Genomic DNA, 57,293 nt, shown 5'->3' on the forward strand with positions numbered 1-57,293 from the left:
GTTTCGACAAGGACTCGCTTCGATGCATGATCTGAAAGCCATTCGCGACAACCCCGAGGCCTTCGACCGCGCCCTGGCCCGGCGGGGCATGGAACCGGCGTCGGCCGGGATCCTGGCCCTGGACCAGGAGCGTCGGGCCGCCCAGACCGCGCTCAACGACATGCAGGCCCGGCGCAACGATGTGTCGCGGCGCATCGGCGAGATTCGCAAGGCCGGGGGCTCGGCCGAGGCGGAAGCCAGCGAGGTCGCGGCCTTGAAGGCGCGCATGGCCGAGGTCGAGGAGCAGGCGCGGCGCGTGGGCGAGGACCTGGACGCCCGGCTGATGAGCCTGCCCAACACGCTGGACGACACGGTGCCCGACGGCCCCGACGAAACCGCGAACGTCGAGGTCCGCCGCTGGGGCACGCCCCGGACGTTTGATTTCCCGGTTCTGGATCACGTGGACCTGGGGGGCCGGCTGGGCGGCATGGATTTCGAGGCGGCGGCCCGCCTGTCGGGGGCGCGCTTCGTGGTGCTGCGTGGTCAGGTGGCCCGCCTGGAGCGCGCCCTGGCCCAGTTCATGCTGGACCTGCACACCACCGAGCACGGCTACACCGAAACCTGGACGCCGGCCCTGGTGCGCGAGCCGGCCTTGCTGGGCACCGGCCAGTTGCCCAAGTTCGCCGAGGATCTGTTCAAGCTGGAGCAGGGCTATTACCTGATCCCCACCGCCGAGGTCACCTTGACCAATCTGGTGGCTGGCCAGATCGTGGGCGCCTCCACCTTGCCCTTGCGCATGACCGGCCTCACCCAGTGCTTTAGGGCCGAGGCGGGGGCCGCCGGGCGTGATACCCGGGGCATGATCCGCCAGCATCAGTTTGAAAAGGTCGAGATGGTCTCGATCGTCGCCCCCGAGGAGTCGGAGGCCGAGCTGGAGCGCATGACCGCCTGCGCCGAGGCGGTGTTGCAGCGCCTGGAACTGCCCTATCGGGTGATGGCCCTGTGTTCGGGCGACATCGGTTTCGGGGCGCGGCGCACTTACGACCTGGAAGTCTGGCTGCCGGCCCAGAACACCTACCGCGAAATCTCGTCTTGCTCCAACACGGGTGATTTCCAGGCCCGGCGCATGAACGCCCGCTTCAAGGTGGAAGGCGAGAAGGGCACGCGCTTTGTCCACACCCTGAACGGCTCGGGGCTCGCGGTCGGGCGCTGCCTGGTCGCGGTTTTGGAAAACGGCCAGAACGCCGATGGCTCGGTCACCGTGCCGGCGGTCTTGCGCCCCTACATGGGTGGCCTTGAACGGATCGGAGGCTGACGGCCATGTTTCCCCCCCTGACCGACCTGGGGTCGGCGCGCATCCTGGTTTCCAACGACGATGGCATCGACGCCGAGGGCCTGGCGCTTCTGGAGCGCGTGGCCCGCACGCTGTCAAACGATGTGTGGGTGGTGGCGCCCGAGCGCGAGCGCAGCGGCGCCGGGCACGCCTTGACCCTGCACGATCCCTTGCGCCTGATCCGGCACGGGGAACGCCGCTTCGCCGTCAGCGGAACCCCCACCGACTGCGTGCTGGTGGCGGTCAATCACCTGCTGAAGGACCGCGCGCCCGATCTGGTGCTGTCGGGGATCAATCGGGGGGGGAACCTGGGCGAGGATGTCCACTATTCGGGCACGGTCGCGGCCGCCCTGGAAGGCACCTTGCTGGGCTTTCGCGCCATCGCGCTGTCGCAGGTGATCGAGGGCACCCCGCCCCAGCCCTTCGCCGCCGCCGAGGCCCTGGCCCCCGATCTGATCCGGCGCGCCTGCGCCCGGCCGTGGGCGCGCAACGTGCTGATCAACGTCAACTTCCCCTCGTGCGCGCCGGAGGCGGTGGCCGGGGTCGAGCTGGTCCGCCAGGGCAAGCGCAAGATCGGCGACCAGATCCAGGAGCGGTTCGATCCGCGCGGGCGCCCGTACATGTGGATCGGCCCCCAGCGCAACGAGGACCGCTTCGCTGTCGGCACCGATCTGGAAGCCGTGTGCCGCAACGTGGTGACGGTGACGCCCTTGGGCGTGGACATGACCCACGAGGCCACGCTGGCCAGCCTGGCCGGCGCTTTTTGATCCGCTGCCCTTCCTGGCGGGGGCGGGGCCTGGCACGGTCCCGCCTCCTTGGGGAGGCACGCGGCCGGCGCGCCCTCATGCCGGGGGCGTGCCGCCCGGGTCGCCTTGCGCCTGGGCCCGGTAGGCCGACGGCGTGGTGCCCAGGCGGCGCTTGAACGAGGTGGAAAAGGCGGCCGGCGCGTCGTAGCCCAGATCCAGGGCCACGGCGGTGACGGAGTCGCCCTGGGCGAGGCGGGGCAGGGCGGCCAGCAGGCAGGCTTGCTGACGCCAGGCGCCAAAGCTCATGCCGGTTTCGCGGCGAAAGGCGCGGGTGAACGCGCGTCGTTCCAGGCCCAGGGCCGTGCTCCAGGCCTCGATGGTCACGTTGATCCGGGGCGCGGCGAGGTAGGCCGTGCACAAGCGCCCCAGGGCCCGCGAGCGGGGAAAGGGGAGGGTCAGCGGTACCGTCGGCGCCCGGTCGACCTCGGCCGCCAGCAGGCGCATGACCAGCCCGTCGCGCCCCCCTTCGTCGTACTCAGCGGGAAGGTCCACGGCGGCCCCGATCAGCGCGTCGAGAAGGGGCGCGATCTCCAGCACCTCGCACCCCGGGCCCCGGTTCGGGCACAAGCCGGGATCGAACCACATGTTGCACGCCCGGCTGCCCGGGCGCAGGTGGACCGCGTGGGTCACGCCCTCGGGGATCCACACCCCGCGCCCGGGCGGGGCCACCCACGCGCCTTCGCGCGTGTCCACGCTGATCACCCCGGCCAGGGCGTGAAACAGCTGCGCCCTCTGATGGTGATGGGCGGGCCGCAGCGCCCCCGTGGGGTGATGATTCGCGATCGCGATCACCGGGCGCGCCACGGCCTGGTAGGTGTCGTAGGAAGCGTTGCGCATTTTTGTCCCACTCGCGAAAGGGCAGGCCCCACCCACGAAAGCAGGACGCGGCCGGCTCGTCTAGACTGCCTGAAGGAAAGGAGGGGCCCCGCCTTTCCTTCCCGATCTCCCTTCCCGTGCCGAGAGTCCCCCTCATGACCGCCCTTGCCCCGACGGCCGGTGTGCCGCCTGCTTCGTCCGCGTCCGTTTCCCTTGAGCCGGCGGGACTGCCGCCCCGCTCCCGGCTCGCCGTCAGTTTGTGCATTTTGTGTGGCGTGGCCCTGATGAGCCTGGATAGCGCCATTGCCACCCTGGCCCTGCCCACGCTGTCGCAGGAGCTGGCGGCATCCAAGGCGGCCACGGTGTGGGTGGTCAACGGCTATCAGGTGGGCACCGCCGTGTGCCTGCTGCCGGCGGCGGCCTTGGGCGAGATCCTGGGGTTGCGCCGGGTTTACTCCTTCGGGCTGCTGCTGTTCACCGCAGCGTCGCTGGCGTGCGCGCTGTCGGGGTCGCTCGGCTGGCTGATCGCCGCCCGGGTGGTGCAGGGCGTGGGGGGCGCCTGCCTGGCCGCCGTGGGGCCGGCCATGATCCGCCACATCTTCCCCCGTTCCATGATCGGGCGCGGGCTTGCGATGATTGCCATGGTGGTGGCGGTGTCCGGGGCCGCCGGGCCGTCCATCGGCGCCCTGGTGCTGGAGGTGGCCTCCTGGCCGTGGCTGTTCCTGGTCAATCTGCCGATCGGGGTTCTGGCCCTGGTGCTGTTCTGGGTCCTGGCCCCGGCCCCGCCCGCCACCCCGCGCCCGTTCGATTTCGTTGGAGCCGTGCTCAGCGCCGTTTCCCTGGGCCTGGTGGTGGTGGGTGTCGATGGCCTGGGCCGGGTGGAAACCGCCTGGGCGGTGGGGGCAATCGTGGCCGGGCTGGTCGGGCTGGCCGGATTGATCGCTCAGCAATCCCGGCGATCCGACCCCTTGGTTCCCCTGGATCTGCTGGCCATTCCCCTTTTCGCCCTGTCCATCGTCACCTCGATGTGCTCGTATGCCGCGCAGATCCTGGCCTATGTCTCGTTGCCGTTCCTGCTGCAAGGACTGATGGGCAAGTCGGCCCTGGCCACCGGCCTTCTGGTCACGCCGTGGCCGTTGATGGTGGCCGTGGCCGCGCCCCTGGCCGGGCGTCTTAGTGCCCGCTGGCCGGCGTCGGTCCTGAGCAGCCTGGGCCTGGGCACCCTGGCCCTGGGGCTGGCCTTGCTGGCCACCTTGCCCGGGCACCCCTCCGACGTGGATATTGTCTGGCGCATGGCGCTTTGCGGGCTGGGCTTCGGCTTTTTCCAGACCCCCAACAACGCGACCTTGATGACGGCCGGGCCGGTGCGCCGCTCGGGGGCGGCGGGGGGCATGCTGGCGGTGGCGCGGGTGTCGGGCTGGTGCGCCGGCTCCACGATCGTGGCCCTGCTGCTGGCCGGGGCCGGTCCCGGGGCGCCCGTGTGGTGCCTGGGCGTGGCGGCGGGGCTGGCGGGCGTGGGCGCCCTGGTCAGCGTGTCGCGCGCCCGGGTGTAGGAATGGGGAGTGCCTCCGGCCCCCTGTGCGGAAGGGGCCGGAGGCCTTCAGGGGGGCTGGAGCCTCTCCGTTTCACCTTGAAACAGACAGGCTCCGGATTCCTTTGCTTGAGTTTGTCTCTTCGGGAAAAGCGCTGCCCACTTTTACCGGACAAACTCCAGGGCACGGCAAGGCAAGGGAGAGGACGCCCGCTTACCAAGCCGGCAGGATGGCCCCCTTGAAGTGGGTTTCGATGAACGCCTGCACCTCGGGCGACTGGTAGGAAGCGACCAGAAGTTTCAGGTCGGCGCGATCCACATCCCCGGCCCGGGCGGCGATGAAATTGCCATAGGGGTTGCCGACGCGCGGTTCCTGGGCGATGGCGTCGGTGGCGGGATGCAAGCCGGCATCGACGGCGTAGCCCGTGTTGATGACGGCGGCGTCAAGGTCCCCCAGCGCGCGCGGCAGTTGGGCGGCTTCCAGTTCAAGGATTTTCAGGTTTTTCGGGTTGCTCGTGATGTCGAGCGGACTGGCCGCGCTGCCCTTGGTGTCGCGCAGCGTAAGAAGCCCGGCACTCGCCAGCAGCCGGAGCGCCCGGTCGCCGTTCGAGGGATCGTTGGGGATCCCGATCCGGGCGCCTTCCTTCAGGTCGGCCACGCTTTTCACGCTTTTCGTGTAAAGACCGATGGGCTCAACGATCGTAAAGCCGATGGGCACGATCTTGTATCCCCGCGCGGCGATCTGCGAGTCCAGGTAGGGCTTGTGCTGGAAGGCGTTGGCGTCAAGCTCGCCCGCGTTCAGCGCCTCGTTGGGCAAGGCGTAGTCGGTAAAGGGGATCAGCTCGACGGCAAGCCCTTTCGAGGCGGCAACCTTCTGGACAACCTCGGCGATTTGTTCCTCGGCCCCGGCCATCACGCCCAGCTTGAGGGGCTGGGCCGCGAAGGAGGGGGTCCCCAGGCTCAGCGCCAGGGCACCGGCGGCCAGGGACAACAGCGCGCGCCGTCCCAGCCGCGCGAAAGGCGCGTGTCGTTCAAGCCGCGCGAAAGGCGCGTGTCGTTCAAGCCGCGCGAAAGGGGTGTTTCGATTGAACAGCGCAACCCGCAGGGAAAAGCTCATGATATCCGTGTTCCTTCGTCGTTTCGGTCTGTGAGGCTGGATGGGTGGCGCCGGATCCGGGGGCCGGATGCGCGTGGCCCCCGGAACAGGCGTTCCGTCAGGCGGGGGCGCCGCGGGCGGCGAGAACCCGCCGGGCCGCGCGCTCGGCGTGATCGACCCGCCGGTAAATCCGCCGGTCCATGTCCTTGAACGTCCAGTCGGACGCAAAGAACGTAAAGCCGCCCCGCTCGGCGACGACAATGCCAGCCGACCGGCCGGCGACTTCGATGATAAAGGCGTTGTGATGGGTCATGGCACTGTGCTCCCCCCAGTCGCCGTGCATCCAAGGCACCGGGACCGACTGGGCCACTAAAGGGCGAAACAGGGTGTTGGGATGAAGGTGTGGCGCGTCAGGCGCGACAACACAGTCCACAACGGCACATGCACCGCATGACCAGGGACGAAAGGCCGGCAGAAAGCGGCGGTTCGACAAGCAGCACAGGGGAGGTGAAGAACATTCCGGTCTTCCTTTTCAAAAAAGGGACCACGACCGGGATCGTGGCGCTTTAGCGTTTGGTTTCGCGGCGCAAGCTGCTGTCAAACGACCGCGGTTCCCCTTCCTTGAGGGAACGAGGGGAGCATAAAACGAGGAACAGGGGGTGTCAACACGGATTCTACAAAATTCGTGTTGGTTGGTTTTGTGGTTTGTTCGTTCGTAGTGTGTTTTGTGAAATTAATTACACAATAATTATGTGAAAATAGGGGGTGATGCTTCGGCGCACGGCGTCGGGGGGCACGCGGCCCTCGAAAGGAAGGGCCCACGCGCGCATGAAAAAAGGGGGGGCCGGGGGATGTGCCCCAGCCCCCCCGTTCGGGTCGGAAAGAACCTAGTTCAGGAAGCGGAAGCGCAAGGTGCCGGGGATGGCGGCCAGGGCCTTGCGGAAGCCCTCGCCAGCTTTCAGGTCCTTTTGCACGTCCACGACCACGTAGCCGACGTTGGGGTCGGTCATCAGGTACTGGCCGCTGATGTTGATCCCATGGCGCGAGAACAGATCGTTGATCTGGCTCATCACGCCGGGGACGTTGCGGTGGATGTGCAAGAAGCGGGTGACATTGGACTGCTGGGGCAAGGCCACCTCGGGGAAGTTGACGGCGCCCAGGGTCGAGCCATCATCCGAGTACTTGACCAGCTTTTCCGCGACCTCGCGGCCGATGCCCGCCTGCGCTTCCTCGGTGGAACCGCCGATGTGCGGGGTGAGCAGCACGTTGCGCAGGCCCCGCAGCGGGCTTTGGAACTCCTCGCGGGCCGAGGCCGGTTCCTTGGGGAAAACGTCGATGGCGGCGCCGGCCAGCTTGTCGCGCTTCAAGGCGTCGGCCAGGGCATCAATGTCCACCACCTTGCCCCGCGAGGCGTTGATCAGCATCGCGCCGTCGCGCATGGCGGCGATCTGGTCGGCGCCGATCAGGCCCCGGGTTTCCGGGGTGTCGGGCACGTGCAGGCTGACCACGTCGGACGCCGCCAGCAACTCGTTCAGGCTTTCGCACGGGCGGGCGTTGCCGATGGCCAGCTTTTCAACGATATCGTAGTAGACCACGGTCATGCCCATGGACTCGGCCAGCACCGAGACCTGGGATCCGATATGGCCATAGCCCACCAAGCCCAGGGTCTTGCCGCGCACCTCGTGGCTGCCGTCGGCCGACTTGTCCCATTCGCCGGCGTGGCAGCCCCACGAGCGGCGCGGGATGCCGCGCATCAGCATGACGGTTTCGGCGATCACCAGCTCGGCGACCGAACGGGTGTTGGAATAGGGCGCGTTGAACACCGGAATGCCGAGGGTCTCGGCGCATTCCAGGTCAACCTGATTGGTGCCAATGCAAAAACAGCCGACCGCCATCAGCTTTTCCGCCGCCTCGAAAATCGGGCGGGTCAACTGGGTGCGCGAGCGGATGCCGATCATGTGGGCGTCGCGAACCTTTTCCTTCAGCGCGTCGCCGTCCAGGGCCCCCTTCAGGTGCTCGATGTTGGAATAGCCCCGGTTGTGGAAATATTGCACGGCATTGTCGTGAATGTTTTCGAACAAGACGATACGAATCTTGTCCTTGGGCAGCGACAGATTGCTCACGGCCGATCCTTCTTTTTCTGCGGCGTCCGCCTTGTGGGGAGAGCCAGGCCGCCTTCCCGGCCAGGCCCTGGGGTGGCGGGGTGACACGCCCGGTCGGGGCCTTCCCCGGCGCAAGAACCCGAACGCCAATCCCTGGGAAGAACGGCGCGGACCCTGCGATCCGATTGCGGTGTCATGGGCCCTCTGGTTATCATGAAATCGTCGATGGAGGAAAAGGAGAATCCGCCCATGACGGTCGAGGCACGCCTGCGCGATCAGGGGATCATCCTGCCCGAGCCGGCCCAGCCGGTTGCCAACTATGTCCCCTGGGTCCGGGAGGGGAACCTGGTGTATGTGTCGGGGCAACTGCCCCTGGTCGGCGGCACCCCGCAGGGGGTGGGCGTGGCCGGCGAATCCATCTCGGTCGAAGAGGCCCAGGCGGCGGCGCGGCTGTGCGCCATCAACCTGATTGCCCAGGTGCGGGTGGCCTGCGCGGGCGATCTGGAGCAGGTGGCGCGGGTGGTGCGCCTGACTGGATTCGTCAACGCCGTGCCCGGATTCACCGCCCACCCGGCGGTGGTGAATGGCGCGAGCGACCTCATGGTCGAAGCCTTCGGCGATCGGGGCCGCCATGCGCGGGTGGCGGTGGGGGTGTCGAGTCTGCCGCTTGGCGTGTGCGTCGAGGTCGAGGGGCTGTTCGCCCTGGCCTGACCCGCCCATCGGGACGGCTTGCCGCCGGGGGGGAACCTCCCCATTTCCGGCGGGACCGTCCGAGAAGGAGGCGCCCCATGCCCCACGCCACGGGATCCCTGGCCCTGCGCTTCGTGCAGGCAATCGACGACGTGCCCGCGTCTTCGTGGGACGCCTGCGCCGGCCCCGACAACCCTTTCGTGTCCCATGCCTTCCTGAATGCCCTGGAAGCCTCGGACTCGGTGGGCGAGGGCAGCGGGTGGGCCCCCCTGCACGCGGTGCTCGAAGACGGGCAGGGCCGGGTGCGGGCCTGCGCGCCCTTGTATCTCAAGGCCCATTCCTATGGCGAATACGTCTTCGATTGGGAATGGGCCCGCGCCTGGGAAAAGGCGGGCGGGCGCTATTATCCCAAGGCACAGGTGGCCGTGCCCTTTACCCCGGTCACCGGGCCGCGCCTGCTGGTCGCGCCTTGCGAGGAGGGCGAGCGGGACGCCACCCAGGGCCTGCTGGCCGAGGGCATTGTCAGCCTGACCCGGCGCCTGGGCCTTTCCGGCCTGCATGTCACCTTCTGTTCCGAGGCCGAGGCCCGGTTGCTGGAAAGCCAGGGCTTTCTGGCGCGCCAGGGGTTCCAATACCATTGGGACAATCCCGGCTATCGCGACTTCGACGACTTCCTGGCCACCCTCACCTCGCGCCGGCGCAAGGCGATCCGCAAGGAGCGTGAGCGCGCCAATGCCCAGGGCGTGCGCTTTGTCACCTTGCGCGGGGCCGCGATCGAGCCCCGCCACTGGGCGGCCTTCGACCGTTTTTACCGCGACACGGTCGATCGCAAATGGGGGGGCGCCTACCTGACCGAGGATTTCTTCCCCCGCCTGGGCCAGGCCCTGGGCGATCAGGTGGTTCTGATCATGGGCGAGGAGGAGGACGGCGGCGCCCTGGTGTGCGGGGCGCTCAACCTGGTGGGGGGCACCACCTTGTTCGGCCGGACCTGGGGCGCGGCCGGTCCCTACCGTTTCTTGCACTTCGAGGCCTGTTATTACCGCGCCATGGATTACGCCATCGCGCACGGACTGACCCGGGTCGAGGCCGGGGCCCAGGGCGAGCACAAGCTGAGCCGGGGGTATCGGCCGCAACCCACGTGGTCGGCGCACTGGATCGCCGACCGGGCCTTTCGCGCGGCGGTGGCCGATGCCCTGTCGCGCGAGCGGATCCATGTCGCCCAGGCCATGGCCCAGCTGGCCGAGGCCACCCCCTTTCGCTGCGAGGAGTCCTTGCCGTGACCGATCCGCTGCGGGCCATCCTGGCCGGTGCGCTGGACCTGGACCCTATCTTGCCCGTGTCCGAGCGCCTTTTGTCGGTCTGGTTCGGGCCCAAGGCCGAACGCGACGAGACAGCCACCCAAAGCTGGTGGTTCACGTCGTCCGACGTGGTGGACGCCACCTTGATCGCGCTGTTCAGCCAGGATGTGGGCAACGCGCTTTCGGGGCGCCTGGACGCCTTGCTGGAAACGCCGCCGGGTGCCCTTAGTCTGGTCTTGCTGCTAGATCCCCTGCCGCGCCATTTGTGGCGGGGGCATTCCCGGGCCTTTGCCGGCGATGGGCGGGCCCGCGAAACGGCGATCGAGATTTTGCGCCGGGGCCATGACCGGGGGTTGCGGCCGGTGGAGCGTTTGTTTTGCTACCTGCCGTTCGTCCATGCCGAGGATCCGCTGGACCAGGAACGGGGCCTGGCCCTGGTCGAGGGCCTGGGGCATGCGCCCTGGTACGCCTACGCGGTCCGTCATGCCGAGGCCATCGATCGCTTCGGCCGCTTCCCCCAGCGCAACGCCGCCCTGGGCCGGCCCTCGACCCCCGAGGAAGAAGCGTACCTGCGCGACCCCGCCAATCAGTTTTAGAGCCCATCCCTTTTTAAGGAAAATGGATGGGCCCTGGGTTCGCTCATGAAACGTGCCCGTTCGGGAAAAGTGCGGCCCACTTTTCCCGGACAAACTCTAGCGCATGCGCAACGACCGGCTGGCGCTGCTGGCGAAGGGCCTGCGGGCCAGGGAGAAGGGGTTGGGCAGGCGCGAAAGCCGGTGCTGGACCCGGTCGCGGGCCTTGCGCAGGCGCACGGCCTCGATCAGCCGGCGATCCAGGAAGGCCCAGGTATTGGTCAGTCCCTCCGAGCTGTCCTCCAGCCAGACCAGCAAGGTCGAGGCATAGATGCCCGCGAGCTGGGCCCGCTTGGTGTAGAAGTTGATGTCCATGCTGCGATCCCCGGCCACCTGCCAGAGGCAATCCGCCGTGCGGTAGAGCGAGCGCACCGAGGCGGCGGCGTTGGTGGGCAGGGCCAGCACGGCCGCCGCCCGGCGCACGGCCTCGCGGTCGCCCGCCCAGCGCTCCAGGCGCAGGCGGATGGCAAGGCGGACCTTTTCATGCAGGCGTAGCGTCGAGGTGTCGGCCGCCGCCATGTCGGTGGCCATGCGCCGGTCGGCGAGATCAATGAAATGGGTGATGGCGGCCACCGCCCCCCCCGGAAAGGCCCGTTCGGCCGCTTCGGCGTCGAGGCCGGCCGCCTTCGCGCCCTCGCGCAAGGCGCGGAAGGTCCAGCCCTCGAACGGGATTCCGGGCAGGGCGGCGAGGACGATACGGTCCTTGATCTCGATCATGTCCATGAAAAGCACCCTTGGCGTAACGACCGGGGACCTGCGTCCCTACGGGACCTGCGTCCCTACGGGACCGACGCCCCCACTAGTTTTGAGGACTTCCAAGTCTAGGCGCTTGGGACCCGTCCCGCCAGCGCCTTGCGGATTTCCTCGACGAAGCCGAAGTCGCCCGGGTCGGCCAGGCGCCGGGGATAGAGGATCCCATCCAGGTGGTCGGTTTCGTGCTGCAAGACCCGGGCGTGAAACCCATGGGCCTCGCCCTCCACCGGTTCGCCGCGTTCGTTGAAACCCCGGTAGTGGATCGAGCGCGCGCGCGGAACCCGCCCCGTGAGCCCGGGGAGCGACAGGCATCCCTCCCACTCGGCGGCGGTGTCGGGGCCCAGGGGGTCCAGAGTCGGATTGATCAGCACCGAAAACGGCACCGCGCCCTGGTCGGGCCCCATCCGTTCGGCCGGCACCTGATAGACCAGCAGCCGCACGGAGGCGTGCACCTGGGGCGCGGCCAGCCCCACGCCCCCCGAATCGGCCAGGGTCTCGGCCATGTCCTCGATCAACCGGTGCAAGGCGGGATCGGTGAAATCGGTGACGGGCAACGCCGGTTTCAGCAGGACCGGGGTCCCCATGCGGGCGATTTTGAGAAGGGCCATCGGTCTGTTTCTCCTTCAAGACCCGGAAAATCCCCTGGCGGTCCGGGTTCGTGGCCTTTTTTATCGGGATGGGGGGCCGGAAACGAGTCCAAGCCTCTTTTCCTGGGCGATGGCCTGTGTTAACAAAGCCCCCCTCGGGCCGGTGCTTCACCGGATCCGCGCAGACGCTTCCGCCATAACGGCTCGTCCGCACCCTTTTTCGGTCCGCTTCGCGGTCCGGCGGGTTGGGGTTTTCTCCTCAATCGCCGGGACCCGGTTGGGTCGTTGTCAAAGGCTCGGAAACCGGATCGGCGAACAGACAGTGACGGATACAACATGGCGTCTCCTGGCACCCCTCCGCAAGGGGAGGGACCCAGGCGCCCCAGGCGAAGGAGATCGAACCCTGGTTCAGGTTCTGGTGCGCGACAACAACGTCGATCAGGCGTTGAAGGCGCTGAAGAAGAAGATGCAGCGCGAGGGTGTTTTTCGCGAGATGAAGCTGCGGCGTAATTTCGAGAAGCCCTCGGAAAAGAAGGCCCGCGAAAAGGCCGAGGCCGTCCGTCGCGCCCGCAAGCTGGAGCGCAAGCGCCTGGAGCGTGAAGGCTTCTAGTGCCGTTTCCGGGCAAGAGGGTTTCCTCTTGCCCCTGCGACCGCCAGGGCACGGGAGTCCCAACCAGCGGCCGGCTTTCCGGCCCGCTGTGTTCCAGGGTCGGCTTGCCGGTCTCTTGGGCACCCCCGTCCAGGCCGTTTTAGCGTTGACTGTCTGGGCCGCTCCGATCACCGCCCCCGCCATGCGCGCGGTTTGGGCGGTGTTGGCGCGTGGGCGCAACGGTCACTCCAGCCGGCCGTCGCGCAGGTGAATGGTGCGATCGGCCAGGACCTCCGCTTCCTCGGGATCGTGAGTGACCAGGAGCATGGTCATCCCCAGGCGCTGGCGCAAGGCGCCCACCTCGGTCCACAGCGTGCGCCGGGTGGCCGGATCCAGGCTCCCGAAGGGTTCATCAAGCAACAGCACCCGGGGCCGACGCGCCAGCGCCCGGGCCAGCGCGGCCCGCTGGCGCTCTCCCCCCGACAAGGTGGCCGGGCGCCGGGTGGCGCGGTGATCGATGGCGCACAGGGCCAGGGTCTCGCGCGCCCGCGCCCGGCGCTCTCCGGCCGCCTCCCGGTCGAACCACAGGGCCAGGCGCACGTTTTGCTCCACGCTCAGGTGCGGGAACAGGTGCAGATCCTGGCTCATGTAGCCCACCGCGCGCCGGTGCGCCGGAACCCGGGTCATCACCCGGTCGTCGAAGCGCACGTCGCCTTCGTGGGGCAGCAGGCCGGCAATGATCTTCAGCAGCGTGCTTTTGCCGGCCCCCGAGGGCCCGAGGACGGCCACGGCTTCCCCGGCCCCGACCCGGAGGTCAAGGGGACCCAGCACGGCGTTGGCAACCCGGTCAAGGAACAAGGCGGGCATGGCGGGCGGGCTTTCGCGACAAGGAGGAGGGCTCGCCAGCCAAAGCGCGCAGGGTCAGCAGCATGACGAAGGCAAGGCCCAGCAAGACCAGGGCGCAGGCAATGGCGATTTCGGTTTCGCCGCTGGCGATGTTCAGGAATACCGCCATGGGCAGGGTTTCGGTGTGCAGGCGGGTGGCGCCCGCGACCATCAAGGTGCCGCCGAACTCGCCCAGCGCCCGCGACCAGCCGAGCACGGCGGCACTGAGCAGGCCGCGCCCGGCCATGGGCACCTCGACCAGGAGAAAAACCCACACGGGCGCCAGGCCCAGCGTGGCCCCGACGGCGGCGAAATCGGGATCGACGGCCTGGAAGGCGGCCCGCGCGCTGCGCACCACGATCGAGGTGGCCACGTAGGTTTGGGCCAGAATCACCCCGGCCGGCGAGAACAGCAAGGTCAGGCCGGCGTCGGCGAGGACGTGGCCCAGGGGAGCCTCGCGCCCCAGCAGGAACAACAACCCCATGCCGGCGATCAAAGGCGGCGTGACCATGGGCAGGTCGAGCACCGTTTCCACGATCGCCTGCCCGGGGAAGGGGTGACGGGCCAGGAGATAGGCCGCCGGCACCCCCAGCAGCAGGGCCAGCGCGAGGGCGATCGCCGAGGTCCGCAGCGACAGCCCCACGGCGAACAGGGTTTCGCGCTGGCCCAGCGCCGTCCACAGGGCGGCGGGGGCCAGTTGGGCGGCAAGGGCCACGACCGCGCCCACGATGGTGAGCACGATCAAGGCCAGGGCCAGACCGGCCAGCCAGCGCCCGCCGCCCATGGAAAGGGTGCTCCGGATCACTGAGCGGCGGCGGGCAGGGGCTCGAAGCCCACCTTGGTGAAGGCGGCGATGCCCTCGGCCGAGCTGACCAGATCCAGGAACTGACGGGCGCGATCGGGGGCGGCGGCGGTGGACAGGATGCCGATGGTCACTTCCTCGGGATCGTACCACTCCAGGGGAATCGGCAGCGCGACCATGGTGTCGGCGTTTTGCAAGGTCACCGGGCGGCTGACAATGGCGGCGTCGGCGTCGCCCTTGGCGACGTACAGGCCCAGTTGCTGCACGGTGGTGGCGCGCGCGATCACGTTGGCGCGGATGGCGTCGCCCAGGCCGGAGGCGTCCAGGATCTGTTCGGCGCTGCGCCCCAGGGCCATGGCCGCCGGATCGCCCAGGGCCACGCGCACCCCGGGCTTGGCCAGGTCCTCGAAGCGGGTGATGGTGTCGGCCTTGGCCTTGGCCACGCCGACCACGGCGGTGTGGTAAACCAGCGGGCGGATATCGTGCAGCAGGCCCTTTTTCTCCAGGGCGTCGCTGTAGGGCTTGGTGCCGGCCAGGAAGAGATCGCCGCGTCCGGTGGCGTCCAGGCGGGTGATCAACTGGCCCATGCCGCCGTATTCAATCAACACCTCGACCCCGGTTTCCTTCTGGAAGCGGTCCGCCAGGGGCTGCACGCCGGGGCGCAGGCCCGCGCCCGAGTACACGAACAAGGTTTCGGCCCGGGCCAGGGGCGCGGCCAGGAGCACGGCCGCGACAAGGCAAGCGCCTTGCAGCACGGAGAACAGACGGGACATGGCAAAATCCTCCGGGATGGGGAACAAGGCGGGGGAGAAGAGAAAACGGGGCGCGGGGGAAAGGGGTTACAACGGGTCGGTGCGTCCGGGCGCGAGCGCGATGGCCTTGAGGCGGGCGTGCACCGCCTCGCCGGGCCGAAGCGCCAGGGCATCCCAGGACTTGCGGGAAATGCGGGCCAGCAGGCGGGTTTCGGTCGCGGGCTCGCCCAACGCCAGGATCACGGTGACTCCATGGCCGCCGGTGGGTTCGCCCGAGAGCACCCGGGCCGGCAACGCGTTGAGGATCGAGGTATCGAGGGGAGGCTGGCGGCCCAGGCTGACATCGCTGGCCAGGATGCGCAGCCGCCGGCGGGCCCCCGTCGCGCCCAGGGCCCCGGGCACATGCACCGTGCCCCCGGCAACCGCGAGCAAGGTCAGGTCATACGCGGCGTCGTAGCCGGTGATCGTGCCCATCAACACGGTGGCGGCGTGGGGCTGGTGGGTGAGCGGCAAGGCGGGATCGGCCAGCACGGCGGGCAACGGCCCTTGCGCCAGCACCCGCCCGCCTTCCATCAACACCAAGGTGTCGGCCAGGCGCTCGACCTCGGACAGGTCATGGCTGACGTAGACCACGGGAATCGACAAGGCGTCGTGCAGGCGCTCCAGGTAGGGCAGGATGTCGTCCTTGCTGGCGCGATCGAGCGCCGAGAGGGGCTCGTCCATCAGCAGCAGGCGCGGCTGCGACAGCAAGGCGCGGCCAATGGCGACACGCTGGCGCTCGCCCCCGGACAACTGGGGAACGGCGCGGGTGAACAGGCGCTCGATGCCCAGGAGGCCGACCACGTCGTCGAAGGGAATGGCGGCGCCGTTCTCGGGCTGGCTTCCGGCCGCGCTTCGGCGCCGGGCCCGGCGCAGGCCATAGCGCAGGTTGTCGCGCACCGACAGGTGGGGAAACAGGCTCGCTTCCTGGAACACGTAGCCCACGGGGCGCTGGTGGGGCGGCATGAACTGGCGGCCCGCCTGCCAGCACGCGCCATTGACATGCAATTCGCCCTCGTCCAGGCGGGTGAGGCCGGCCAGGCAGCGCAGCACGGTGGTCTTGCCGCAGCCCGAGGGGCCAAACAGGGCGCTCACCCCCCGGCCCGGGAGGTGAAAGGCGCAATCCAGGGAAAAGCTCCCCAGCCGGGCGGCGAAGCGCGCCGACAGGCCAGTGGAAGGGGGAGGCGCGGCGAAAGAAAGAGGGGAGGCGGCTGGCTGGGAAGCAGTCATCCGGCCCGCCTCCGGGCCAGCAGGCGCTCGGTGATCATCATGGACAGAATAACCAGGAACGAGAACAACAGCATGCCCGCCGAAATCAGGTGGGCCTGTTCCCAGCGCAGGGTTTCAACGTAGTCGTACAGCGCGATGGAAACGACCTTGGTTTCGCCGGGAATGCTGCCGCCGATCATCAGGACAACGCCAAACTCGCCCACCGTGTGGGCAAAGCCCAGCACGGCCCCGGTCAGCAGGCCCGGGCTGGCAAGAGGCAGGGCGACCGTGAAAAAACGGTCGAGCGGCCCGGCGCCCAAGGTGGCGGCAACCTCCAGGGGGCGCTCGCCCATGGCCTCGAAGGCGTTGCGGATCGGGTTGACGACAAAAGGCATGGAACAAACCACCGAGCCCACCACCAGGCCTTCGAAGCTGAAGGCCAGGGCCCGCCCGCCCAGGGCCTCGGCCAGGGGCGCCAGCGGGCTTTTGGGGCTCAGGAGCAGCAGCAGGTAAAAGCCCAGAACGGTGGGGGGCAGGACGATGGGCAGCGACACCAGGGCCACCACCACGTCCTTGATCCACGATCGCGCGCGGGCCAGCTTCCACGCGAGCGGGGTGCCCACCAGCAAGGTCACCAGGGTCGTCACGGCCGCAAGCCGCAAGGTCAGGGCAATGGCCTCGACAAGGGGGGGATCGATCATGCGGCCGTGTCCTCCTTGGGGCGGGGCGTTACGACGGGGTGCCGACGCCGTAGCCGTAGCGCTTGATGATCTCCAAGGCGGCCGGGCTCTTCAGGAATTCGACGTAGGCCTTGGCGGCCTCGCTGGCCTCGCCGGTCTTCAGCAGCACGGCGTCTTGCTTGATCGGGGTGTACATCTCCTGCGGGATCACCCAGCGCGAGCCGGCGGGGTCGTCGATGACCTGCGACAGGGCCACGAAGCCGAGCGCGGCGCTGCCCGAGGCGACGAACTGCTGGGTCTGCGAGATGTTGTTGCCCTGGACGATCTTGGGCTCCAGGCTTTCGAAAACGCCCATGGCCTTCATGGTTTCAAGGGCGGCGGCGCCATAGGGCGCGGTGGCCGGATTGGCGATGGCGATCTTCTCGAAGGTGCCCTTCTTCAACACCTCGCCCTGGTCGTCGATCAGGGCGGGATCGGTGCTCCACAGCACCAAGGTGCCAACGGCATAGGTGAAGCGGGTGTCGGGCACGGCCAGACCCTCGGTCTCGGCCTTGGCCGGGCGCTCGTCGTCGGCGGCCAGGAACACCTCGAACGGCGCTCCTTGCGTGATCTGGGTGTACAGCTGGCCGGTGGCGCCAAAGCTGTACTTCACGGTGTGGCCGGTTTCCTTGGTGAAGGCCTCGCCGATGTCCTTGGCGGCGGCGGTGAAGTTGGCGGCCACGGCCACCACGGTCTCGCCGGCGCGGGCGGCCTGCGGGGTCAGGGCCAGGCCCAGCACCAGGGCCAGGGGGGCGATCAGCGCGGCCCGGCGGGAAAAGCGTACCGAAGAACCGAACATTGCAAATGCTCCTCAGAATAAAGGCAAGGAAGCGGACAACCAGAGGCCCGCGACGGGCTGGGGGAGAACACGGGAAAGGATCGGACGCGAGGGGGCGGTCCAGCGGTGTCGGCGGTCGGTGGATCCGGAAGGCAGCCCCCTGCTTGCGGGTTTTGGGTTAGAGCATTCTCAGCCGGAATGGCACCATTTCGGCGGTCCGAAAATGCGAAAAATCAAAAAGTTAGAGCGCATTCGCTGATCCGTTTTGATCGGAATGCCCTCTAGTCCACGGCCAGGATGACGTGGCTGGCCTTGACCAGGGCGCACGCCCGGGTACCGGGCTGGAGATCAAGGGCATCGGCGCTTTCGCGGGTGATGATGGCGGCCACCGTCTTGGCGTCGCCGATGTCGAGGACGATGTCGCTGGTGATCACGCCATCGGTGCGGGTGCTGACAACACCGTGCAGCCGGTTGCGCACCGAGGTGCGGCCCAGGCCCTCCTCGCGGGCCAGCATGACGAAGGTGGATTTGACCAGGGCAAACACCTCGCGGCCCGGGGCCAGGGCGAGGTCGAGCAGGCTTTGTTCCGTGACGATGGCGGTCAGTTGCTGGCCCCGGGTCAGGTCCATGACCACCTCGGCATTGACCGGCCCCTCGATGATGCGGTTCACGGTGCAATGGAACATGTTGCGGGCACTGGTCTTCATCAGCAGGCTCCACAAGACGGGGGAGGGGGGCGCGTCGGGGTCCCCCAGGTGACGGGCCAACCGGCTCAGGAATCGATCCAGGTCGGCCTGGAGATCGGTGAAGGCATCAAGCACCCGCAACCCGGCCTCGGTCACCACCGTGCCGCCGCCATGGCGGCCGCCCGGGCTCGCGGTGACCAGGGGATGGCTGAACAGGTTGTTCATGGCGTTGACCGCTTCCCAGGCGGCCTTGTACGACAATCCAACCGCGCGCGCGGCGCCGGCGATGGATCCATGATCGCGAATCGCGGCCAGAAGGCGCAAACGGTCGGCGCCCATGCGGGTCGCGGGGTCACGTTGAACGGTCAGGGCCGCTTCCAGGTCGTGCTCGGGCACGCGGGGGCTCCTCCTGCCGGGGGTAAAACCCTGGCCTTCAGGGCGGCCAGGGGTCGTTATGGTCGAGAATGACATGGCGGTGCGTGTAAACCCACTTTACCGCCTTCGTTATGTCGCGTCTGTACATAACGAAGCCCAATCGCCGGGGTCTGTCAAGGCGGTGGTGCGCTGCATCAGGCCCCGCAGGCCCTGGCGCGAGGCGGGCCCGAGGCGCGGGGAGTGTTTGGGTTGAATAACCTAGGGATGCGACAAGATCCGTGGTTTTGCATCGCGAAGAGAGGAAGGCGCACGCAAGCGCTCGGGGGCCTGTACTCCCCTCATGGTTTGCCCCTCTTGCCGGGGGGCGCCGGTGACGGATTCCGTCCTTTCGCAAGGAGCCGTGAAACTGGGGGAGACGGTGGGGAAATTTTCTCGCGCTCCCCTGGGTGATCTGATAAAGGCACATCTCCTGAATAAAACCAGGGATAGAGCGGGCATGCCGGTGCCAGGGAGCGCGAGCGCGCTTCTGAAGGGATATCCTGAAAATATGTTCTGGAAACATGAGAGGGGCGGATGCGTGTTCTTGTGAGTATTCCCCATTATTTTCGGGAAGATCCGCAGTCAGCCTATGGTTCCGGACGGATGAAGGCCTCGGCCCGGGCTTCCTCCCTGGCCATGGCGCTGCACGGCCTGCTGGATCTGGAGAACGAAGCCTCCAGTCTCGTCGATTTCCGCCGGGAAAACGGGCGCCTTGCCGCCAACAGTGTCCCCGATCTGCGGTTCGAGATCGTGGTTTGCACGCTGGGCGACAACCATCTCATGGAAACCCTGGCCCCGGACCTTCGGGCCCGGGTTCATCATCAGCCGGCCCTGTGTCCTCCGGAAAAACTGGGGTTCATCGCCCAGCAGATCCTGGCTAATAACATGGGTAATTCATTTGATTTTTACGGGATCATGGAAGATGACGTATTGATTTCGGATCGTTATTTTTTTGATAAGCTGGCGTATTTTTCGAATGACACGAATAAAGTCCTGTTCCCGAATCGCTTCGAGATCGAGGAACACCGGCCGAACCGCAAATTATACGTCGATGGTCCCTATGGCTACGTTTCAAACCCGGAATTCGAGCACCTTCTGAACGACAGGCGCTCTTGTGATCTGGCTTGGGCGGGGGGCCTGGTCCGCCTGCAAAAGGTCGTGAACTCTCACGCGGGGTGTTTCTTCCTTTCGCGCGAGCAGATGCGGTTTTACCGGGCCGCACCGGCTTTCGGCGACCATGTGACGCAATACGTCAGTGCCCTGGAAAGCGCCATGACCTTTGGCGTGATGCGCACCTTCGATGTGTACAAGCCAGCCCGGGAAAACGCCGACTTCCTGGAAATCCGCCATCTGGGCGTGCGCCATCTGGTCGGGCCGGGGCAGGCCTGACCAGACGGCGCGGCGCCTCAGGTTTCTTCGTCGCCGGCGGTCTTGCGCCGGCGGGCCGGGGCCTTGCGGGCCGGCTTGTCGGCCGGCGCGGTTCCCTCGGCGGCCGTCGCGTCGGAGGCATCGGCTTTCTTGCGCCGGGTGGCTGGCTTTTTGGCGGGGGCCTCGTCCGAAGCCCCGGCCTCGGTTTTGGCTTTGGTCGCCTTCCCGGTTTTCGTGGTCTTCGTCGTCTTGGTGGCTTTCCCGGTCGCGCCTTCCTTGGCGGCCTTGGCGGCCAGCAGGGCGAGGGCTGAGTCCAAGGTCAGGGCGGCGGGATCATCGCCCTTGGGCAAGGTGGCGCGCAGCACCCCGTGCTGCACATAAGGCCCGTAGCGGCCATCGTGCATGGTCACCGGCTTGCCGTCGTCCGGGTGATCGCCCAGGCTGCGGGCGGGCTGGCGGGCGCGTCCACCCCGGCCGGCCTCGGCCAGCACCGTGACCGCCCGGTTGAGCCCGATGTTGAGAACGTCCTCGTCCTTGGGCAGGGACTTGTACACATCCCCGTGCTTCAGGTAGGGCCCGAAGCGCCCGATGCCGGCGGTGATCATTGCCTTGGTTTCGGGGTGCTCGCCCACCTCGCGCGGGAGCGCCAGCAGCTTGAGCGCCGTGTCCAGGGTCACGGTGGTGGCATCCCAGTCGGCGGGAATCGACACCCGGGGCGGCTTGACCGCCTTCTTGCCCTTTTCGGCCTTCACCGCCTCGCCCTTTTGCACGTAGGGGCCATAAGGACCCTTGCGCAAGGTGACGGGTTCGCCGTCGGGGGCCGTGCCCAGTTCCTTGATGCCCTCTTCCAGGCCGGTGCCCTGGCCGTCGCCATCCCCCTTGCTGACCAGCGGGCGGGTGAACTTGCACTCGGGATAGCCGGAACAGCCGACAAAGGCCCCGAACTTGCCGATGCGCAGGCCCAGGCGTCCGCTGTTGCACGACGGACACACGCGCGGATCGCGGCCGTCCGGAGTCGGCGGGAACAGGTGCGGGCCCAGCTCGGCGTCCAGGGCATCCAGCACTTCCGACACGCGCAGGGTCTGGGTGCCGTCCACGGCGGCCTTGAAGTCGCGCCAGAAGGCTTCGAGCACCGCGCGCCAGCCCAGCTTGCCATCCGAGATTTCGTCGAGCTGGTTTTCCAGGTCGGCGGTAAAGGAGTATTCCACGTAGCGGGCGAAGAAGTTTTCCAGGAAGGTGGTGACCAGCCGCCCCCGGTCCTCGGGCACGAAGCGCCGGTTGTCCAGGCGCACGTATTCGCGGTCTTGCAGCACCGACAGAATCGACGCATAGGTCGAGGGCCGCCCGATGCCCAGTTCCTCCATGCGCTTGACCAGGCTGGCTTCGGTGTAGCGCGGCGGCGGCTGGGTGAAGTGCTGGCTGGGCACCACGTTCTGGCGCTCCACCGCCTCGCCTTCCTCTAGCGGAGGCAGCAGACGGTTTTCGTCGTCATCGCCCTCGGCCGAGGGACCTTCGGGGGTGTCGGGGCGGTCGTCGTGGTCCTCGCGGTAGACCTTCAGGAAGCCATCGAAGCGCACCACCGAGCCGGTGGCGCGCAAGGTCACGCTGTTCTGGCCATTGGCCAGGTCCACGGCGACCTGATCAAGGAGCGCGCTCGCCATCTGGCTGGCCACGGTGCGCTTCCACACCAGTTCGTAGAGCTTGCGCTGTTCGGGCGTCAGGTAGGGGGCCACGGCCGCCGGCGTGCGCGACACATCGGTGGGGCGGATGGCTTCGTGGGCCTCCTGCGCGTTCTTGGCCCGGGTCTTGTACAAACGGGGCTGGTCGGGCAGGTAGCTGGTGCCGAACTCCTGGCCGATCAGGGCGCGGGTGGCGGCGATCGCCTCGGGCGCGATGGAAACGCCGTCGGTTCGCATGTAGGTGATCAGGCCCACGGTTTCGCCGCCCAGGTCCACGCCTTCATAAAGTTTCTGGGCCACGGTCATGGTCTGGCGCGCGCTGAAGTACAGCTTGCGCGAGGCTTCCTGCTGCAGGGTCGAGGTGGTGAAGGGCGCCGCCGGATGACGCTTGGCCTGCTTGCGCTCGACCGCGACCACGCCCAGGGGATGGGCCTCGATCGCGCGCACCGCGGCCTGCGCCGTGGCTTCGTCGGGCAGGTCGAACTTGTCGAGCTTGCGCCCGTCCAGGTGGGTCAGGCGGGCACGGAAGGGAACGCCGGCCCGGGTGGCCAGCAGGGCCTCGACCGTCCAGTACTCGCGCGTCACAAAACGCTCGATCTCCTGTTCGCGCTCGCACACCAGGCGCAGGGCCACCGATTGCACCCGTCCGGCCGAACGCGAGCCGGGCAGCTTGCGCCACAGCACCGGCGACAGCGTGAAGCCCACCAGGTAATCCAGCGCGCGCCGGGCCAGGTAGGCCTCGACCAGGGGCTGATCCAGGTCGCGGGCGTTGTCGAGCGCTTCTTCCACCGCCGACCGGGTGATGGCGTTGAACGTGATCCGGCGCACCGTCTTGCCCGCGAGGGCGTTGCGGCTTTCCAGGACCTCGCGCACGTGCCACGAAATCGCCTCGCCCTCGCGATCCGGGTCGGTGGCGAGCAGCAGGGCATCGGCCCCCTTCAGGGCCTGGACAATTTCCTTCAGATGGCGTTCCGAGCGCTCGTCAATCGCCCAGTCCATGGCGAAGCCCTCGTCGGGGCGCACCGATCCATCCTTGGGCGGCAAGTCGCGCACATGGCCATAGGAGGCCAGGACCTTGTAGTCGTGACCCAGGTACTTGTTGATGGTCTTGGCCTTCGCGGGGGATTCGACGACGACGACATGCATGAGCCAACAAGACCCTTTATTTGGACCCGGAAAACCGGGGGTGGCCCCGGAAGACCCGGGGGCTGGCGAGGCAGGAAACACCCGATGGCCCAAGGGGCGGCCAGGGGGAAGCAGGCGGGGGCAACGGCACGGTCCCCCCCGGGCCCTCCTTCTGGGAAAACCGATAAAACGAAGGGGGCGCGCAACGAATAAGGTGGCTTCACGGGGCACGGGTACCCGCGAAACGGGCATTCAGGGCATGAGCACCAATCCTACCCGGTTGCCCGGATGGCGGTCCAGGCGGCCGGCCAGTTCCAGCTCCAGCAGCAAGACAGCCACCAGGGCCGGTGACAATTGGCATCGTCGGATCAGTTCGTCAACAGGGACGGGCGCCCCGTCCAGGGCGGCGAGCAGGGGAGCGCGGGCCGCCGCCAGATCGCTTTCATCGATCAAAGGCGCGGGAGGCGTGCCGTCCAGCGAAGGCCGGCCGGGCTCGTCCATGGGCCGCGCGCGCACCGGTTCAAGCACGCGCAGCACGTCCTGGGCGTTCTCGACCAGGGCGGCGCCGTTCTTGATCAGGCCGTTGGGGCCCTGGGCGCGCGGATCCAGGGGCGAGCCCGGCACCGCCATGACCTCGCGCCCCTGGTCGCCCGCGAGGCGCGCCGTGATCAGCGAGCCCGAGCGCGGCGCGCCCTCGACCACCACCACCCCCAGGGACAGGCCGCTGATCAGGCGGTTGCGCCTTGGAAAATGGCGCGCCTGCGGCTGCTCGCCCGGAGGCATTTCCGAGACCACGGCGCCAGCGGCGACGATCTGTTCGTACAAAACCGCGTTTTCGGGGGGGTAAATCACATCCACCCCTCCCGCCATCACCGCCACCGTGCCCGAGGCCAGGGCGCCCTGGTGGGCCGCCGTATCCAGTCCGCGCGCAAGTCCGGAAACCACGACCAGTCCCGCCGCGCCGAGATCGGCGGCCAGGCGCTCGGCCAGGCGGCAGCCATTGGCCGAGGCATTGCGCGCGCCGACCAGGGCCACCGTGGGGCGTGTCAGCAGGCCCTCGTGGCCCCGGACCACGAGCACCGGCGGCGCGTCCTCCAGGGCGGCGAGAAGGGGGGGGTAGTCGGGGTCCCCCAGGAACAGGGGCCGGGCCCCCAGCCGTTCCAGGGTTTCCAGTTCGCGCCGCGCCGCCGCCGTGGGGCAGACCTTGATCGGGCGGGCGCGGCCGCCATTGCGCGCGAGCCCGGGCAGGGCGTCCAGCGCCCGGGTGGCGGACCCGTAGCGTTCCATCAACCTGCGCCAGGTGACCGGGCCCACGTTTTCCGAGCGGATCAGGCGCAGGCGGTCGAGTTTCTCGAAAGACGCCACGAAACGATCCTTTTCCATCAGGGCGCGGATCCCGGCCCTCTCGCGGGAGACAGAGCGATCATCCTACCTTCGCGAGGGGCCGGCGCAAAGATGGCACAAGTCAGGAGGATCGGGGGGCCTCGGGCTCGGGTTCGGGGGTGGGGGTCCGGGCGCCGAGCAAGGCGCCCTTCAGGCCGTCGGCATCGCCCACGCCCCAGATCAGGCCGCCGATCAGGCCCGTGGCCACGGCCGAGACGCCATAAAGCAACGAGCACGCCAAGGCGAGGTCGCCCGGCAGCCCCAGCACGCCAAAGCCCACCACCAAGGCGCCCTCGCGCAGGCCCCAGCCGGCGATGGACACGGGCACGGCCGAGGTGAGAATGGCCGGAGGCACGACCAGGGCCAGGGCGAGCCAGTCCACCGGCGCCCCCAGGGCGTGCGCGTACAGCCACACCACGGTGATATCAAGAAGGTGGGGCAGCACCATCAAGGCGCCGACCACGGGGCCGCTGTGGCGCGACCCCAGAACGCTCCAGGCGGTCCGCGACAGGGCCACGGCCTCGCGCACGCCGGGCCGGGTGGCGACGCGGGCGGGCAGGGCGCGCAAGGCCAGCAAAACCGCAAGGCAGCCCAGTCCCCCCAGGACCAGGGTCAGCAGGCCCGAGATCACCAGGGGATCGGACGCCCGGCCGGCCAGGAAGGGCAGCCCGACCAGGCACACGGCGATCAGGCCCAGGAAGCTGAACACCCGGTCGGTGACCAGCGAGCGGGTGGCGAACCCGGCCGGCAGGCCCAGGCGCCAGCCGTTCCACACCCGCGCGACATCGCCCCCGATGGTCGAGGGCATGGCCTGGTTGACGAACAGGCCCAGCAAGACGTTGCGCCAGCAGGCCCCCAGGCCCAGGGGATGACCGAGCCGGGTCAAGGCGGCGCGCCAGCGCAAGGCGCCGCCCAGGGCCTGGATTTGCAGCACGGCCAGGGCGGGCAGGGCGGCCCAGGCCACGGCGGGGCTGAGCCGCGTCAGCACGGCGTCGGTTTCCAGGCTGCCCAGGATGGTGGCCAGGAGGCCGGCGGACACGCCAACCTTGAGCACGGCGACGGCAACGCCTCGCCAGCGGCGCAGGGACATGAAAACGGATCTCCGATGGGAAAAGGCGCACGGACGGGAAGAGGGCGCAAGGCGGCCGGACCGGGCCCCGCGCGCGCAACGAGGCGGATTCGGCCCCGGCCCCGCCCCCTTTGTCAAGGCCGGGGCGCGCGGCGCGAGCACGCGGAGCCTTCCGATTCGCGAAAAGAGGGAGAGACCCCGGAGAAGCAAGGCAGGATCCCCGCTGTCTCGGTCATTAAACACGACAGCCGGCGGGGGGCGTGGTATGTCTACCTTGGGAGAAGGGGCAGGGCTCCTTTCCGCGACCCCGGTCCGTCGAAGGCGACTTTTGGGGGATTTCCTATCAATTTCTACCAGAGGGGGCTTCGATGAAACGGAACCGCTGCGCCAAGATTCTTGCCACCCTCGGCCCCGCCACCAGCACCGAAGGCACCCTTGAAGCCTTGATCCGGGCGGGTGCCGACGTGGTCCGGCTTAATTTCAGCCATGGCTCGTTCGACGATCACCGGCGCCGCTACGACCTGGTGCGCGGGGTGGAACGCAAGCTGGGCCGCCCCGTTGGCGTGCTCATGGATCTGCAAGGCCCCAAGCTGCGCGTGGGCACCTTCGTGGGCGGGTCGATCAAGCTGGAAACCGGCGCCTTGTTCCGCCTCGACATGGAACCCGACCTGGGCACCATCGAGCGCGTGCGCCTGCCTCACCCCGAGATTTTCCGCGCGATCGAGGTGGGCACCGATCTGTTGCTCGACGATGGCCGCCTGCGGCTGCGGGTGGAAAGCCTGGGCCCGGACATGGCGCTGACCCGGGTGATCGTGGGCGGCGTGCTCTCCGACCACAAGGGCCTGAACGTGCCCAACGCCGTGTTGCCGATCTCGGCCCTGACCGAAAAGGACCGGCGCGATCTGGCCTTTGGCCTGGATCTGGGCGTGGACTGGGTCGCCTTGTCGTTCGTGCAGCGTCCCGAGGACGTGGCCGAGGCCCGCACCATCATTGGCGGACGCGCGGGCATCATCAGCAAGCTGGAAAAGCCCACCGCCATCGAGCACCTGAGCGAGATCATCGATCTGTCCGACGCCATCATGGTCGCGCGTGGCGACCTGGGGGTCGAGGTTCCGCCCGAGCGGGTGCCGATCTTGCAAAAGCGGGTGCTGCACGCCTGCCAGCAGGCCGGCAAGCCGGTGGTGGTCGCGACCCAGATGCTGGAAAGCATGATCCAGGCCCCCACGCCGACCCGGGCCGAGGCCTCGGACGTCGCCACGGCCATTTACGACGGCGCCGACGCCGTGATGCTGTCGGCGGAAACCGCGGTCGGTCACTTCCCGGTCGAGGCGGTGGCGATCATGGACAAGATCATCTGTCAGGTGGAGCACGACGACTATTATCACCACCTGCGCGATGTTCGCCGCGAGGTTCCCGAAGGCACGGCCGCCGATGCCATCAGCGCCGCCGCCCGCCAGGTGGCCCACACCGTGGGCGCGGCGGTGATCGTGGCTTATACGTCGTCGGGATCAACGCCCCTGCGCGTGGCCCGCCAGCGCCCCGAGGTGCCGATCTTGTGCCTGACCGCGCGTCAGCGCATCGCCCGGCGCATGGCCCTGGTGTGGGGCGTGCATCCGGCCGTGGTCAGCCGCGACATCGCCAGCTTCTCGGAAATGGTGGAAATGGCCATGGACCGGGTGCTGCTGGAAGGATTCGCCTCGGTGGGCGAGCGCATCGTGGTCACGGCCGGTGTTCCCTTCGGCACGCCGGGCTCCACCAACTCGCTGCGCATCGTGTGGGTGGAAGGCAAGGAAGACACCTGGGCCGAATAGGGCGAGACCCGAAAAACGGGGACCGCTTTCCGGATAAGTCGAAGGCAGAAACAAAGGCTTGGAGCATCGCGCCGGGCATCGGTCCCATGCACGGTGCCCTGGGCCCTTCCCTTTGCTGGTTTTCTCCCCAACCTAGAAGGCAGGCGGCCCAGGATCACCCCCTCATGGCGTGGCCCTGGTCCACCTGTCGTTTTCGTTGGAGGATCTTCCATGCAATACCTGCATACCATGGTGCGAGTCAGCGATCTGGCTCAATCGCTGACCTTTTATTGCGACGTCCTGGGGTTGCGCGAGGTCAGGCGTCTGGAAAACCAGGCCGGGCGCTTCACCCTGGTGTACCTGGCCGCCCCCGGCGACGAGGCCCGCGCCCGGACCGAGCAGGCGCCCTTGGTCGAACTGACCTGGAACTGGGACCCGGAAGTGTATACGGGCGGTCGCAATTTTGGCCATCTCGCCTTCCGGGTCGACGACATCTACGCCACCTGCCAGCGGGCTCTCGACGCCGGGGTGACTTTGAACCGCCCCCCGCGCGACGGCATGATGGCGTTCATCCGCTCCCCCGACGGCATTTCCATCGAGTTCCTGCAAAAGGGGGCTCCCTTACCGGTGGTTGAGCCGTGGGCGAGCCTGCCCAACATCGGGTCCTGGTGATTGAAAAATGCGCAAGGGTGGTTCCCGATGGGGGGAACCATCCACTCTCCGTTGACTTCGCCGCTTAATTGACGATACTTTAGTTTATATCGGCGGTAACGAGACGGGAACGGCCTGCACGCCGGACGGCAAAAAAACTCCCGCACCGCCACGCCTGCTTCGGAACGCGGACACTGGCATCCACGGACCACCGGAACAGATGGGAGAACAGGTCGTGATCAACCGTTTTTCGATTGGCACCCGCGTTTTTGCCGGCTTTGCCGTGGTGCTCCTGCTGCTCCTGGGGGTGGCGTTTCAAGGGGCGACGTCGGGCACCTCGGCCCTGTCGGCGTTTCGCGAGTACGCGCGCATCGCCACCAATACCATGGCTATCCGTGGAATAGATCGCAATATCAATGCGTTGCGTCGCCATGCCCTCACTTATGGCTATTACGGGGACACGCAGGCCCTGAAGCGCGTCCGCGATTATCAGGGCGATCTGGATAAAAAACTGGATTCGGTTATCGGCGCGGTCCGTATCGAAACGGTGCGCGACATGCTGGGCCGGATGAAGGAACACTTCGACAGTTACATGCGCGACTTCGATCAGGTCGAGAAGCTGCGCCAGCAACGCGATGCCTATTACGTCCAGGCCCGGGAAAAAGGTCCCCGGATGGTCGGGGCACTCACCGATCTGATGGAACGCGTGACGCGCGAGGGCGACCTGCCAACGCTCGCGCGCCTCAACGCCGTGTACGAGGCCTTTTCCCAGGCCCGCCTCGCGATGGTTTTCTACCAGCTGTCGCCCCGGGACAACAAACCCGACCAGGCCCTGGCGGCATTGGACCAGGCCCTGGTCCTTCTCAAGCAGGCCCAGGCCGAGGAAGCGGACTTCGCGCACCGCAAGGCCCTGGACCAGCTGGTGGCCGATTTCCCCGCCTACATCGAGGTGATGACGGGGCAGACCAAGGCCCTGATGGCCTATTCCCGGTTGATCGACGAAGTGATGCCCGCCAAGGCCGCCCTGTTCGGCGATCTGGCCCGCGACGCGGCCAACGCCCAGGCCGACGCCCTTGAAGCCTTGCTGGCCCACAGCGAAAGCGACCTGGAAACCGCCCGCAGCCTGGGCATCGGTCTTTCCGGGGTGGCGCTGGTGCTGGGGGTGCTGGCGGCGGTCATCATCATTCGCACCACGTCGGTGCCGGTGCGGGCGATGACCGAGGCCATGCGCAAGCTGGCCGACGGCGACAAGACCATCACCATTCCCTCGCGCGACGCCAAGGACGAAATCGGGGCCATGGCCCAGGCCGTGCAGGTGTTCAAGGAAAACGCCATCCGCGTGGAGCATCTGCAGCGCGAGCAGGAAGCCCAGAAGCAGCGCGCCGATGAAGAACGCAAGGCGGCCGTGCGCCAGATGGCCGACACCTTCGAGGCCAGCGTGGGGCAGGTGGTCGAAACCGTGACCTCGGCCGCCACGCAGTTGCAGGCGGCTTCGGCCCAGATGGCGGCGACGGCGCGCGAAACCAGCGCCCAGGCCACCACCGTGGCCGCGTCGGCCGAGGAGGCCTCGAACAACGTCAACACCGTGGCGGCGGCGGCCGAGGAACTGGCCAGCTCGGAAGGCGAGATCAGCCAGCACATCCATCGCTCGTCAACGGTGGCCGATCAGGCCGCCCACCAGGCCCACACCACCCACACCACGGTTGAACAGATGGTCGAGGCGGTGGGCAAGATCGGCGAGATCGTGACCCTGATCAACGACATCGCCTCGCAAACCAACCTGCTGGCCCTCAACGCGACCATCGAGGCCGCGCGCGCGGGCGACGCCGGCAAGGGGTTCGCCGTCGTGGCGTCCGAGGTCAAGACCCTGGCCACCCAGACCGCCCGCGCCACCGACGAAATCGCAAGCCAGATCTCCCGCGTGCAGGCCGTCACCAACGAGGCCGCCCGCGCCATCGAGGCGGTGAGCGAAACCATCACCGAAATTGACCAGATCGCCAACTCGATCGCGGCCGCCGTGGAACAGCAAACGGCCGCCACCTCGGAAATCGCCCGCAACGTCGATCAGGCCTCGCAAGGCACGCGCGAGGTCAGCCACAGCATCCTGATCGTTCAGGAAGCCGCCAACGAAACCGGCCACTCGGCCGACGAAATCGCCGGGGCCTCGGCCAATCTGTCGCGACAGGCCGAATTCCTGCGCGAGGAGGTCAAGCGTTTCCTCGATCAGGTCCGCGCCGACGACACGGAAAAGGTTCTGCTGGAATGGGATCAGGCCCTGGAAGTGGGGCTGCCCGTCATCGACAACCATCACCGCGACATGGTGAATGAAATCAATGGCTACTACCAGGACCTGATCACCGGGCGCGGCAACGAGCGCATTCCGTCGATGCTCCTGAAAGTGATTCGCACGTTCGAGGATCACTTCCGCGAGGAAGAAACCATGATGCGCGAAATCAGCTATCCCGGCCTGGAGGAGCACCGCAAGGTCCATCAGGATACCTTGCGCGAGATCGTGGTGTTCAAGGAACGCCTTGACCGGGGCGAGGATATCGTGATGCCCTTCTTCCACTATCTTGCCAACTGGCTGCGCGAGCACCTGACCACCCACGATATCCGCATGGCTCATTACGCCAATCAGCACCACCGGAGGCGTGGATAAGCCCTGAAGCCGGCACGGGACGCGGGGGGCAGGCGCCTTTCGCGTCCCGTCGTTTTCAGGGAATCCGTGTGCCGTGTCCGTGCTGCTTGCCCCCGATGATCCGCCTCCGTACCAGGTTCTCAACCCCGACGCCCGTCCGCCCCTGCTTTTGGTCTGCGATCACGCCGGCCAGCGGGTGCCCGGTGCCTTGTCCGGCCTGGGCGTCGAGCCCGCCGTGCTCGACCGGCATGTCGGCTGGGACATCGGAGCCGAGGCCCTGACCCGCTTCCTGGCCCACCGCTTCCAGGCCACGGCGGTGGTGGCCACCTATTCCCGGCTGGTGATCGATCTCAACCGCGCCCCCGGCGACCCCTCGGCCATGCCCGAGGAAGCCGACGGTCACGTGGTGCCCGGCAACAGGGGCCTGGACGAGGCCGCCCGGGAACGCCGCCGCGAGGCCCTGTTCTGGCCCTATCACGACGCCATCGCCCGACGCCTCGCCCACCTCGCGCGCCAGGGAACCGGGCCGGCCTTGGTGTCCATTCACACCTTCACCCCGGTCCTCGCCGGCGCGGCGCGGCCGTGGCACATCGGGGTGTTGCATAACCAGGACGACCGCTTGGCCCGGGCGCTGATGGGAGCCCTGGCCCGGCAGGCGCCCGCGGTGGTGGTGGGCGACAACGAGCCCTATTCGGGGCGCGAGGTCGGCTACACCACCCGCATCCACGCCGAGGCGGTGGGCCTGCCCCATCTCGCGGTCGAGGTCCGCCAGGATCTGGTGGACACCCAGGACGGGGTCGAAGCCTGGGGCACCGTGCTGGGCGACGCGCTGGAGGCGGCCTTGCGGGGCGATGAAGCGCCCTTGGCCGGGGAGCAACGCTCTCTCGCGCGCTAAGCCGCTCCCCCCCTGGCGCGCCCCCCGGCCGGGCCGTTATGCTGGGGGCTTCCCCGACCCGAGAGCATCGTGTGTTGAACCCGATCCAGGCACGATGTTCTCACTCTTTGTGTTTACGCTCGGCTTATCCGAAAGACGGTTCCCGCTTTTCGGGTCTCACTCTGGCTTGAGTCCTTGTTTCCGGAAGGTTTCCGCCCATGCTGCATTTGAATAACGTGGTCTGTCGCATTGGCGGGCGAACCTTGCTGGAAGGCGCCAGCGTTCATGTGCCGGAAGGGCAGCGGGTCGGGCTGGTCGGGCGCAACGGTACTGGCAAGACCACCTTGTTTCGCCTGATCCTGGGCGAGCGCTCGACCGACGGCGGTTCCATCACCGTGCGCCCGCGTGCCCGCGTCGGGCAGGTGGCCCAGGAAGCCCCCGACGGCGAGACCCCCTTGCTGGACTGCGTGCTGGCCGCCGATACCGAGCGCGCCGCCTTGCTGGCCGCCCTGGAAGCCGACCCCGATCCCCACCACCTGGCCGACCTGCACGAACGCCTGGCGGTGATCGGGGCGCACGGGGCCCCGGCCCGGGCCTCGGCCATCCTGTCGGGGCTGGGGTTCGCGCCCGCCGATCACACCCGCGCCGTGGGTACCTTTTCGGGGGGCTGGCGCATGCGCGTGGCGCTGGCCGCCGCCTTGTTCGCGCGGCCCGATCTGCTGCTGCTTGACGAACCGACCAACCACCTGGACCTGGAAGCCACGCTGTGGCTGGAAACCTTCCTGGCCAGCTATCCCGGCACTTTGGTGGTGATCAGCCACGACCGCGATCTGCTCAACCGGGCGGTGGAGCGGATCGTGCACCTGGAAAACGGCCGGCTGGTTTCGTATGCCGGCAACTTCGACCGCTTCGAGCGCACCCGCGCCGAGCGCCAGGAACACCAGGCCAAGGCGGCGGCCCGCCAGGCCGAGGAGCGCCGCCACATGCAGGCGTTCATCGACCGCTTCCGGGCCAAGGCGACCAAGGCGCGCCAGGCGCAAAGCCGGCTCAAACGGCTGGAACGCATGCCCCCGATCGCGGCGGTGATCGAGGAATCGGTGATCCCCTTCGATTTTCCCGATCCCGAACCCCTGCCGCCGCCGGTGATCGCGATCGAAGGCGGGATCGCGGGCTATGACCAGCGTCCGGTCCTGCGCGGGCTGAATCTGCGCCTGGATATGGACGACCGCGTGGCCCTGCTGGGCGCTAACGGCAACGGCAAGTCCACCCTGGCCAAGGTCCTGGCCGGGCGTCTGTCGCTGATGGAGGGCAGCTTGCGCGCGCCGGCCAAGCTGCGGGTGGGCTATTTCGCCCAGCACCAGACCGAGGAACTGCGCGCCGGCGAAACGCCCTTGCAGCACGGCCGGCGGTTGATGGGTGATCTGCCCGACCAGAAGATCCGCGCCCACCTGGGGCGGTTCGGCTTTGGCGAACCCCGGGTGAACACCTTGGTTTCGTCGCTGTCCGGGGGCGAGAAGGCGCGTTTGCTGATCGCCCTGACCTGCCGCGAGGCGCCGCATCTCTTGATCCTCGACGAGCCCACCAACCACCTGGACATCGATTCGCGCGAGTCCTTGATGCGCGCGCTCAACACCTTTCAAGGCGCGGTGGTGCTGGTGTCGCACGATCCGCGTCTGGTCGAGATGGTGGCGGACCGCCTGTGGCTGGTCGATGGTGGCACGGTGACGAGCTTCGACGGCGACATGGACGACTACCGCCGCTTGCTGCTTGATCGCGCCCGCGAGGCCCGGCGCGAAGGCTCGGGATCGTCGGAGGCGGGCGGGGACTCCGCCGACATGGCCCATTCGGCCGCCGCCCAGAAGGACCGCCGCCGCGCCGCCGCCGAGGCCCGCACCCGCCTTGCTCCCTTGCGCAAGAAGGTGGAGGCGGCGGAAAAGCGCCTCGCCACCCTGGAAGCGGCCAAGGCCAAGCTGGAAGCCCGTCTGGCCGATCCCGCCTTGTACCAGGGCCCGCCCGCGCCCCTGACCGCGCTGCAACGCGAACTGGGCGAGACTCAGCGTGCGATTGCCGAAGCCGAAGAGACGTGGCTGGAAGCCCACGACGCCCTGGAAACCGCCACTGCCGCCGAGCCCGCCCTGGCCGAGGGGGGCTGAGGGGGGAGGGGGAAACTCTCCTTCCCTGGTTTATTCTTCCGTTTGCGCATAAAACCCGTCAGAATATCTTCTTAATGAGGGTCAAGGGCGTGCGCTCCGCGATGCGATCACCAAGAGAGGGGAGCGTAGGCGAACCCTCCTGATCTTTTTGGCAAAGGGTGTCGCATGCTGGTCGAGTTCTCGGTACGGAATTATCGTTCGATCCGGGATCGGCAAACCCTTTCCCTGGTTGGCGGTTCGTCCCAGCGCATCCGCGACATTGGCATCGAAACCGGCGATCGCGGGGTGCCCCGTCTGGTGCCGGCGGCGGCGGTTTTCGGCCCCAACGGAGCCGGCAAGACCACCTTGGTCAAGGCCCTTGGCGCGATGCGCCGCCTGGTGGTTGATTCCGCCCGCGAATCCCAGGAAGGCGACCCCCTGGACCTGGCACCGTTTCGTCTGTCCGCCGCCACTCGGGCCGCGCCGTCCGAATTCGAAATCATCTTTCGCGAAGACGATATCCGTTTCCAGTACGGGTTCGTTGCCGATGACACCCGCGTTCACGAGGAATGGTTGTTCGCGCGCCCCCCGGGGGGGCGGACCCAGCGCTGGTTCGAGCGGCGGGGCCCCCGTGAGGAATGGTACGTCAATCCGTCACTGAAAGGCGAAAAGGAGGCGTGGAAACAAAGTACTCGGGATAACGCCTTGTTTCTTTCCTCGGCGGTGCAGTTGAATGCAACTCCTCTTCGCGTTCCATTCAACTGGTTTCACTCGCGCTTGCAAGTCATTCGCTCAAGTGAACGGTTGGGAGAGAGCTTTTCTGTTCGACAGTGCGAAGACCCGGATATGAAGCGCCGTATCCTTCACTTGATGCAGGCGGCAGGAGTTGATGTGAGCGATATCCGGATCACGGAGCACCCCTTTCCTGTTGATCAGGTAAAAATCAAAGAACTTCCTCAAGATATCTCAGTCGTTTTGAGTAAGGCTTTGTCGGATGCCACATGGGCTCGTACCGCTTTCGGTCATCGCGCCGATGATGACCGCCTTGTCTATTTGGATCTGGATACCGAGGAGTCCGATGGGACCCGGGTGTTGTTCGCTCTTGCCGGCCCGTGGCTCGATGTCCTCGATAACGGCCTTGTTGTCGTGGTGGATGAGTTGAGCAACAGTTTGCATCCGCTGGCGTTCCGGCGGCTTATTGATTTTTTCCACGACAAGGAAACCAATCCCCACGGGGCGCAACTGGTTTTAACCACCCATGACACCTCTGTTCTGGATCGGGATTTCCTGCACTCGGACCAAATTTGGATGGTCGAACGGACCCGGGATCTTGCTACCACCGTGACCCCCTTGTCGGATTACAAGGTCCGTGCCCACGAATCCTTGCAGCGGGGGTATCTCGCCGGTCGGTATGGGGCGGTGCCCATGGACGAACGCGAGGGAGCGTAAGGCATGGCGGGGGGCAGAAGGCCGAAAAGCGACCAAGCCCTGGCCCGTCGTGCAGGATCAAGGAAACCGCGCGACCGGGTGTTGATTGTCTGCGAAGGCGAGAAAACCGAGCCCCGGTATTTTGAAGGGCTCAAACAGGATTGGCGCTTGCCCACGGCGGATGTTGTGATTTGCGGTCGGGAGTGCCGTTCCGATCCCCTGAAAATAGTCGATTTTGCCGTCCGCAAGGATAAGCAGGACGGCCCTTTCGATGCTGTTTATTGCGTTTTTGATCGGGAATGGACGGATGCCCGGTTTAAAACCTTCGATAAGGCCCTGGCTGCAATTACGAAGAAAGGGTCGAGGTTTCGGGCTGTTCCCTCGGATCCCTGTTTCGAATACTGGATTCTTTGCCATTACGAAAAAACCACGAGTGTTTTTGTCGACCAGGACGATATCCGTCGCCGTGTATGTCAGTACCTGCCCCATTACGAAAAGGGCATGATCGGGTTATGGCTTGTCTTGCGAGATAACCTCGGCAAAGCCATTGAGGCGGCATGCTGGGGACGAGAACAGATTAAGCAAACCCAGGCCCAAGGGCCGTATACCGAGGTGGACAAGATCATCGACGCCTTGCGGACCCTACGCGCGGGCTGATCCGGGGTTTCCTGTTTTCTCGTCAGTCCCCGGAGATCTCTTGCGGCGTCTCGAAGCCCGACAGCCAAGCCTTGAGGTCGGCGTCCAGGCGGGCGCGGGTGGGGGCGGGCAGGGCGGCCAGGAGGCGGTGCTGGGCCGCCACGTGGTCGGCGATCACGTGGTCAATCAGCGCGAATCCGGCCGGCGTCAGGGCGACCACCGAACCCCGGCCGTCCTCGGGATTGGGGCGGCGTTCGATCCATCCCGCCGCTTCCAGCCGGTCCAGGCGATGGGTCATGGTGCCCGAGGTGACCAGGGTCGACTCCACCAGGGCCGAGGGGCTGAGTGCGTGCGGTGGGCCGGCGCGGCGCAAGGTGGCCAGCACGTCGAAGCCGGCCGGGGTCAGGCCGTGCGCCTTGTGGACCCGGGCCATGGCCTCCATCAGATGCTCGCGGATCCGTATCAGGCGCCCGATCACCCCCATCGGCCCGACATCAAGATCGGGCCGCTCCCGGTGCCATTGGTCCAAGAGGCGATCGACGGAATCCATGGCTCCAGGGGATAGCGCCCAACTCTCTTGACGTCAAGATTTCCTGAATTATCTTGATATCAAGAGAGTTGGGAGGTTCCGATGTCCAGGGCCGTGGATGCCTGTCTTGCCGCGCTGGCCCCTGTTGTGTGGGGGTCCACCTATATCGTCACCACGCAGATGCTGCCGCCGGGGTATCCCCTGACCACGGCGCTTCTGCGCGCCCTGCCGGCCGGCCTGCTGCTTTTGCTGCTTGCGCGCCGCCTGCCGCCCAGGGCGTGGCTGGGGCGCCTTTTGGTGCTGGGCGCCTTGAATTTCACCATCTTCTGGGCCGCGCTGTTCGTGGCCGCCGCCCGCCTGCCCGGGGGCGTGGCGGCCACGGTGGGCGCGGTCCAGCCGTTGATGGTGCTGCTGCTGGCGCGGGCCTTGTTGGGCACGCCCATAAGCGCGCGCGGCCTGGGGGCGGCCGGGGTGGGCATCGCGGGGGTGGGCCTGCTGGTTCTCGGCCCCGGGGCCGGTCTGGATGCGCTGGGGGTCGCGGCCGCTTTGGTGGGGGCCTTTTCCATGGCGTGCGGGGTCGTGCTGACCCGCAAGTGGCAACCTCCCGTGCCGGCGCTGACCTTCACCGCCTGGCAACTGTGCGCGGGCGGGATGTTGCTGGTGCCGCTGGCGCTGGCGCTGGAACCGCCGCTGCCGCCGCTGGACTCGGTCAATATCGCGGGGTTCGTGTGGCTGGGCGCGGTGGGCGCGGCCCTGACTTATTTTTTCTGGTTCCGGGGGATCGCGCGCCTGGGCCCCGGCGTCGTGACCGCGTTCGGCTTTCTCAGCCCCGTGAGCGCCGTGGTCCTGGGCTGGGTGTTTTTGGGCGAGATCCTGACGCCGTGGCAAGGGCTGGGGGCGCTCATCGTATTGGGATGCGTGGCGGTGGGCTCCCGTCCGGTCCGGCCTCCAAAGCGGGGCCCCGTCCTTGCGGCGAAGGCCGTGCTTGCCCATGATGAGAGGGAAGAGGAAAACGGAGCCCGGCCATGCACGCCTTGTCGTTCGATACCCACGCCTCGGTCAAGCGCATGAGAGCCGTCGGCCTGACCGAGGGGCAGGCCGAAACCTTGACCGACCTGTTGCGCGACGCCCAGGCCGCCGCCGTTGGCGACCTGGCCACCAAGGCCGACCTTGTGCCGCTTGCGACCGATGGTCAGGCGCTGAAGGCGGATGTTCAGAGCCTCAAGGGAGACGTGCAGGTCCTGAAAGAGGACGTCCGGGGCCTGAAGGCGGATGTCCAGGTTTTGAAGGCAGACGTGCAGGGCCTGAAGGAAGATGTTCAGGTCCTGAAAGAGGATGTTCGGGGCCTGAAGGCGGATGTTCAGGTTTTGAAGGCAGACATGCAGGGCCTGAAGGGAGACGTCCAGGCTCTGAAAGAGGATGTCCGGGGCCTGAAGGGGGCGTTGGAGGCCGTCGAAACAACGCTTCGATCAGAGATCAAGGGAGGGGCGGCAACCCTTCGATCCGAAATCCGCGAGGTGGAGACAACCCTTCGATCCGAAATCCGCGAGGTGGAGACAACCCTTCGAGGCGAGATCCACGAGTTGGAGACAACGCTTCGCTCTGAAATTCATGGAGTCGAGACAACGCTTCGAGGCGAGATCCGCGACGTTGAAACCAGGTTGGAAGCCCGGATCAAAACCGAGATCGCCGACGCCAAGACCGATCTCATGAAATGGATGGTCGCGACCATGCTGGTGCAGACCGGTCTGATCCTGGGGCTGATGAAGCTGTTTGCGTAGAATGAAGCCCCCCGGCGGCGGCGTCGCGGGGGGCGCACGGGCGGATCAGGCCTCGTATTCCGAGAACACGCCCTGGCCGCCGGGGAACAGGCCGTGGGCGATGGGGCGCAGCCACACGGTTTGACCGGGTTCGGGGGCCGGGGCCGGAGCGGGCAGGGCGACTTCGACCGGGCCGTGATGCCCCCCCACGCTTACTTCGATGCGCAAGGCGTCCAGGCGGCGGCGGATGGCCTGGACCGTGCCCGGGATCGCGCCGTCGCTGTCGTCGGTGAAGCGGAAGTCGTGCGGGCGCACGTACAGGCGCGCCGGGCCGTCGGGGACGGGAGGCGCCGGGGGCAAGGCCAGGGCGCGGTCGCCCAGCCAGGCGGTGCCCTCGCGCACCAGGACCGCCAGCATGTTGGTATCGCCCAGGAAGCCGTACACGAACGGGGTCGCGGGGCGCAGGCACAGATCCTCGGGCGTGCCAATCTGCTCGATGATGCCGTCGCGCATCACCACCACCCGGTCGGCCAGTTCCAGGGCTTCTTCCTGGTCGTGGGTGACGAACACGGTGGTATGGCCGGTTTCATCGTGCAAGGCGCGCAGCCAGCGGCGCAGGTCCTTGCGCACCTTGGCGTCCAGGGCGCCGAAGGGTTCGTCCAGCAGCAGCACCGCCGGATCAATGGCGAGCGCCCGGGCCAGGGCGACGCGCTGGCGTTGACCGCCCGACAACTGGGCCGGGAAGCGGTGGTGAAGCCCCCCCATCTGCACCAGCTCCAGCAGCTCGCGGGCGCGGGCCCGGCGCTGGGCGCGGGAAGGGCGCTGGCGGCCGCGTCGCACCGCGAGGCCAAAGGCGATGTTGTCTTCAACCGTCATGTGGCGGAACAAGGCGTAATGCTGGAACACGAAGCCCACGTTGCGCTCTTGCACCGGGGTATCGGCCATGTCGGCGCCGTTGAACAGGATCTGGCCGGCGTCGGGGCGTTCCAGACCGGCGATGACGCGCAGCAAGGTGGTCTTGCCCGATCCGGACGGGCCCAGCAGCGCGATCAGTTCCCCGTCGCCGATGGTCAGCTCGACGCCGCGCAGGGCCGGGAACTGGCCGAACTCCTTGTGGATGCCCTGAATGTCGATACGCATGAAACAGCCTCTCCCGTGATCGGCGGGGCAGGGCGCGCGCCCTTTTCGGGGAGGGGCGCGCCAGCACGAAACAAAAACGATTCAGTGGCCGCGCCGGGCCATCAGGGCGTCGCCATAGCGCCATTCCAGCAAGGTTTTGAGAACCAGGGTCGCCAGGGCCAGCACGGCCAGCAAGGAGGCCACGGCGAACGCGGCCACGGTATTGTATTCATTGTACAGGATCTCGACTTGCAGGGGCATGGTGTTGGTGAAGCCCCGGATCCGGCCCGAAACCACGGCCACCGCCCCGAATTCCCCCATGGCGCGGGCGTTGCACAACAACACGCCATACAGCAGGGCCCACTTTACATTGGGCAAGGTCACGCGCCAGAAGGTTTGCCAGCCACTGGCCCCCAGGGACAAGGCGGCTTCCTCGTCGCCGGTGCCTTGTTCTTGCATGAGCGGGATCAGTTCACGCGCGACAAAGGGGACGGTCACGAACATGGTCGCCAGCACGATGCCAGGCAGGGCAAAGACCACCTGAAGGTCGTGGGCCTGAAGGAACGGGCCCAGCACCCCATGCGCGCCATAGACCAGCACGTAGACGAGGCCGGCGATCACCGGCGAAATCGAAAACGGCAGGTCAATCACCGTGATGAACAGGCTCTTGCCCGGAAACTCGAACTTGGCGATGGCCCAGGCGGCGGCCAGCCCGAACAGGGCGTTCAAGGGCACGCTGAGCACCGCGACCAGAAGCGTGAGGCGGATGGCCGACAGGGCCTCGGGGTCGGTCAGGGCGGCGACGTAGCCGGGCAGGCCATCGGCCAGGGCCTCGGCGAACACGCTGATCAGCGGGGCCAGCAGCACCAGCAGCAAGAACAAGACGGCGCCGGCGATCAGCACGGCGCGGGTGGGCGCGGTTTCGGTGGTCGGCGGGTGCCAGCGGCCACGACGCCGCGAGGGAAAAGCCCGCGCGGCGGAAGGTCCGGGCGTCGGAGAAGCGGGGGCGGGGGGCATGGGATGATCCACGGCTACACTCCTCCCAGGCGGCGCCGGCTCCAGGCCTGCAACAGATTGATGGCCAGCAGCAAGACGAAGGCAATCACCAGCATGACGACGGCCAGCGCCGTGGCACCCGCGTAGTTGTACTCGCCCAACTGGATGACAATGAGCAACGGCGCGATTTCGGTGCGGTAGGGCAGGTTGCCGGCGATGAAGATCACCGAGCCGTATTCACCCACCGCGCGCGCGAAGGCCAGGGTGAACCCGGTGAGCAGGGCCGGGGCCAGCGCGGGCAGGACGACGCGGCGCAGGGTCTGCCAGCGGCTGGCGCCCAGGGTGGCGGCGGCTTCCTCCTGCCCCTTGTCCAGATCCTCCAGCACCGGCTGGACGGTGCGCACGACAAAGGGGAGGCCAATGAAGGTGAGCGCGACCACCACGCCCAGCCACGTATAGGCCACCTTGATCCCAAGCGGGGCCAGCAACCCGCCCAGGGGGCCGTTCACGGCGTACAGGCTGCTGAGCGCGATGCCCGCCACGGCGGTGGGCAGCGCGAACGGCAGGTCAACCACGGCATCAAGCAGGCGCCGGCCGGGGAAGCGGTAGCGCACCAGCACCCAGGCGGTGAGCGCCCCGAAGCCCACGTTGATGAAGGCCGCGACCAACGAGGCGCCAAACGACACCCGCAAGGCGGCGATGGTGCGCGGATGCGTGACCAGGGCCCAGAAGGCTTCGGGGGTCAGGCCGGCCGCGCGCAAGAACACGGCCGCCAGCGGCAGCAAGACCAGAAGCCCCAGATAGAACACGGCGAAGCCCAGCGTCAGGCCGAAACCCGGCAGGACACTGGGGCGTCGTCGCGGCCAAAGCCTCGCGAGGGGCCGCGACGACAAGGAAGCCTGCCCCGTCATTGGCCAGGGGGCGCGGTGATCTGATCGAACAACCCGCCGTCGCCAAAGTGGCGGGCCTGGGCCTCGGGCCAGCCGCCGAACAGCGGGTCGTCGATGGTGATCAAGGTGGTGGCCGGGAAGCGGGCGATGTCCTGGGGCGCCGCGAAGTCGGGATGGCGCGGGCGGTAGTAGTGGCGCGCCGCCAGGGCCTGGCCCACCGGCGAATACAGGTAGGTCAGGTATTCGGTGGCCACCTCGGTGGTGCCGTGCTTTTCGGTGTTGCCCTCGACCACGGCCACGGTGGGTTCGGCCAGGATGCTGATCGACGGCACGACGATTTCGTACTGATCCGGGCCCAGCTCGTTCAAGGCCAGGAAGGCCTCGTTTTCCCAGGCCAGCAGCACGTCGCCCAGGCCGCGCTTGGTGAAGGTGGTGGTGGCCCCGCGCGCCCCGGTGTCAAGCACCGGCACGTGACGATACAATTCGGCGATGTAGGCGCGGATTTTGTCCTCGTCGCCCCCGAACGTTTGCGCGGCCCAGGCCCAGGCGGCCAGGTGGTTCCAGCGCGCTCCCCCCGAGGTCTTGGGGTTGGGGGTGATGACCTCGACGCCCGGTCGGATCAGATCATCCCAGTCCTTGATCGCCTTGGGGTTGCCGGCGCGGACCAGGAACACGATGGTCGAGGTGTAGGGCGCCGAATGGTCGGGCAGGCGCGCCTGCCAGTCGGCCGGCACCTTGTCGGTGCGCTTGGCAATGGCGTCGATGTCCGAGGCCAGGGCCAGGGTCACCACGTCGGCTTCCAGGCCGTCGATCACGGCGCGGGCCTGGGCGCCCGAGCCGCCGTGCGACTGGCGGATCTCGATATCCTGCCCGGTTTTCTCTTTCCAGTGAGCAGCGAAAGCCAGGTTGTAATCCCGATACAGCTCGCGGGTCGGATCGTAAGACACGTTGAGCAACGGCGCCTGGGCCAGGACGGGCGTCGCGGCCAGGACGGCGCCCCCCACCAGGGCAGCCCGCACCAGGGCCAGCGGAGTCAGGGTGCGAAACACGCGCATGAGGCACCTCGGCTTGCATGAAAGGGGAAGGACGTTTTTGTCGATCAAATCGATAGACTGATAGGGTTCTCCTGTCAAGCGCTCCCTCGCTTTCAAGGGGAGGGAGCTGCCTCAATTTCGTCAAATTATAGCCAGGGAGTCCGGACGGAAAAGGCAAACCGGAATCGGTTTTGGGCAAGGCAGGGGAGCGCCCGGCGCAGGGGCGCCGTGCGGCTGGTGCAAGGGCAAGGACGAAGGGGGCGGGGGCTTGCTTGAGCCGGGCGGCTCAACGGGCCCTTCCAGGGTCTGCCCCGGCGACCGCTTCCGGTCGCCGGGGAGGAGGATCATGGCGCGAGATCAACGCCGGTGAAGGTGGGGCCCCCAAACGGGGAAACGGTCCAGCCGGTGACCGAGCGGCGGATGGGCTGCACGATCAGGCTTTGGGTCAGGGGCAGCCAGGGCATCTGATCGGCCACCACCGCCATCGCGTCCCGATAGAGCCGGGCCCGCTCGGTGTCGGATCCCGCGATCCGGGCCTTGCGCACCAGGTCGTCGAAGGTTTTGTCGCACCAGCGCGCGACGTTGGTGCTGCCCACCGCCTCGCAGCCCAGCAACACCCCCAGGAAGTTGTCGGGGTCGCCGTTATCTCCGGTCCACCCCATCAAGACCACCTGCGGCTCGCCCGCGCGGACCCGCTTCAGGTAGTCGCCCCAGTCGGGCGACTCGACGCTGACCGAGACACCGGCGGCTTCCCAATCGGCGCGCAGGCGTTCCCCCACCCGCCGGGGCTGGGGGAACGCGGGGCGTTGCACCGGCATGACCCACACGCCAAGAGCCAGTTTTTGCACTCCCGCCTTGGTCAGGGCGGCATGAAGCGGGGTTTCGGGGCCCTCGGGTTCCGCAATCGTCTCAGAAGGCGGGGCGGGGGGTGGCACGGCCTTGGGCGAGGAAGCCGGTTCCGGCGGCGAAGGCGGGCTGGCGGGGGGGGCTTCCACGGGCAGGGACGCCGCCATCGCCTTGGGGGACGCAGCCCCTTGGGGCGTTCCCGGCTTGAGCGGCGCCGGCTTGGGGGCCAGGGGCGCCGGGTTCTCGGCGTTGGCGACAGGGGGGGGCGGCGCGGGATCCTCGGCTAGTGCCGGGGCCGGTTCGGGGGCGGCGGCCTCGGCGGGGCCCGCTTGCGTCTGGCCTGTCGCGGGCTCGGGGAGAGGCTCGGGAGCGGCTTCCTCGGGGCTCGCGGGCGCCGCAGCCAGCCAAAGGGCATCGGGCAGGGGGCCCGTGGCCGCCAGAACGCTGAACGGGGGCTGGCTCGCCACCACCGCGTTGCGATCAACCAACTGGGCCAGGGCCCGGCGCACGGCCGGGTCGTTCAAGGGGGGCTTGGTGGTGTTGAAGGCCAGGTAGCCCAGCGACAGCCCCGGACCCTGGGCGAGTCGGACCGACCGGTCCAGCAGCAGGGTTTCCATGTCGGGTGGCGCCGGGGGGGCGATGACGTGGCAGGTTCCGGCCTGCAAGGCCTGGGCGCGCAGGGTCGAATCGGGAATGACCCGGATCATCACCCCGTCCAGGGGCGGGCGTCCGTCCCAGTAGGCTTCGTGAGCCTCGAAGCGCAAGGCGTCGTCCCGGGTCGTGCCGCGAAACACGAACGGCCCGGTGCCCACCGGCTCGCGGTCGAAAACGTCGGGGCTGCCGGCCTTGAGCAGCGCCTGGCCATATTCGGCCGACTGGATGGCGGCAAACGCCAGCGCCAAGGTGGCGGGAAGGGGGGCCCAGGGCCGGGTCAGGCTCAGGCGGACCGTGTGATCATCCACCTTTTCGATGCGGTCGAGGAGATCGGGCAGTCCGAGGGCGGCGAAGGTTTCGTACACGCCGCCCGAGAGCGCATGATAGGGGTGGTCGTCGCGCCACTGCCGGCCCAGGGACCACACCACGTCCTCGGCGTTGAGGGGGCGCGAGGGCCGGAAGCGTTCGGTGGTGTGAAAGGCCACGTCGGAGCGCAGGAAGAAGGTGTAGGTCTTGCCGTCGGCCGAGACCTCCCAGCGTTCCGCCAGGGCGGGCTCGACCTGGGTGGTGCCGGGACGAAAACGGGTCAGCCCTTCAAACACCGTGCGCCCGAAGGCATCGCGGGTCGCGGGGGCGGTCGAGAGGGCCGGGTTGTATCCTTCGGTCGGACGGTCGGCGCAATAGACCAGGGTCCTGGCCAGGGCCGGCTCCGCCATCACAAGCGAAGCCATGGCTCCCATGCCCGCGAGAAGGCGACGCCAGGTGTTCATGAGTGTCTCTCCCGCCGGCTGTCCCGGGCGTGGGGGCGGGGCCCCGTGCCCTTTGGGGAAGACCGGTCTTCCAAGGCGAAACCCGCGAAAAAGGGGAAGCCGCCGTTTGAAGGGCTCAACTGGGAACGGAATACGGCAGCGCGTCCTGGTCTTGTCTCGGTGACGAGGGGCGCGCGCCGAAGTCTATCCGCTTCAGGGGGAGACGGATAGATCCCTCTGTTTAAATTGGTCTTTTCGGGGAAAGCGGTACCCACTTTCCCCCGACAAACTCTAGAAATGGGTTTTGGGGAAAACCCGCACGGCGATGCGCCGGTTAAGTTCCTGGTTCAGGGGAATGGCCTGGCCGTCGGGGGTGCGGTTGGGCACCTTGGGCGCGATGTCGGCGTAGGCGATGGCCAGCACGCGTTCCTTGTCCACGCCCTGGTCCAGCATGAACCGCACCACCCGGGTCGCCCGCGCCCCCGACAATTCCCAGTTCGAGGGGAACTGGGCGGTGCTGATGGGCGTATCGTCGGTGTGGCCCTGCACCTCGATCTGGAAGCCCTGGTAGCGGGGTTCGTTCAAGGTGGCGATGATCTGTTCCAGAACCGGAGTCGCCTCCGGGCGGATCTCGGCCGAGCCGGCGGCGTAAAACGCGCTGGAGGCAAACTCGATCACGATGCCGTCCTGGTCCTGGCCCAGACCCACGACATCCTCGATTTGCAGGCTTTTGATGACGTCGCCGGTTTCTTTCTTAAGCTCCTCGATCGGCTTCTTGACCTCGCGGTTGCCGATGCCTTTTTGGATGCCGGCCTTGACCTGCTCAAACAAAACAGCGTCCACCTTCGAGATGGACGCCAGCATGATGAAAAACGCGAGCAGCAGGGTCGACATGTCGGCGAAGGTGACAACCCAGGAGTCCGAGTCATCCTCTTCCGCCTGCGGCGTGCCCCAGGGATTGCCCTTGAACGCCATGGATCCTATTCCTCGTCCTTGGGCTGCTCGCGGCCGCGCATGCGATCGATGCTGAAGTGGATCGCCGGATCAAGATAGCTGTTCATCTTGTCTTGAATGTAGCGCGGGCTTTTGCGTTCGGCGAGCAGGGCCAGCCCTTCGGTCACCAGATAGTTGCGAAACCGGATGATTTCCTCGCGCTGACGGATTTTCGACGAGGCGGGCAGGAACACCAGACGCTGCGCCAGCACGCCATACAAGGTGGTGACCAGGGCCACGGCCAGACCCGGGCCCAGGGCCGAGGGATCGGTGCCCATGTGATCGAGCATGATGATCAGGCCCACCAGGGTGCCGATCATGCCGAAGGCCGGCGCCGTCGCGCCCATGTTGCGCAAGATGTTGGCGGGCACGGTCTGGCGTTGAAAGGTACTTTCCACCGTGTTGGCGAGGATCTCGCGGACTTCCTGGCCGGTGTACCCGGAAATGACCAGATCAATGCCAAATCCCAGGAAGCGATCCTGGCGGCGGATCCTCTGGGCGTCGGTTTCCAGTCCCGGCATGCCTGTTTTCTGGATCACGTAGCCCCAGCGAATAATACGCCCCACTTCGTGGGTCAAAATGCCGCGCGTGATTTCGCTATGAAAAACAATGGAGCCCATGACCCGCAGGGCGCTAAAAACATAGCGCGGTTCGTAAGAAACGAACGTGGCGGCAAAAGTACCGCCCAGCACCATGATGAAGCTGGCACCATCAATGAAGGTGGAATAATTGTCCGTACTGAGCACAACGGAAAGGATGAACAGACCGAAGCCGAACAGTACACCTAAAATTGTCGCGAGGGACATGCCGGACCGCCCACTCCTGCCAGTGCTTCCGGTCGGAAGCTCGCCGTCTGCCACCGGATGAGAGTGTATACATAATTTTCCCCAGGGCAAGGGCGGGCATCCCCTCCGCGTCCCCTGTCCCCAAACCGGTTGCACCGGTGGCCTTGGAGCCGTGTCCGTTTTATAGTGCCCGCGAAACGGGGAGGAGCCTTGCCCCCTTGGGGGCGGGACAGGGGAGGGCATCGTGGTCGACGATGGCGTTGAACTGAATCCGGACACACCGCAGGCACCGCCTCCGGCCCCTTCCCCCCGGGAGAACGCCTCTCCGAAGGCCCCGGCCCCGCGCGGGGCGCGCTGGCGCGGGCTCCCCTGGCGGCGGGGCAAGGGCAGGCCCAGCCGGCCCCGGCCGCGCCTGACGGTGCGCCAGGTGCTGCGCTCGGCGCGTTTGTGGGCCTTCGTGATCTTGTGCGCGGCGGTGGTGATCCGTCTCGTGGACCCGGCCCCGGTGGAGTTCCTGCGCTCCAAGACCTTCGATTTTTTCCAAAAAATGCAGCCGCGTCCCACGCAGCAAAACGTCGTGACCATCGTGGACGTGGATGACCGCTCCTTGCAGGAGATCGGGCAATGGCCGTGGCCCCGGGTGATTCTGGCCCAGCTCATGGAACGGATCGCCGAGGCCGGCCCCCTGGTCGTGGGCTTCGACATGACCTTTCCCGAGGCCGACCGCACGTCGCCCGCGCGTCTGGCCGACTCCTTGGCCCTTGAGGATCCCGAGGTGAAGGCCCGCCTGGCCCGCCTGCCCGACAACGACGCCGTGTTTGCCACGGCCATCGGGCAGACGCGGGTGGTCCTGGGCATGGCGCCGTCGGCCAGCAGCGGGCAAACCCAGTTTTTCGAGAAACCACCGTCGTCGGTCGCCACCTTGGGCCACGACGTGACCCGGTTCCTGATCGATCACCGGCACATGCTGTTCAACCTGCCGGTCCTGGACGCCAGGGCGGTGGGGCGCGGTGTGTTCTCGGTCGAGGGCGAGCTGGACGGCATCGTGCGCCGGGTTCCCATGGCGGTGCGGGTGTCGGCCGACGATCAGATCTACCCCTCGCTTTCGGTTGAAATGCTGCGGGTGGCGATGGGGGCCAGCAACATCTTGCTGCGCGCCAAGCGGGAAGGAACGCTGGAAGGCATCCAGGACATGGCCTTGCGCGCGCGCCAGCCCAACGGCCGGGTCTCGGTGATGGAAATCCCCCTGGACGAGGCCGGACGCTTCCAGGTTTATTTCTCCCGCTACGATCCCGCCAAATACGTGAGCGCGGCCGACGTGCTGGCCGGGCGGGTGCCGGCCGAGCGGCTGCGCAACCACTTCGTCCTGATCGGCACGTCGGCGGTGGGCCTGCTCGACATCAAGACCACGCCCACCGAAAGTTTCCTGCCCGGGGTCGAGGTTCACGCCAACATCTTGGAAAATTTCCTCTCCGGCCAGATGCTCAAGCGCCCGCGCAACGCCGTGGACCTGGAAGCGTGGGGGACCTTGGGCATCGGGGTCTTGCTGATCGTGCTCGTTCCCATGATCGGGGCGCGCTGGACCTTGACCTTGCTGCTGGTCGTGGTCGGCGCGATTGGCGGGTCGTCGTTCTGGCTGTTTCGGGAAAGCCTCCAGCTTTACGATCCGGTGTATCCCAGCCTGGTCGCCATCGCCTTGTATGTGTACCTGACCTACGCCGGCTACACCCGCGAGGAAGCCCAGCGCCGCCAGGTCCGCGACGCGTTTTCGCGCTACATGTCCCCCGCGCTGGTCGAGCGCCTGGCCGCCGATCCGACCCGCCTGAAGCTGGGCGGTGAAATGCGGGAAATGACCTTGATGTTTTGCGACGTGCGCGGCTTCACCACCATTTCGGAGCTGTTCGACGCCGAGGGGCTCACCCGCCTGATCAACCGCTTCCTCACCCCCATGACCGACGTGATCCTGGCCCGTCACGGCACCATCGACAAATACATGGGCGATTGCATCATGGCGTTTTGGAACGCGCCCCTGGACGACGCCGAGCACGCCCGCCACGCCTGCCGCTCCGCCCTCGCCATGATTGACCGCCTGAGCGGCCTGAATCAGAGCCTGGAGCAGGAAGCACGCGACGAAAACCGTCGCCACGTGCCCATCAACGTGGGCATCGGGTTGAACTCGGGGCCGGTGTGCGTGGGCAACATGGGCTCGGATCAGCGCTTCGACTATTCGGTCCTTGGCGACACCGTCAACCTGGCCTCGCGGCTGGAAGGCCAGTCCAAAACCTATGGCGTGACCACCGTCCTGGGCGAACTGACCGCCTCGCAGGTGCCCGACATGGCCCAGATCGAGCTGGATCTGATCCGGGTGAAGGGCAAAACCGTGCCGGTGCGGATTTTCGGCCTGATCGGCGACGAAACCCTGGCTCAAACCCCGGCTTTCCTGGCGGCCAGGGCCGCGTGCGCGCGCCTGCTCGCCGCCTACCGGGCCCAGGACTGGAAGGGGGCCCGCGCCGCCCTTGAGGAAGCGCGCGACTACGCGGATGCCTTCCATCTGAAAGGGTTCTTGGACCTTTATGGCCATCGCCTGGATGCCTACGAAGCCGATCCGCCGGCAAGCGACTGGGATGGCGTGTACGTGGCGACCACCAAATGAACCCGGAGCGCGCTTCGGGCGGGAGGCCTTTTTCCCACGTGGGCATCTCCTCGGGCGGGGAAGGGCTTTTCTTGTCCCCGTCCCTGGCGCGATAATAACGGTTCCATGCCAGAGAGCGGTTCAGTTCGGATAGCGGGCCGCCCGTTTCTTTGTTCCTGGTCTCGCCCCCCCTCCAGACGAGCCGTGTCCCATGATTGTGCCCGATTTCTTCCCGTCGGCGACCGTGATGAGCCTGATTGGCGTGGGGAGCGCGCTGGCTGTCGGCCTGGGGGTGGGGTGGTGGCGGGGGGGCGGCCGGCGGGGCGGAGGCGTCAGCACGGCGCTGACGGCACCCGATTCCCTCGTTCATGCCTTGTGCGATGGTCTGGTGGTCGTGGATTCGCAAGGGCGGATGACCGACCTTTCCCCCGGGGCCGTGGCCTTGCTGGGCGTGGATCCCGAGCTTCTGCGCGACCAGCCCGTGGCCCTGGTGATCCCCGCCCTGGCCGGTGGCTGGCCCGTGCCCGCCGCGCTGCCCCAGCACCAGGAGCATGGCGCCGACCCCCTGGTGCTGCATGGCGTGCGCGGCGACGGCCGGCGTGTTGCCCTTGAGGTGCGCATTGTCGATCTGGAAGCGGGCGGGCCCGGGGCGGGCAGTGTGTTGTGCCTCAAGGATGCCAGCGCGCAGGTCCTGTGCCAGGGTCTGGCCGATCTGACCGTGGCCCTTGAAACCGGCCTTGATCAGCCCCTGGGCGCGGCTGGTCTGGCGCAAACCCTGTGCGAGCGCGTGGTCGCCTTGCTGGAGTGCCCGCTGGCCTGGGTGGGGGTGATGGACCACGAGGGGGCCTTGCGGGTGGCCGGCAAGGCGGGCGGGGCCGCGCCGGATCTGCCCGAGATCCCTGAAACCGTCGCGGCCGCCGCGCCGCTGGAAGGCGCCAGCCGGGTGCCGGCCACGACCTCGTGCCGCATGGGCCGGCCCGTCCACCTCCTGGTCGAGGAAGGGCCGGAGTGGGCCCGGGCAACCGGGATCGCCGATCTTGTCTGCGTGCCGCTGTGGCGCCAGCGCGACGTGATGGGCATGCTCTGCCTGGGCTGGGCGAGCCCGGTGGGACTGACATCCGAGGTTTCGGCGGCGCTCGAAGCCCTGGCCTTGCGGCTGGGCGCCACCTTGGCGCGGCTGCGCGAACGCGATCACCAGCACCTGCGCGACCTGGCCATTGGCGCCGTCGTGAACGCGATTTTCGTGAGCGACGGCGAGGGCCGCATTGAATGGGTGAACGAAGCCTTCGTTCAACTATCCGGCTACCGTGCCGAGGAACTGATCGGGCGCGTGCCGGCGGTGTTGCAGCCGGGCACCACCGACGCGGTCGAACTGGAACAGGTGTGGGCGGCGGTGCGCGCCGGGCGGGTCTGGCGCAGCGAGATGACCGAACGGCGCAAGGACGGCCGGACCTACGTCGTCAACCAGAGCCTGACCCCGGTTCTGGACGAAGCGGGCGGGGTGCGCCATCTGGTCGCGGTCCAGGAAGACGTGACCGCGCGCAAGCGCACCGAGGAACGCATCCGCCAGCTGGTCAATTACGATTCCCTGACCCGCCTGCCCAACCGGGTGCTGTTTCGCGACCGGCTTGACCAGGCGGTCCATCACGCGCGCCGCGCCGGCCAGGGGCTTGCGGTGCTGTTCATCGATCTCGACCACTTCAGCCGCATCAACGATACCCTGGGCCATGCGGTGGGCGATCTGTTCTTGATGACCATCGCCTCGCGCATCAACGCGGCGGCCGAGAAGGCCGACACGGTGGCCCGGATCGGGGGGGATGAGTTCGCCTTGATCCAACTGGGGGTGGCCGGTCCCGATGGCGCGTCCGCCGTCGCGCGCCACATGCTGGAGGTCATCCGCACGCCCGTGGACCTGGGCAACCACGAGGTCCGGGTGGGGGCGAACATGGGCATCGCCATCTATCCGCAAGATGGCACGGATCCCGACACCTTGATCCGCAACGCCGACATGGCCCTCTACCGGGCCAAGCGTTCGGAAAACGAGCATTGCCTGTTCTTTTCCCACGAAATGAACGCGGAAGCCGCCGCCCGTCTCAGCTTGGAGGGGGATTTGCGCCGGGCCCTGGCCCAGGGCGACCAGCTGGCGGTTCATTTCCAGGTGCAATACGATGTCCGCACCGCCCGGCCCTCGGGGGCCGAGGCCCTGGTCCGCTGGACCCATCCCACCTTGGGGCCGATCCCGGCCTCGACCATCATTGCCGTGGCCGAGGACAGCGACCTGATTCACGAACTGGGCGACTGGGTTCTGCGCTCGGCGCTGGCGCATTATGCCCACTGGCGTCAACGCGGCTGTCCCCGGCTGCTGATCGCCGTCAACCTGTCGGCGGTGCAGTTTCGCAATCGCGGGCTGGTGGAGCGGGTGCTTTCGGTCCTGCGCGAATACGGCGTGCCTCCGGAAGACTTGGAACTGGAACTGACGGAAAGCATGCTGATGCAAGACGTCACCCAGGCCATCGTGCTGCTGGAGGCCATCTCCCGCGCGGGAATCCGTCTGGCGATTGACGATTTTGGCACCGGGTATTCGTCGCTCAGTTATCTGAAGCGTTTCCGGGTGGACCGGTTGAAGGTGGATCAGTCGTTTGTCCACAACCTGGGCAAGGAAGGCAACGACAGCGACAATGACGCGGTGATCGCGCGGGCCGTCATCAACCTGGGCCACAGCCTGGGGCTGGAAGTGATCGCCGAGGGGGTGGAAACCCAGGCCCAATACGAGTATCTGCGCGCCCAAGGATGCGATTCCGTCCAGGGCTTTCTGTTCGCCCGGCCCGAACCGGCCGACACGGTGCTGGGCAATCTGGTCCCCAGGGCGTCCGGGGACGCGGGCCCGGCGTAGGGGGGCCCGGAAAGCGGAAAATGCCATCGGGAGAGGAGGGGGCGCGCTGTCCCCCGTCGCTCTCCCGACGGCCCGCGCCGACCTATCCGAACACCACGTGCGGCAGCCAGGTGGCCAGCTCCGGCACCAGGGACAGCAAGGCAAGCGCCAGAACCTGGATCAGGATGAACGGCACCACGCCGCGATAAATATGCATGGTGGTGATTTCCGCCGGCGCCACGCCCCGCAGGTAGAACAGGGCAAAGCCAAAAGGCGGGGTCAGGAAAGAGGTCTGCAGGTTCATGGCCATCATCACCCCCAGCCAGACCGGATCCAGGCCCATCTTCAGCAGCACCGGGCCCACGATCGGCACCACCACGAAGATGATTTCGATAAAGTCCAGGAAGAAACCCAGGACGAACATGACCAGCATCACGACCAGCATGGCGCCCACCACGCCGCCGGGCAGGCCGGTCAGGAACTGATGCACGATCTCCTCGCCGCCCAATCCCCGGAACACCAGCGAGAACAGGCCGGCGCCAATGACGATGACAAACACCATCGACGAAATTTGAACGGTGGCGCGGGCGACTTCCATCAAGGTCCCGGTCCGGCCAATGCGGATCAAGGCCACGGCGAGGCCCCACACGACCCCGGCCAGGCCCACGGTGGCGGCCGCGATGGCCAGGCCGTCGGCGAGGCCGATGGTGGTGCGCATGACCCGCAGGTCGAACAGCTCGACCATGGCCAGCATCAGCAAGACCCCGAGCCCGGCGGCCTTGATCGGACGCGAGGAGCCCCCGGGCGCGCGCAACCCCGCCAGCAGCAAGGCGCCAATGGCGCCCAGGGCGGCGGCTTCGGTGGGGGTGGCCACGCCGACCAGGATCGAGCCCAGGACCGCGACAATCAAGACCAGGGGGGGCATCAGGGCGTGCCCGATCCGCGCCAGGGTTTCCAGGCGGCCGGCGGTGGGGGTGTCATCCTCGATGGCCGGGGCGTGCGACGGGCGCAGCCAGGCCACCACGGCGATGTACGCCATGTACAAGAAGACCAGCAGCAGCCCCGGCACCAGGGCGCCCGCGAACATGTCGCCCACGCTGACCGGATCGGGCGACCAGTTGCCCAAGGCGCGCTGGGCATCGGCGTAGGCGTTGGAAATCTGATCGCCCAGCAAAACCAGGACGATGGACGGCGGAATGATCTGGCCCAACGTGCCGGCGGCGCAGATCGAGCCGCAGGTCAGGGCCGGGTCGTACCCCCGGCGCAACATGGTGGGCAGCGACAAAAGCCCCATGGTGACGACGGTGGCGCCCACGATGCCGGTCGAGGCGGCGAGCAAGGCCCCCACCAGGCACACGGCCAGCCCCAGGCCGCCACGCAGCGAGCCAAACAGGCGGCCCATGCTTTCCAGCAGGTCCTCGGCAACCTTGGAGCGCTCCAGCATCACGCCCATGAACACGAACAACGGCACGGCAATAAGCACGTCGTTGGTCATGGTGCCAAAAATGCGCTGGGGCATGGCACTGAGGAAGGCAACGTCGAAGGCCCCGATCGCGGTGCCCACAAGGCCAAACACCAAGGCGGCGCCGGCCAGGGTGAACGCCACGGGAAAGCCCAGCAGCAGCAGGCCGCAGGTGGTGGCGAACATGACCAGGGCATAAATCTCGCGTTCGAAAAAGGTCATGAGCGCGGCTCCCTGGCCGATTCGAAGGCATCATCCAGGCCCGCGAGACACAAAATCGAACGCGCCACCACCGAAACCGCCTGGACCATCAGCAACCCGGCGAAGACCAAGATGACGGACTTCAACAGGTACAAGAACGGCAATCCGCTGGTTTCCTTGGATCCCTCGTGCACGGCCCAGGCATTGGCGACATAGGGCCAGGACACGTAAAGAACCAGGATGCAAAACGGAATCAAGAAGAACAAGGAGCCCAGCAAGTTAACCAGGGCTTTCTTGCGGGCCGGCGCCTCGCGGTAAAAGATGTCAACGCGCACATGGCCGTCCTCGACCAGGGTATAGCCGGCCGCGACCATGAACAGCATGGCGTGCATGTACAAAACCGATTCCTGAAGCCAGACAAAACCCAGGCCGTACACGTAGCGCAGGACCACGACGGCGAACTGGACCAGGACCATCAGCACGGCAAGTCCGGCCACGGCGTGCCCGATGGCCGTGTTGAAGGCATCCAGGGCGCGCGAAAGGCGGTGCAAAAAGAACACCGGAACCTCCCGGAAAAAAAGGGATGGAAGCAAGGCGGGGCCGGGGAGGCGTGCATGCCGGCCGACCGCGCGGTGGGGGAGGGGCACACCATCCGGCCTTTGCGCGGCAAGGTCAAACCCGATCGCCCCCAGGGCAACCGCGTGAACCGATTGCCCTGGCGTTTTTTCGAGGCCCTCAAGCGTCGGGCGCGCACTCCGTGCGCCTGGCTCGCGCGACACAAGCCGCGCGCCGCCGTCGCGGCGTTGAGGAACCCTCTTTCAAAGGCGTCCAGGGCTTCACCGGATTGCCCTGCGATCGCCCCGAAATCCGCCCGATCGGGGAGAGCCCGCCAGGGACTCCCCCGTTTGAGGGAAGAGGCCGGCGCCAAGGTTGCGGACCCGGCCCCGGTTCGTTTCAAGGCCGGGGCCGGGCCTGCGAAAACGCTTAGTAGGTAAAGGGCAGGGCGCGCGCGTTGGCGTAGGCCTGATCGGCGATGCGGCTCCAGCTCACCATCTTCTTGCGGAAAGCAAGGAAGCTCTCGTACACGCGGGTGGTGGTGGCGTCGCCGGCGGCGATTTCGCGCACCACGTCGCCCGACAACTGGCCAATCGCCTGGATGATGTCGTCGGACATCTTGCGCACCTCGACGTGATGGTCGTTGACCAGGGTTTGCAAGGCGTCGGCGTTGCGGGTGTTGAACTCGGCCAAGCCGTAGTCGTTCTCGGCGCCGGTCGCGGCGGCGATGATGGCCTTGTCCTCGTCGCTCAGGCTGTTCCAGAACTTGAGATTGACGGCGGCCGAGATGATGGCGCCAGGCTCGTGGAAGCCAGGGTAGTAATAATACTTGGCCACCTTGTAGAAGCCAAACGCCAGATCGTTCCAGGGACCCACCCATTCGGTGGCGTCGATGGCGCCCGATTGCAGGGCCGGGAAGATTTCGCCCCCGGGCAGGTTGACCACGGTGGCGCCCAGGCGGCGCAGGATTTCGCCACCCAGGCCGGGCATGCGCATCTTGAGGCCCTTGTAGTCCTCCAGCGTGTTGATTTCCTTGTTGAACCAACCGCCCATCTGCACGCCGGTGTTGCTGGTGGGGAAGGCCTTCATGTTGAAGCCGGCCGACAGCTCGTCCCACAGGGCTTGCCCGCCGCCATGGTGAACCCAGGCGTTCATCTCGGTGGCGGTCAGGCCGAAGGGCACGGTGGAGAAGAAGTTGAAGGCCTTGGACTTGCCCTGAAAATAGTAATCCGAGCTGTGATACATCTCGGCGGTGCCGTTGGAGACGGCGTCGAAAACCTCGAACGCGGGCACCAGTTCGCCGGCCGAAAACACCTTGACGCTGAGGCGTCCGCCGCTCAGGCGGGTGATGCGCTGGGCCAGACGGTCGGCGCTGGTGCCCAGGCCCGGAAAGCCCTTGGGCCACGAGGTCACCATCTTGATCTCGCGCACGCCCTGGGCCAGGGCGGGACGGGGAAAGGCGGACTGGGCGGCGGCGGCGCCGGCCACGGCACCGGCGGCCGCGGCGGCGCCAAGGAAGTCACGACGGTTCATGGACAGATCTCTCCCTGCTGATGGACCGGACCCGGCCCGCGCGCGACGGTCCTGGAGTCCGTCACGGGGGCGTTCCGGCCGCCGGGGAGTATAGGGGCCGCCAGGGAAAAGAGGCAATGGCGCCCACGGCTCCGCCCGGGCTGGGAGGGTCAGGCCGGTGTTTCCGGGGTTGAGACCGGGGGGGCGCTCGGTTGGCGGCGCGGCGGGATCCGCTCGTCCAGGCCGGTGACCAGTCGCACCACTTCTTCCAAGGACAGGTCGTCGCCCTCGTCCACGTCCAGGGCCGGAGCCTTGGGATCGACGCGCACCGGCTGGTGACCGTGATAGCGCCACGCCCGCGCCAGGGGGTTCGCGCGTCCGTCCAGGCTGACCTCGGTCGTGCGGTAGCCCGACAAGGTCAGCACCACCCCGTGCGATTTGTCGTCGCACACGATGGGAACGCTACGCCCGCTGTCGTCACGCCACAAGGCGATGCTCCAGTTCTCGGGTCGGGAAGGGGATCGGGTCTGATTGCTGCGTCGCATCAAGGCGGCCGAAGTCAAGGTGAGCACCGACGACCCCGGGTCCTCGGCCAACGCGGTGGCGTAGCGGGCCGACCAGCGTTCGGGGATTTGCGGACCATCCATGAGCAGCACAAAAACCAAACTAGGCGCCATGGCGCGCAAAATGGGATGGCAGGGATCGACGCGGGCCAGATCCTCGCAGATCATGGCCGCGAAAGTGGAGGTGTCGCGAAAGACGTTGACGTGCACCTCGCGTTTGGACAGGGGGATATCCTCCCACCAGACGTAGCGAGGATCCAGGGCCGAGGCCAGGGCATACGTTGAAATCTGCCCCTCGTCCAGGCGCCACCGGTGATGTTTGGAGCGGCTTGTGGAAATGCCATACCGGACCGAACCATCCCCGTTTTGACCCTCCTTGTGGGTGAAAACGGTGGAAAAGGCAAAATTTCCGGGAGCGGATCCGCAGTTTTCACTGGCTCCTGCTACAATGAACTCAAGCTTTGGGCATGTCTTTGAAAGTGTGTGAACCAGCTCCTGGTAGCTTTCCCAGTCCAGGGCGTATTCCGGAAATATAATGCCGTGAATGGCCTCGACGTCGTGTTTCGCAGCCACGATCAGATGTTTTGTAAAACGAATCAAGGCCCGGCGGCGGGCCTTCTTTTCCCTTTTTTCTTCCTCCTCGCTTAACCCCCGTGGTCCATGCAGCCAGGATTGGCGAATGGAGAAACGTCCCCAAGGCATGGTTCCATGTAGCTTCTGTTCCTGGATTTGATCCGGACGCAGATAGCGCGTGCCCTTTATCCAACGCGCTGAAAGCCTGAAAGGGTATGGGATCAGCAAGATATTTAATGTCGCTCCATCGTCATTTTGCAGGCGGTACGGTGGTTGATGCCAGATACCCCGAACAATTCCTCTGGGTGGGAGAAGCGCGAGGTGAAGAGTAAGGTTCCTGAGAGAGCATCCGATATTCGCGGATCTTGATTTACTTTGGACACAAGCGACATCGTGATCAACCATGATGCATATGCTGTTATTCTGCGAAGAAAAATTGACGTGAATGGGATTAATTTCTTCGCAGCTTTCTTCGTTTTCACTCGTTTTCGTTGCAAAATTTTCTTTTATGTTTTTTATTAAATCTTCGTATTCTTTTCTGTTCGAACTTGACAGAGTGAGGGCTGTCCAGGAACTCGGGGTGTTCTGTGGGGGGGGGACGGCCGGATCATGCGTCGGTTTCGACGAGATGGGACCATCGGAGGTCGAACGGGCGGAGCCATGCCCGACATCCGGACACGCATGATCCGCGATGACCATGAGGTTGTAGGCGAGCACCCACCACGCCGGAGCGGGGCGCTGAGGGGCGTGGTGCAAAAAAATCAGATCATTGGCGTGAGCCCCAAGCTCGCGCCACAAATCCAGGACCTTGAGCGGCAGGGAAGGAGTGGAACGCCACTCTTTTCCCGCCTTGAGACAGATGGTGTGCTCGTTCTGGGTGCGGTGAAACAGCGCCGGACCCACGGGAAGGTCGGGGGTCGATTCCGGGGCCAGGTAGTGATAGGCGCCCGCGAGATCGAGCAAGTACGCCGCCGCGGCAAAAAGATCCGGGGGAAAATTGGGACAAGGCGGCCAAGCCGGGAGAGACGCCGTGTCTTGCGAAACCGATCCTGTCTCGTCCCCCTTCGTATCCGATGCCGGGTCGGGAAAAAACTGGGTTCCATCTGGAAAGAGGCGGAAAATGACATCGGAAATTCTCAACGATTTCTGGGACGCTTTCTTGGGCACGCTATGGCTCCATAAAGATGTCGTGGAGGCACGCTGGTGGCGGAAGCGACGGGAAGAACGGCTTTGGCCCGAAATCTGCATGGTCGCGTCAGGCATGCTTGTCGGCATACCCGTAGAAATAGATGTTGTCAA

47 protein-coding genes are annotated in these 57,293 nt (G+C 66.9%); 19 read left to right on the forward strand and 28 right to left on the reverse strand.

The features are described from left to right. The first annotated feature begins 22 nt into the window (after nt 1-22). Nucleotides 23-1,294 carry a serine--tRNA ligase gene (gene serS, locus ROR02_RS01445; protein ID WP_147162227.1) on the forward strand — a complete coding sequence of 424 codons (1,272 nt, stop codon included), beginning with the start codon at nt 23-25 and terminating at the stop codon, nt 1,292-1,294. Between the two features lie 5 nt (nt 1,295-1,299). Then, entirely contained in the window at nt 1,300-2,079 is a 780-nt protein-coding gene (gene surE, locus ROR02_RS01450; RefSeq protein WP_147162228.1) for a 5'/3'-nucleotidase SurE, read from the forward strand. A 75-nt stretch (nt 2,080-2,154) separates the two neighbouring features. On the opposite strand, the gene ROR02_RS01455 is transcribed toward surE, so the two are convergent. Continuing rightward, nucleotides 2,155-2,955 carry an AraC family transcriptional regulator gene (locus ROR02_RS01455; protein WP_147162229.1) on the reverse strand — a complete coding sequence of 267 codons (801 nt, stop codon included), beginning with the start codon at nt 2,953-2,955 and terminating at the stop codon, nt 2,155-2,157. A 134-nt stretch (nt 2,956-3,089) separates the two neighbouring features. Here ROR02_RS01455 and ROR02_RS01460 point away from each other — a divergent pair, with 134 nt between their 5' ends. Beyond that, the gene (locus ROR02_RS01460; protein WP_147162230.1) at nt 3,090-4,487 is read left to right on the forward strand and encodes an MFS transporter; all 1,398 of its coding nucleotides are present in this window, start codon (nt 3,090-3,092) and stop codon (nt 4,485-4,487) included. A 192-nt stretch (nt 4,488-4,679) separates the two neighbouring features. On the opposite strand, the gene ROR02_RS01465 is transcribed toward ROR02_RS01460, so the two are convergent. The 3 genes from ROR02_RS01465 to serA all read right to left on the reverse strand — a co-directional run bounded on the left by ROR02_RS01465 (nt 4,680) and on the right by serA (nt 7,684). Next, complete coding sequence (locus tag ROR02_RS01465; protein ID WP_147162231.1) at nt 4,680-5,582, reverse strand: MetQ/NlpA family ABC transporter substrate-binding protein; 903 nt, start codon at nt 5,580-5,582, stop codon at nt 4,680-4,682. Nucleotides 5,583-5,679: 97 nt separating this feature from the next. After that, nucleotides 5,680-5,874 carry a hypothetical protein gene (locus tag ROR02_RS01470; RefSeq protein WP_147162232.1) on the reverse strand — a complete coding sequence of 65 codons (195 nt, stop codon included), beginning with the start codon at nt 5,872-5,874 and terminating at the stop codon, nt 5,680-5,682. Nucleotides 5,875-6,448: 574 nt separating this feature from the next. Continuing rightward, nucleotides 6,449-7,684 (reverse strand): phosphoglycerate dehydrogenase, encoded by a 1,236-nt coding sequence (gene serA, locus ROR02_RS01475; protein ID WP_147162233.1) that lies wholly within the window; start codon nt 7,682-7,684, stop codon nt 6,449-6,451. Nucleotides 7,685-7,912: 228 nt separating this feature from the next. On the opposite strand from serA, the gene ROR02_RS01480 reads away from it, so the two are divergent. From ROR02_RS01480 to ROR02_RS01490, 3 genes are all read left to right on the forward strand, one after another. Continuing rightward, on the forward strand, nt 7,913-8,374 hold the full coding sequence (locus tag ROR02_RS01480; protein ID WP_147162234.1) for a RidA family protein: 462 nt from the start codon (nt 7,913-7,915) through the stop codon (nt 8,372-8,374). 77 nt (nt 8,375-8,451) lie between these two features. Then, nucleotides 8,452-9,633 carry a GNAT family N-acetyltransferase gene (locus ROR02_RS01485; protein ID WP_147162235.1) on the forward strand — a complete coding sequence of 394 codons (1,182 nt, stop codon included), beginning with the start codon at nt 8,452-8,454 and terminating at the stop codon, nt 9,631-9,633. After that, complete coding sequence (locus ROR02_RS01490) at nt 9,630-10,247, forward strand: DUF924 family protein (RefSeq protein ID WP_246135346.1); 618 nt, start codon at nt 9,630-9,632, stop codon at nt 10,245-10,247. Before ROR02_RS01485 ends, ROR02_RS01490 begins: the two co-directional genes overlap by 4 nt. Nucleotides 10,248-10,343: 96 nt before the next feature. On the opposite strand, the gene ROR02_RS01495 is transcribed toward ROR02_RS01490, so the two are convergent. Beyond that, nucleotides 10,344-11,006 carry a COQ9 family protein gene (locus tag ROR02_RS01495; RefSeq protein ID WP_147162236.1) on the reverse strand — a complete coding sequence of 221 codons (663 nt, stop codon included), beginning with the start codon at nt 11,004-11,006 and terminating at the stop codon, nt 10,344-10,346. Between the two features lie 98 nt (nt 11,007-11,104). Further along, the gene (gene def, locus ROR02_RS01500) at nt 11,105-11,644 is read right to left on the reverse strand and encodes a peptide deformylase (RefSeq protein WP_147162237.1); all 540 of its coding nucleotides are present in this window, start codon (nt 11,642-11,644) and stop codon (nt 11,105-11,107) included. 382 nt (nt 11,645-12,026) lie between these two features. Between def and rpsU the strand changes: the two genes are divergently transcribed. Continuing rightward, nucleotides 12,027-12,233: a 30S ribosomal protein S21 gene (gene rpsU / locus ROR02_RS01505; RefSeq protein ID WP_041797134.1), complete on the forward strand. Its 207-nt coding sequence runs from the start codon at nt 12,027-12,029 to the stop codon at nt 12,231-12,233. A 222-nt stretch (nt 12,234-12,455) separates the two neighbouring features. Here the strand turns inward: rpsU and ROR02_RS01510 are convergent, their stop codons facing one another. The 7 genes from ROR02_RS01510 to ROR02_RS01540 form a co-directional block, all read right to left on the reverse strand. Continuing rightward, nucleotides 12,456-13,079, reverse strand: a complete 624-nt coding sequence (locus tag ROR02_RS01510) for an ABC transporter ATP-binding protein (protein ID WP_147162238.1) — start codon at nt 13,077-13,079, stop codon at nt 12,456-12,458. Next, nucleotides 13,060-13,881, reverse strand: coding sequence for an ABC transporter permease (locus ROR02_RS01515; RefSeq protein ID WP_147162239.1), 822 nt, complete (start codon nt 13,879-13,881; stop codon nt 13,060-13,062). The genes ROR02_RS01510 and ROR02_RS01515 overlap by 20 nt, the downstream gene beginning before the upstream one ends. Before the next feature lie 17 nt (nt 13,882-13,898). Beyond that, nucleotides 13,899-14,672 carry a molybdate ABC transporter substrate-binding protein gene (gene modA / locus ROR02_RS01520; RefSeq protein ID WP_147162240.1) on the reverse strand — a complete coding sequence of 258 codons (774 nt, stop codon included), beginning with the start codon at nt 14,670-14,672 and terminating at the stop codon, nt 13,899-13,901. A 66-nt stretch (nt 14,673-14,738) separates the two neighbouring features. Beyond that, nucleotides 14,739-15,920 carry a molybdenum ABC transporter ATP-binding protein gene (modC, locus tag ROR02_RS01525; protein ID WP_147162241.1) on the reverse strand — a complete coding sequence of 394 codons (1,182 nt, stop codon included), beginning with the start codon at nt 15,918-15,920 and terminating at the stop codon, nt 14,739-14,741. Then, nucleotides 15,917-16,600 (reverse strand): molybdate ABC transporter permease subunit, encoded by a 684-nt coding sequence (gene modB / locus ROR02_RS01530; protein ID WP_147162242.1) that lies wholly within the window; start codon nt 16,598-16,600, stop codon nt 15,917-15,919. Before modB ends, modC begins: the two co-directional genes overlap by 4 nt. 28 nt (nt 16,601-16,628) lie before the next feature. Beyond that, a complete protein-coding gene (gene modA, locus ROR02_RS01535; protein WP_147162243.1) occupies nt 16,629-17,417 on the reverse strand; it encodes a molybdate ABC transporter substrate-binding protein in 789 nt (262 codons plus the stop codon). A 260-nt stretch (nt 17,418-17,677) separates the two neighbouring features. Beyond that, nucleotides 17,678-18,478 carry a TOBE domain-containing protein gene (locus tag ROR02_RS01540; protein ID WP_246135347.1) on the reverse strand — a complete coding sequence of 267 codons (801 nt, stop codon included), beginning with the start codon at nt 18,476-18,478 and terminating at the stop codon, nt 17,678-17,680. Between the two features lie 552 nt (nt 18,479-19,030). Here ROR02_RS01540 and ROR02_RS01545 point away from each other — a divergent pair. After that, entirely contained in the window at nt 19,031-19,885 is an 855-nt protein-coding gene (locus ROR02_RS01545) for a hypothetical protein (RefSeq protein WP_147162245.1), read from the forward strand. A 17-nt stretch (nt 19,886-19,902) separates the two neighbouring features. Here ROR02_RS01545 and topA read toward each other — a convergent pair whose 3' ends face one another. The 3 genes from topA to ROR02_RS01560 all read right to left on the reverse strand — a co-directional run bounded on the left by topA (nt 19,903) and on the right by ROR02_RS01560 (nt 25,141). Next, complete coding sequence (gene topA, locus ROR02_RS01550) at nt 19,903-22,689, reverse strand: type I DNA topoisomerase (RefSeq protein ID WP_147162246.1); 2,787 nt, start codon at nt 22,687-22,689, stop codon at nt 19,903-19,905. A gap of 231 nt (nt 22,690-22,920) precedes the next feature. Further along, nucleotides 22,921-24,051, reverse strand: a complete 1,131-nt coding sequence (gene dprA, locus ROR02_RS01555; RefSeq protein WP_147162247.1) for a DNA-processing protein DprA — start codon at nt 24,049-24,051, stop codon at nt 22,921-22,923. 82 nt (nt 24,052-24,133) lie between these two features. Further along, nucleotides 24,134-25,141, reverse strand: coding sequence for a lysylphosphatidylglycerol synthase transmembrane domain-containing protein (locus ROR02_RS01560; RefSeq protein WP_147162248.1), 1,008 nt, complete (start codon nt 25,139-25,141; stop codon nt 24,134-24,136). 347 nt (nt 25,142-25,488) lie between these two features. Between ROR02_RS01560 and pyk the strand changes: the two genes are divergently transcribed. The 7 genes from pyk to ROR02_RS01595 all read left to right on the forward strand — a co-directional run bounded on the left by pyk (nt 25,489) and on the right by ROR02_RS01595 (nt 35,290). Next, nucleotides 25,489-26,931: a pyruvate kinase gene (pyk, locus tag ROR02_RS01565; RefSeq protein ID WP_147162249.1), complete on the forward strand. Its 1,443-nt coding sequence runs from the start codon at nt 25,489-25,491 to the stop codon at nt 26,929-26,931. Nucleotides 26,932-27,141: 210 nt separating this feature from the next. After that, nucleotides 27,142-27,582, forward strand: a complete 441-nt coding sequence (locus ROR02_RS01570) for a VOC family protein (RefSeq protein ID WP_147162250.1) — start codon at nt 27,142-27,144, stop codon at nt 27,580-27,582. Nucleotides 27,583-27,781: 199 nt separating this feature from the next. Next, nucleotides 27,782-30,220: a bacteriohemerythrin gene (locus tag ROR02_RS01575; protein WP_147162251.1), complete on the forward strand. Its 2,439-nt coding sequence runs from the start codon at nt 27,782-27,784 to the stop codon at nt 30,218-30,220. Between the two features lie 73 nt (nt 30,221-30,293). Beyond that, the gene (locus tag ROR02_RS01580) at nt 30,294-31,094 is read left to right on the forward strand and encodes an N-formylglutamate amidohydrolase (RefSeq protein ID WP_147162252.1); all 801 of its coding nucleotides are present in this window, start codon (nt 30,294-30,296) and stop codon (nt 31,092-31,094) included. A 197-nt stretch (nt 31,095-31,291) separates the two neighbouring features. Further along, a complete protein-coding gene (locus tag ROR02_RS01585) occupies nt 31,292-33,226 on the forward strand; it encodes an ABC-F family ATP-binding cassette domain-containing protein (RefSeq protein ID WP_147162253.1) in 1,935 nt (644 codons plus the stop codon). A gap of 285 nt (nt 33,227-33,511) precedes the next feature. Continuing rightward, nucleotides 33,512-34,654, forward strand: coding sequence for an AAA family ATPase (locus ROR02_RS01590; RefSeq protein WP_170244912.1), 1,143 nt, complete (start codon nt 33,512-33,514; stop codon nt 34,652-34,654). 3 nt (nt 34,655-34,657) lie between these two features. Continuing rightward, nucleotides 34,658-35,290 carry an RloB family protein gene (locus tag ROR02_RS01595; RefSeq protein ID WP_147162255.1) on the forward strand — a complete coding sequence of 211 codons (633 nt, stop codon included), beginning with the start codon at nt 34,658-34,660 and terminating at the stop codon, nt 35,288-35,290. A 22-nt stretch (nt 35,291-35,312) separates the two neighbouring features. On the opposite strand, the gene ROR02_RS01600 is transcribed toward ROR02_RS01595, so the two are convergent. After that, nucleotides 35,313-35,819: a MarR family winged helix-turn-helix transcriptional regulator gene (locus ROR02_RS01600; protein ID WP_147162256.1), complete on the reverse strand. Its 507-nt coding sequence runs from the start codon at nt 35,817-35,819 to the stop codon at nt 35,313-35,315. A gap of 81 nt (nt 35,820-35,900) precedes the next feature. On the opposite strand from ROR02_RS01600, the gene ROR02_RS01605 reads away from it, so the two are divergent. Next, nucleotides 35,901-36,869 (forward strand): DMT family transporter, encoded by a 969-nt coding sequence (locus tag ROR02_RS01605; protein WP_147162257.1) that lies wholly within the window; start codon nt 35,901-35,903, stop codon nt 36,867-36,869. Further along, nucleotides 36,824-37,579 carry a coiled-coil domain-containing protein gene (locus ROR02_RS01610; protein WP_147162258.1) on the forward strand — a complete coding sequence of 252 codons (756 nt, stop codon included), beginning with the start codon at nt 36,824-36,826 and terminating at the stop codon, nt 37,577-37,579. The genes ROR02_RS01605 and ROR02_RS01610 overlap by 46 nt, the downstream gene beginning before the upstream one ends. 45 nt (nt 37,580-37,624) lie before the next feature. On the opposite strand, the gene ROR02_RS01615 is transcribed toward ROR02_RS01610, so the two are convergent. The 7 genes from ROR02_RS01615 to ROR02_RS01645 all read right to left on the reverse strand — a co-directional run bounded on the left by ROR02_RS01615 (nt 37,625) and on the right by ROR02_RS01645 (nt 45,645). Then, nucleotides 37,625-38,698 (reverse strand): sulfate/molybdate ABC transporter ATP-binding protein, encoded by a 1,074-nt coding sequence (locus tag ROR02_RS01615; RefSeq protein ID WP_147162259.1) that lies wholly within the window; start codon nt 38,696-38,698, stop codon nt 37,625-37,627. Nucleotides 38,699-38,779: 81 nt separating this feature from the next. After that, nucleotides 38,780-39,706 carry a sulfate ABC transporter permease subunit CysW gene (gene cysW, locus ROR02_RS01620; RefSeq protein WP_246135348.1) on the reverse strand — a complete coding sequence of 309 codons (927 nt, stop codon included), beginning with the start codon at nt 39,704-39,706 and terminating at the stop codon, nt 38,780-38,782. Nucleotides 39,707-39,708: 2 nt separating this feature from the next. Further along, nucleotides 39,709-40,566 (reverse strand): sulfate ABC transporter permease subunit CysT, encoded by an 858-nt coding sequence (gene cysT / locus ROR02_RS01625; protein ID WP_407672547.1) that lies wholly within the window; start codon nt 40,564-40,566, stop codon nt 39,709-39,711. Between the two features lie 14 nt (nt 40,567-40,580). Further along, nucleotides 40,581-41,618, reverse strand: coding sequence for a sulfate ABC transporter substrate-binding protein (locus ROR02_RS01630; RefSeq protein ID WP_147162261.1), 1,038 nt, complete (start codon nt 41,616-41,618; stop codon nt 40,581-40,583). Between the two features lie 323 nt (nt 41,619-41,941). Continuing rightward, on the reverse strand, nt 41,942-43,867 hold the full coding sequence (locus ROR02_RS01635; RefSeq protein WP_147162262.1) for an ABC transporter substrate-binding protein: 1,926 nt from the start codon (nt 43,865-43,867) through the stop codon (nt 41,942-41,944). Nucleotides 43,868-44,137: 270 nt separating this feature from the next. Continuing rightward, complete coding sequence (locus ROR02_RS01640) at nt 44,138-44,821, reverse strand: OmpA/MotB family protein (RefSeq protein WP_147162263.1); 684 nt, start codon at nt 44,819-44,821, stop codon at nt 44,138-44,140. A 5-nt stretch (nt 44,822-44,826) separates the two neighbouring features. After that, nucleotides 44,827-45,645, reverse strand: coding sequence for a motility protein A (locus ROR02_RS01645; RefSeq protein ID WP_147162264.1), 819 nt, complete (start codon nt 45,643-45,645; stop codon nt 44,827-44,829). Between the two features lie 223 nt (nt 45,646-45,868). Between ROR02_RS01645 and ROR02_RS01650 the strand changes: the two genes are divergently transcribed. After that, the gene (locus ROR02_RS01650; protein ID WP_246135349.1) at nt 45,869-48,277 is read left to right on the forward strand and encodes a CHASE2 domain-containing protein; all 2,409 of its coding nucleotides are present in this window, start codon (nt 45,869-45,871) and stop codon (nt 48,275-48,277) included. A 190-nt stretch (nt 48,278-48,467) separates the two neighbouring features. After that, on the forward strand, nt 48,468-51,149 hold the full coding sequence (locus ROR02_RS01655) for a sensor domain-containing protein (protein ID WP_147162265.1): 2,682 nt from the start codon (nt 48,468-48,470) through the stop codon (nt 51,147-51,149). A gap of 82 nt (nt 51,150-51,231) precedes the next feature. On the opposite strand, the gene ROR02_RS01660 is transcribed toward ROR02_RS01655, so the two are convergent. The 4 genes from ROR02_RS01660 to ROR02_RS01675 form a co-directional block, all read right to left on the reverse strand. Next, the gene (locus tag ROR02_RS01660) at nt 51,232-52,812 is read right to left on the reverse strand and encodes a TRAP transporter large permease (protein ID WP_147162266.1); all 1,581 of its coding nucleotides are present in this window, start codon (nt 52,810-52,812) and stop codon (nt 51,232-51,234) included. Then, nucleotides 52,809-53,351, reverse strand: coding sequence for a TRAP transporter small permease subunit (locus tag ROR02_RS01665; protein ID WP_246135350.1), 543 nt, complete (start codon nt 53,349-53,351; stop codon nt 52,809-52,811). Before ROR02_RS01665 ends, ROR02_RS01660 begins: the two co-directional genes overlap by 4 nt. Before the next feature lie 424 nt (nt 53,352-53,775). Continuing rightward, entirely contained in the window at nt 53,776-54,879 is a 1,104-nt protein-coding gene (locus ROR02_RS01670; RefSeq protein WP_147162267.1) for a TRAP transporter substrate-binding protein, read from the reverse strand. Between the two features lie 149 nt (nt 54,880-55,028). Next, on the reverse strand, nt 55,029-55,994 hold the full coding sequence (locus ROR02_RS01675; RefSeq protein WP_147162268.1) for a hypothetical protein: 966 nt from the start codon (nt 55,992-55,994) through the stop codon (nt 55,029-55,031). Between the last annotated feature and the right edge of the window lie 1,299 nt (nt 55,995-57,293).

It is taken from the genome of Pararhodospirillum oryzae, assembly GCF_007992075.1.
GTDB classification, from domain to species: Bacteria; Pseudomonadota; Alphaproteobacteria; order Rhodospirillales; family Rhodospirillaceae; genus Pararhodospirillum; species Pararhodospirillum oryzae.

Excerpts from the sequence above, each read along its gene's own strand:
- modA (WP_147162243.1), bottom strand. The coding sequence starts at position 17,417 with ATGTTCGGTTCTTCGGTACGCTTTTCCCGCCGGGCCGCGCTGATCGCC.
- pyk (WP_147162249.1), top strand. The coding sequence starts at position 25,489 with ATGAAACGGAACCGCTGCGCCAAGATTCTTGCCACCCTCGGCCCCGCC.
- ROR02_RS01660 (WP_147162266.1), bottom strand. The coding sequence starts at position 52,812 with ATGACCTTTTTCGAACGCGAGATTTATGCCCTGGTCATGTTCGCCACC.
- ROR02_RS01670 (WP_147162267.1), bottom strand. The coding sequence starts at position 54,879 with ATGAACCGTCGTGACTTCCTTGGCGCCGCCGCGGCCGCCGGTGCCGTG.
- ROR02_RS01600 (WP_147162256.1), bottom strand. The coding sequence starts at position 35,819 with ATGGATTCCGTCGATCGCCTCTTGGACCAATGGCACCGGGAGCGGCCC.
- ROR02_RS01655 (WP_147162265.1), top strand. The coding sequence starts at position 48,468 with ATGATTGTGCCCGATTTCTTCCCGTCGGCGACCGTGATGAGCCTGATT.
- ROR02_RS01595 (WP_147162255.1), top strand. The coding sequence starts at position 34,658 with ATGGCGGGGGGCAGAAGGCCGAAAAGCGACCAAGCCCTGGCCCGTCGT.
- modB (WP_147162242.1), bottom strand. The coding sequence starts at position 16,600 with ATGATCGATCCCCCCCTTGTCGAGGCCATTGCCCTGACCTTGCGGCTT.
- ROR02_RS01560 (WP_147162248.1), bottom strand. The coding sequence starts at position 25,141 with ATGTCCCTGCGCCGCTGGCGAGGCGTTGCCGTCGCCGTGCTCAAGGTT.
- ROR02_RS01465 (WP_147162231.1), bottom strand. The coding sequence starts at position 5,582 with ATGAGCTTTTCCCTGCGGGTTGCGCTGTTCAATCGAAACACCCCTTTC.
- ROR02_RS01510 (WP_147162238.1), bottom strand. The coding sequence starts at position 13,079 with ATGCCCGCCTTGTTCCTTGACCGGGTTGCCAACGCCGTGCTGGGTCCC.
- def (WP_147162237.1), bottom strand. The coding sequence starts at position 11,644 with ATGGCCCTTCTCAAAATCGCCCGCATGGGGACCCCGGTCCTGCTGAAA.
- modA (WP_147162240.1), bottom strand. The coding sequence starts at position 14,672 with ATGTCCCGTCTGTTCTCCGTGCTGCAAGGCGCTTGCCTTGTCGCGGCC.
- ROR02_RS01545 (WP_147162245.1), top strand. The coding sequence starts at position 19,031 with ATGCGTGTTCTTGTGAGTATTCCCCATTATTTTCGGGAAGATCCGCAG.
- ROR02_RS01575 (WP_147162251.1), top strand. The coding sequence starts at position 27,782 with ATGGGAGAACAGGTCGTGATCAACCGTTTTTCGATTGGCACCCGCGTT.
- surE (WP_147162228.1), top strand. The coding sequence starts at position 1,300 with ATGTTTCCCCCCCTGACCGACCTGGGGTCGGCGCGCATCCTGGTTTCC.
- ROR02_RS01645 (WP_147162264.1), bottom strand. The coding sequence starts at position 45,645 with ATGTCCCTCGCGACAATTTTAGGTGTACTGTTCGGCTTCGGTCTGTTC.
- ROR02_RS01610 (WP_147162258.1), top strand. The coding sequence starts at position 36,824 with ATGCACGCCTTGTCGTTCGATACCCACGCCTCGGTCAAGCGCATGAGA.
- modC (WP_147162241.1), bottom strand. The coding sequence starts at position 15,920 with ATGACTGCTTCCCAGCCAGCCGCCTCCCCTCTTTCTTTCGCCGCGCCT.
- ROR02_RS01635 (WP_147162262.1), bottom strand. The coding sequence starts at position 43,867 with ATGAACACCTGGCGTCGCCTTCTCGCGGGCATGGGAGCCATGGCTTCG.
- ROR02_RS01515 (WP_147162239.1), bottom strand. The coding sequence starts at position 13,881 with ATGGGCGGCGGGCGCTGGCTGGCCGGTCTGGCCCTGGCCTTGATCGTG.
- ROR02_RS01470 (WP_147162232.1), bottom strand. The coding sequence starts at position 5,874 with ATGACCCATCACAACGCCTTTATCATCGAAGTCGCCGGCCGGTCGGCT.
- serS (WP_147162227.1), top strand. The coding sequence starts at position 23 with ATGCATGATCTGAAAGCCATTCGCGACAACCCCGAGGCCTTCGACCGC.
- dprA (WP_147162247.1), bottom strand. The coding sequence starts at position 24,051 with ATGGAAAAGGATCGTTTCGTGGCGTCTTTCGAGAAACTCGACCGCCTG.
- ROR02_RS01460 (WP_147162230.1), top strand. The coding sequence starts at position 3,090 with ATGACCGCCCTTGCCCCGACGGCCGGTGTGCCGCCTGCTTCGTCCGCG.
- ROR02_RS01605 (WP_147162257.1), top strand. The coding sequence starts at position 35,901 with ATGTCCAGGGCCGTGGATGCCTGTCTTGCCGCGCTGGCCCCTGTTGTG.
- ROR02_RS01480 (WP_147162234.1), top strand. The coding sequence starts at position 7,913 with ATGACGGTCGAGGCACGCCTGCGCGATCAGGGGATCATCCTGCCCGAG.
- ROR02_RS01615 (WP_147162259.1), bottom strand. The coding sequence starts at position 38,698 with ATGCGTATCGACATTCAGGGCATCCACAAGGAGTTCGGCCAGTTCCCG.
- topA (WP_147162246.1), bottom strand. The coding sequence starts at position 22,689 with ATGCATGTCGTCGTCGTCGAATCCCCCGCGAAGGCCAAGACCATCAAC.
- ROR02_RS01585 (WP_147162253.1), top strand. The coding sequence starts at position 31,292 with ATGCTGCATTTGAATAACGTGGTCTGTCGCATTGGCGGGCGAACCTTG.
- ROR02_RS01455 (WP_147162229.1), bottom strand. The coding sequence starts at position 2,955 with ATGCGCAACGCTTCCTACGACACCTACCAGGCCGTGGCGCGCCCGGTG.
- ROR02_RS01570 (WP_147162250.1), top strand. The coding sequence starts at position 27,142 with ATGCAATACCTGCATACCATGGTGCGAGTCAGCGATCTGGCTCAATCG.
- ROR02_RS01630 (WP_147162261.1), bottom strand. The coding sequence starts at position 41,618 with ATGCGCGTGTTTCGCACCCTGACTCCGCTGGCCCTGGTGCGGGCTGCC.
- ROR02_RS01640 (WP_147162263.1), bottom strand. The coding sequence starts at position 44,821 with ATGGCGTTCAAGGGCAATCCCTGGGGCACGCCGCAGGCGGAAGAGGAT.
- ROR02_RS01495 (WP_147162236.1), bottom strand. The coding sequence starts at position 11,006 with ATGGACATGATCGAGATCAAGGACCGTATCGTCCTCGCCGCCCTGCCC.
- ROR02_RS01485 (WP_147162235.1), top strand. The coding sequence starts at position 8,452 with ATGCCCCACGCCACGGGATCCCTGGCCCTGCGCTTCGTGCAGGCAATC.